The sequence below is a fragment of the Haloprofundus halophilus genome (genome assembly GCF_003439925.1).
Taxonomy (GTDB): domain Archaea; phylum Halobacteriota; class Halobacteria; order Halobacteriales; family Haloferacaceae; genus Haloprofundus; species Haloprofundus halophilus.
The window spans coordinates 834604-889575 of record NZ_QQRR01000001.1 but is presented as its reverse complement, the minus strand read 5'-3'; the positions used below and the strand labels follow the sequence as shown (position 1 = coordinate 889575).

The window sequence follows — 54972 nt, the reverse complement described above, 5'->3', positions numbered from 1 at the left end:
GTTGGGGTGGTCGCCGCGGAGCAGTCGCGTCATCTCGACGAGTTGGCTGCCGCCCGTCGCGCCGACCGGGTGGCCTTTCGCCTTCAGCCCGCCGGAGAGGTTGACGGGTCTGTCGCCGTCTCGGGTGGTCTCGCCGCGGCGGGCCGCGCCGATGGCCTCGCCGGGGTCGTAGAAGCCGAGCGATTCGAGCGCGAGCACCTCGGCGATGGTGAAGCAGTCGTGGACCTCCGCGACCTCGATATCCTCGGGGCGCCGACCGGAGTCGGCGTACGCCTCCTCGGCGGCTTTCGTCGCGGCGGGGGTCTGCGCGAGGTGTTCGCGGTCCTGCAACGCCATCTTGTCGCCGCCCTGTCCGGTGCCGGTGATTTCGACGGGCGCGTCGACGTCGTGTTCCTCGGCGTACTCGTCGCTGACGAGGACGAGCGCGCTCGCCCCGTCCGTGATGGGACAGGCGTCGAACAGGTGCAGCGGTTCGGCGACCGGCGGGCTGTCGAGCGCCTCCTCGACCGACACCTCGCGCTGGTACTGGGCGAACTCGTTGTTCACGGCGTTGTGGTGGTTCTTCGCGGCGATGTGCGCGAGGTCCTCGCGTTCGCCGCCGAACTTCGAGAAGTACGCCTGCGCCATCAGCGCGTACGCGCCGGGGAAGGTGATGCCCGCGCGAACCTCGTACAGTTCGTCCGCGGCGATAGCGAGCGACTCGGTCACTTCCGCGGTTTCGAGGTTCGTCATCCGCTCCATGCCGCCGACGAGGACGACGTCGCTCTCGCCGTTTCGGACGTCTTTTATCGCCTGCCGGGCGGCGACGCCCGCCGAGGCGCACGCCTGCTCGTAGCGGGTCGCCGGACAGGAGAGCCCCGCCGCCTCGGCGACGAGCGGTCCCTGGTGGGCCTGGTGCTCCGCGAGCGCCCCCATGAAGTTTCCGTAGTGGAGGGCTTCGATGTCCTGACGGGGAACGCCCGCGTCCGCTCGGGCGGCGAATGCGGCCTCCGCGAACAGGTCCCGACCGGTTCGGTCGGGGTGGCGGCCGAACTGCGTGAGACCGACACCGGCGACTCGTACGGAAGTCATGCACGAACGTAGATGATGTTCCGGTAAAGACCTGCCGAATCCGGCGTCTGCGTTCGGTTTTGCGTACGAAAGTAGTGAACACCGAGCCGACAGAAACCGGGGGAAAACGGCGAAAACGGCGACGGCGACGAACCGGAGAGCGACCACGGGGACCGCAACGGTTACCGCGACACCGCGTCAGCCGAGACCATGGAAGACACCGACTGGATCGGCGAGACGTTCACGAGCGACACCGGGTGGAACCACCTCGAAACGCTCGTCGACATCGGCGACCGGATGGCGGGCAGTCCGGGCGAACGAGCGGCGATGGAGCGAACCCGGGACGCGCTGAGCGACGTCGGCGCGCGCGACGCCCGTATCGACGAGTTCGACATCCAAGGCTGGGTACGCGGCGACAGCGCCGTCGAGGCGGGCGACACGACGCAGGACTGCATCGCGCTGCCGCGAAGCCCGGCAGACGCCGCGAGCGGCGAACTCGTCGACCTCGGCTACGGCCTCCCCGAGGATTTCGACGCCGACCTCGACGGGAAAGTCGTCGTGGTCTCGTCGACGGTGCCGGACCACTACGACCGGTTCATCCACCGCCGCGAGAAGTACTACTACGCCGTCGAGGCCGGCGCGGCCGCGTTCGTGTTCAGAAACCACGTCGAGGGCTGTCTCCCGCCGACCGGCAGCGTCGGCACGCCCGACGCGCCCATCGGCGACATCCCCGCGGTAGGCGTGAGCGCCGAGGTCGGTGCGCGTCTCGCCCGCCGGTTCGAGGGGGAGACCGTCACCGTCAGCGTCGACTGCGACACCCCCGACGCGACGAGCGGGAACGTCCACGCCGTCGTCGGTCCCGATACGGACGAGGAGATACTCGTCACCAGCCACCTCGACGCCCACGACATCGCCGAGGGGGCCGCCGACAACGGGACGGGGACGGCGATGGTCGTCGAACTCGCGCGCATCCTCGCCGACCGGGAGGACGAACTCGACACTCGCGTCCGGTTCGTCCCCTTCGGCGCGGAGGAGGTCGGACTCGTCGGCTCCGCACACGAGGCCGAGCGGGCCGACTTCGAGTCCATCGAGGCCGTCGTGAACTTCGACGGCGTCGCCAACGGGCGGACGCTGCGGTTCCACACCCACGACTTCGACGAACTGGAGGCCGCCGCCGAAGGCGTCGGCGAGCGCTTCGGTCACCCCGTGAGCGTCGTTCCCGAGCAGCTACCGCACTCGGACCACTGGCCGTTCGTCCAGTGGGGCGTCCCCGGCTACATGGTCGGCAGCGAGACGCAGGGCCGCGGTCGCGGGTGGGGACACACCTACGCCGACACGCTCGACAAACTCGAAGTGCGGACGTTCCGCGAGCAGGCGGTGCTGCTCGCCGAGCTGGTCGTCGACCTCGCCGACGCCGACACCGTCGTCGAGCACAAAGCACCCGAGGAGATAGCCGAGCGCCTCGAAGCCGAGGACCACGCCCCCGGGATGAAGATAACCGGTGACTGGCCGTACTGAGCGGAGCACTCGCACTTCCGGGGCGAGCGGAGCACCCGTGTTCCGAGGCGAGCGGAGGTCCAGCGGGGGACGGCCACGTCTCTCCGTCGCCGAACCGCGCAGACTTTTAGCGGCCGGCGAGTAACGATTGGACAATGAGTGGCGCGCGCGACGACACGGCGACGGCGGTTTCGCTTCGCGGCGACGACGACGGCCGAGTCGAGCGCGCGCTCCGCGCCGCCGAGTTCGCGTTCTCCGACCCGGAGGAGGCCTCGTTCGTCGTCGCCGTCGGCGAACGCGCCCTCGTCGACGCCGTCCGCGAGCGGCCGAACGGCCCGATTCTCCCCGTCGACGTCGGCGGACAACACTCGGTGTCGCCGTCGGCACTCGACGACGCGTTCGCCGCGCTCGCCGAAACCGACCGCCGGACCGTCGACCACCCGCTGCTGTCGGTCGCCGTCGGCGACGAGCGCGTGGCCGACGCCGTCTTCGACGCGATGCTCGTCACGAACGAACCGGCGCGCATCTCCGAGTACGCCGTCCGGAGCGGCGACGACCCGCTCGACGCGTTTCGGGCCGACGGCGTCGTCGTCGCGACGCCGCTCGGCAGTTCCGGATACGCGCGGGCGGCGGGCGGTCCGGTACTCACCCCCGGCACCGGCCTCGGCGTCGTGCCCGTCTCGCCGTTTTCGACGCGCTGGGACTCGTGGGTCGTCGACGGCGTCGTCTCGCTGTCGGTCGAACGCGACGAGGGCGCCGTCTCGCTCGTCGTCGACGGCGACCGGGCGACGACCGTCGACCCCCACGTGCCCGTCCGAATCGAACCCAGCGCCGAAGCGACGCTGCTTCGGCCGCCGACGCCGGAGTGAACCCGTCGGCGTCGGAGCGAGTCAGCCGACACGCCCGGTCTGGTCGTTGCACCGGTCGCGCCGATTGGTCGTTGCACTAGTCGCGCCGGTCGGTCGATTGCCAGTCGTGCCGATTGGTCGATTGCCAGTCGCGCCGGTCGGTCGATGTACCGGTCCGGCGAGATAGCGCGCGGGATTGGAAAAACTCTAATGAGTCACCTTCCGATGTTCGGGTATGCAACCGCTGCAGTTCATCGTGCCCCTCGACGTTCTCGAGGCTATCGCCCCGGCGCTGCCGGCCGTTATCCTGGTGTTCGTGCTGGCAAACATGGCGACGCGCTTCCTCGGCCACCGCGCGCACGCCCGCCAAGCCCGCGAGGACGAGGAGATCACTCGATACACGCCGCACACGCTCACGAGCGGTGCGCTCGTCGTCGCGTCGCTCCTGTACCTCGTCGTCGCGCCGCACGGCGGGATGGTCATGTCCGTCCTCGTGCTCGGGATGTTCGTCACCGACTTCTTCGAGTTCGAGGCCCGTCAGGTCGAAGCGCGAAACGGGATGGACGTCGAGCGGCCGAAGGGCGGCCTCGCGGCGTCCGTGCTGGTGCTGCTGTACGCGGCGTTCCAGAGTCTCTTCTTCCTCATCGCCGACGTCTGGACGCAGATCATCTGAGGCGGCCGCTGTAGCCTGCGAGGGCTCTCACGGTCCTCGACGCGGCGACGGTGGCGTCTCGGTCGTCGACACTCGGGAACCGAGAGCGTCCCGGGGCAGCGCTCGCTCAGCGCTCGCCCGTACTCGCTGACGAGACAGCGAACGCTCACGACCGAAGCGGGTGTCGGTACGAACCGACCGGCGCTTCTTCTCTGCCGACTGCTGGAGGTAAAACGTCGTGTGAACGGGTGCGGCGGACCCGGCGGGTGAGCGACAGACGCGCGAACGGGAGACCGACGGCTCGCGGCGGTCGCAGAGAAGACAGAAACGGATGCCCGAGAGAGTCGGCCGAGGCGATTACTGCGAGCGGCGCTCGCTGTAGGACGCGCGGAGTTCGCGGCCGACCGGGATGAGCACCCAGAACGTGAGCGCGCCGAGAATCGCGAACCAGAGCAGCACGTCCATCAGCGCGATGGCGATGCCGTTGAACAGGTCGGGTCCCTCGACCGTCACGGGTTCGACCAACTGCGCGGCGCTCTCGAAACTGCTCGTGCGGTACCAGCCCGCCAGCACCATCCAACCGAGTCCGGCGGCGGTGGCGATGGTCAACCCCTTGATGAACTCGTCAGCCATTATCCGAGAGTTCGTCGGAGTCCTCTTGAGAGTTTCCCATTCCGCGGGCGCGGAATCGGGTCCCGAGAACGTAGACGCCCGCGCCGAGGCCGATGATCGTGATACCGACGAGCGCGAGCACTGCGCTGAGAACCCCCGGCGCGACGCCGAGACCGACCGCCGCCAGCGCGCCGGTGATGGCCCGTCGAAGGAAACTGAACTGGATGGTCGCCGCGTCGATGAGAACGAAGCCGATTACGACGGAGACGACGGCGATGAGCGTCGAGAACACGGTTATCGTCTTGTACAGTCGCATCGGGACGACGACGTCGCGTCGGCCCGAGTCGGACCTGCGCGGCCCGCCTCCGGTCGTCTCTGGGCCATCGTTCGCGTCGGGATCGTCGGCCGCGTCGCTGCCGGTGGTCGCGTCGCTGTCGGAGGTCGTGCGCCCGTCGGCGGTATCACTGTTCGTATCTGAACTCATAGAGGAAAGACGGCGGTACGCCGCTACCGCGGCGGTCGAAGCCGGTAGTACCGGCGGTTGAGGTCGTACATGTACCCCTCGCGCATCGTCTTGAGCACCGCGTAGGTGACGATACCCGCGACGATGGGCAGGAGGAACGTGAGGTCGAACAGCAGGTCGATGTTCATCGGCATCAGGTTCTGCACCGCGAGGACGCTGATGGTGAACGCGAAGACGACGCCGCCGACGCCGACGGCCGCCCAGAACGGCTGTTCGACGGGACGCCGGGCGCTCCCCTTGTTGAGGAACGGCACCATCGCGATGAAGCCGACGACGACGACGTTCGCCAGCACACCGTACGTCCGGTCGGCCATCAGTTTCTGCCCGCCGAGGATGGACAGTTCGGGGTTGACCGGACTGAGTTTCAGCAGGCCGAACGACCAGTACAGATACCAGTCGGGTAGGATGATGGCGGGCGTCGAACTCGGGTTCGCGGGCGAGCCGATGTGCGGCGGCAGCGTCGCCGAGAGGAAGAAAATCATCCCGACGAAGAAACTGGCGATAGAGAGGTTGCGCACCGTCTCGTGCGGCCAGGTCGGGAAGCCGAGCACGTCGCGTTCGACGTAGTCGGACTCCGTTCGGAGGTCTTGGTCTTCGCGGCGCGAGCGCTCGAAATACTCGTACGTGAGCCGAGAGAGGCCGGTCTTGCGAGCCTTGCGCTCGCTCCACGTCGGCGTCTCGTCGTCGGGGGCGACGATGCCCGTGCCGCCGTCGGTTTCCGCGGTCGTGTTGTCGTTGTTTGTCATTGTGTTACCTCGATTAGTGCGGTTCCGCGATGCCCTGCACCCAGACGATGCCGATGTGGATGGCGATGAGCGTCGTCACGATGAACGGGAGCAGGAACACGTGGATGATGTACATGCGTTGCAGCGTCGCCTGACTCAGCGTGAACCCGCCGAACACCAACTGGGCCGCCCACTCGCCGATGAGCGGGACCGACAGCGCCATCTCGACGCCGATCTGGCCCGCCCAGAAGGCGAGCTGGTCCCACGGCAGCAGGTAGCCGGTGTAGCCGAACCCCATCGTCAGGCTGATCAGGATGATACCGAGTATCCAGTTGAGTTCGCGCGGTTCCTTGTACGCGCCGGTGAAGTACACCCGGAGCATGTGGAGGAACACCGCCGCGACCATCACCTGCGCGGACCAGCGGTGGAGGCTGCGGAGGAAGAACCCGAACTGGAGTTCGGTCATGATGAACTCGATCTGGGTGTACGCCGTCGTCGGGTCGCCGCTGGTCGCGGGAGAGTAGTAGAAGCCCAGTAAGGCCCCGCTCACCGCGGCGACGATGTACGCGAGCGTCGAGAACAGCCCCAGCGTGTACAGCGGGTACCAGTACCAGAACTTGTTGTCGAGGTTGTACTGTTCGGTGTGACTCTTCGGCATCTGGAGGTTGACCCGGTAGTAGAGCGTCTCCAGAATCTCCAAATAGTCAACGATGCGGAGTCGCTTGTCCATCCAGATGAGCGCGGTGAGGAACGTCGTCTCGACGGGCGAGAGGTCTTTCTCCTTCAGCCACGCGTCGTGGTCGTAGTCGTCTTTTCGTTCTAAGCTCATTCGTTACCTCTTGTAGTAGGGGTAGACCGCGCGTTTGAGCGTGTCCCACGCGTCGGTCCCGATGGTTTCGCCGTCTGCCTGTTCTTCGCGGACGTAGAGGTCCTCCCACTTGCGACGGCGCTTCTTTACGATCATCACGTCGGGCAAGAACTCCTTGCGGTACAGCGCGAGGATGAACGCCAAATCGACGAAGATGACCGTGAGAACGCCGCCGAGGAACATGTTCCCGGTGTCGGTGAGTCCCCAACCGGAGACGAGCCCGTACGTGAACAGGAACACGAACAACACCTCGAATATCGTCAGGAGGACGATGGCGATGGCCGCGGCGGTGCTCTCGCGCGCCGGTTCGTACCGGTGGATGTCGCCGTAGGTACTGCCGGAGGAGGACATCTATCGACCCCTCCCGGTGTTAGCGGACTCGCCGTACTTCAGGATGTAGAACGAGTAGATGATAGTGACGACGATGCCGAGGAGGGTCGCCGAGCCGACCCAGTGCGCCTGCACCGGCACGCCGAGTTCGTGAAGTTCCTTCTCGCCGCCGCCCGCGGAGGTCGTCGGAACGTCCTCGCCGACGGCGACGGCGCCTTTCATCCCGAGGCCGGCGTGCGGTTCACACTGGTACTCGCTGATGCCGCTCTCCTCGAAGGTGTACTCGAACGTGAAGCCCGCCTCTTCGGTCGTCTCGGAGGTGTAGTCGCCGGGACCGCCCGTATTGGCGACGTTGTGGCCGCCGCCTTCGCCGGTCCACTCCCAGATAACCGTCGTACCCGAGTCGACCCAGATGCCGGCGGGTTGGAAGGCGTACGCCCCGCCGTTGCCGTCTGCACCGACCTGCACGGTCACCTCGCTCTGTCCCCGCATGTCCTGATAGCCACCGTCGACGCCGGAGAGCCAACTCCCGAAATCGGGTTGTTGTCCGCCTTCTTCCTGCGCGGCGGCGGTGCCGGATGCGGCGGCTGCGGCGGCAGCCGAGCCACCGGCCGCTCTCAGAAAGTCCCGCCTTTTCATACACGTGGGAGTCAGGAAGGGACGCGCTTAAAGCCTCCGACTGGCCGTCGTACCGCGATACGCGGCGGTATCTCTACTCGTTTCCGGTGGAGTTATCGGGACGTTCGTTCCGCCTCCCGCCGCCGGCTTCCGAGGGAGTCGACTCCGACTCGCCGCTACCCGGGAGGAACTCCGGGCGTTCGACCTGCTCGGGGTCGAGCGCCCGCAGTCGGTTTCGGTACTCCTCGGCGCGGAACCGGTCCGAGAGCCGCGCGTTGGCGACGGTCATGAACAGGAACAGCCCGACGAGCAGGAAGAAGAACGCCACTACCGGCGGGGCGAAGTTCAACTGACCGGCGGACGAGAACGGGATGAGCGAGGTCAACGGCGACCAGAGGACGAGCAGACCGAGCGCGGCGATAATCTGGACGCCCGCGACGACCTGCAGCATGTTGTTGCCGAGTTGGCCCGTCCCCTCGGACACGTCCTCGGGGTTCGGCAGCGAGGCGTCGAGCGGCGGCTCCTCGACTTCGTAATCGTCCATCGAGCAGAGCGCGACCGTCGGTTTCACGTCTCTGAGCACCGTGCCGCGGCCCTCGACGCTGCCGTCGTCGTAGACGACGGCGAACCCTTCGTCGGAGTAGGCGACGACCCGGTCTTCGCCGTCTTCGCGGACGCGCTCGACGACGGCGAACACCTCGCGGCTGGCGACGCGCGAGCGAAGCTCCTTCTCGACTCTGTCGAGCAGTTCCCGGCCCGTTATCCACGAGTCGCTGTCGAAGGCGACCTCCCACTCTTCGAGCGACATCTCCGCCATCTCTCTGGGACCGAAGTTGTCGAAGTCGTACTTGGACTCGACTTCGCGGCGAAGCGCGTCCAACTCGTCGGCGTCGGTCCCGGCCTCGGGCCGCCGGTCGCTCGGCTCGTCGTCGGGACCGTCCGCCGACGCGGATGACGGGTCGGACATCACTCACAGTAGTCGATACAACGGTTTTAGCTTTCCGACACCGACCGACGCCCGTCGCTCGCCGTCGTCGCCCGCGTCGCCGTCTCCACCCCCGCCAGCCGTCGCGGGCGGAAGTCGGGTCATTTAGGACGACACCCGACTTAGTCGAGACGATGGTAAGCGATACCGCCATCGCGACGCTCGCCGCGTCGATGGTGACCGCGAGTTTCCCGTTCTACCTCTACGGCGCGTGGATCATGATCGACACCGAGACGGTCACGTGGGACGTGCTCGTCTACCACCTGAAGTTCATCTTCGCCGGCCTCGCGCTGAACACGATTCCGGTCGTCGTCTGGATGGTTCCGCGGCTGCTCGACCAACTCGGCGGTCTGTCCGCGCTACACGCCATCCTCGGTCTACAGGCGTACGCGATGTTGATCTTCGCGCTCACGGGCATCGCCCGTATCTTTCAGGCCAAGCGCAACGCCGACCTGTACCGGAACCCCGACCAGGAGCTCGACCTGAACGACCTCCACGAGAACATGGGCGCGTGGCGCGGCCGACTCCGCCTCGGCGTCCTCGGGTACGTGCTGTTCTGGATTGCGGCGTATCTGGTCGGTATCGCACGCTACGTGACGATGTATTTCTGAGAGAAATCACGGCGGGGCCGACCGCCGACCCGGAACCGGACGACCGAGTTAGCTGTTGAACGGCTCTTCGTCGCGGTGGTTGTCGACGTTCTCCTGCTCTTGGGCGTCGGTCTCGCGGTCGGTGGACTGCTGCTCGACGTCCTGCTCTCGGTCGGCTTCCTCGGCGGCCTCCTGCGCCTCCCGTTGTTCGGCCTCCGCTTCGGCCTCTTCCTCGTCCTCGTCGTCGCTCTGAACGTCGAGTTCGGTGTCCTCCTCGAGGTCGATGCCGTGTTCGTCTTTGGCCATGTCTCCGCGTACGCCCGACAGTCAAATAGTGGTGTTGGACATCACGAGCGTTGATACGTCACGCAAACAGTACGCTCAGTCTTGGTTGCGGGGTCTTGGTTGCGGGGTCGCGGTGTCACCACGCGTCGCCGCTGGCGAGGTCGACCTCGTGGTCGAGTTTCGAGGAGGGGCAGACGTCTTCGAGCACGCAGTCCGAACACGTCGGGTTGCGGGCCGTACAGACCGCTCGGCCGTGGCTGATGAGCAGGTGGGTGTACTGCTGCCAGTCCTCCTCGGGGACGACGGGCATCAGGTCTTCCTCGATTCGCTCGGGGTACTCCTCCTCGGTGAGGCCGAGTCGGCGACTGATGCGCTGGACGTGCGTGTCGACGACGATACCCTCGACGACGTCGTGGCCGTGCTGGAGCACGACGTTCGCCGTTTTCCGACCGACGCCCGCCAACTCCGTGAGTTCGTCCATCGTGTCGGGCACCTCGCCGCCGTGTTTCTCGACGATGTCGGCGGCCGCCGAGCGGATGTACTTCGCCTTGTTGTTGTAGTAGGTGATAGACGAGATGGCCTCGGCCATCTCCTCCTGCGGCGCGTTCGCGTACTCCTCGGGCGTGCGGTACGTCTCGAAGAGGTCGGCGGTCACCTTGTTGACGCGCTCGTCGGTGCACTGCGCCGACAGCATCACGGCGATGAGCAGTTCGAGGCGGTTCGAGAAGTTCAGCGAAATCGTGGTGTCAGGGTACTCGTCGTACAGGCGGTCGAGGACTTCCAACGCCTGCTCCTCGCGCGACGGCAGTGGCTCTCCCATATCCACCCCTGCGGGCGGGCGAAATTGAGTACTGTGGTTCGGCGTCGGCGCTCGTCGCCGAGCGGGGTCCGACGGTCGCCTCCCCGACTCGCCGTGATTCCGACGACCACGTTTATGTCACCGCCGTCCGGAGTGGGGGGTATGAGCCTCGATTTCGACCAGTTCGACCACCCGGCGTGGCTGACCGTCGCGGGCGTCGGCGCGGGCTACGGCGCGATTCTCCTGGTGATGTTCGTCCTCCTGTTTCTCGTCCCGCTCGCCGCGTTCGGCACGTTCATCTCGCCGTGACGTCGCCGTAGCTGCTGCCCGAACCGCTCGTCGGTGAGCCGTCCACCCGGCGGTTGCGGTCCGCCCGGCGGTTGCGGTCTCTCCTGCGACCGGTCCGTGTCCGTTCTTCGACTCGCTCGACTCATCGATAGCCGGGTCGCTCTGCGACGGAGAGGGTCGAAAGAGAGCGTCGTCGGTCGAAGCCGACGAGAACGTCGGAAGGAGGGGTCGGCTCAGGCGAACGCGCGCGACACGTCGGCGTCGACGTCGGCGTCTTCGGCCTGAATCTTCTCCCACGCGTCGACGAAGTCCTGCATGTATATCTCGGTGCGGTCGTCGCGGATGGCGAACATCCCCGCCTCGGTGCAGACGGCTTTGATGTCGGCACCGGAGGCGTCGTCGGCCATCTCGGCGAGCTCCGCGAAGTCCACGTCGTCGGAGACGTTCATGTTGCGCGTGTGGATCTGGAAGATGATCTCGCGGCCGTCGTCGTTCGGTTTCGGCACCTCGATGAGGCGGTCGAACCGCCCCGGTCGGAGGATGGCGGGGTCGAGCATGTCGAAGCGGTTCGTCGCCGCGATGATGCGAATCTCGCCGCGGTCGGCGAAGCCGTCCATCTCGCTGAGCAGCTGCATCATCGTCCGCTGGACCTCGGCGTCGCCGGAGGTCTTCGAGTCGGTTCGCTTGGAGGCGATGGCGTCTATCTCGTCGATGAAGAGGACGGCGGGTTCGTTCTCGCGCGCGACCTCGAAGAGGTCGCGGACGAGTTTCGCGCCCTCGCCGATGAACTTGTGGACCAACTCGGAGCCGGCCATCTTGATGAAGGTGGCGTCGGTCTGGTTGGCGACGGCTTTGGCGAGCATCGTCTTACCGGTGCCCGGCGGCCCGTAGAGGAGCACGCCGGACGGCGGGTCGATACCGACGTCGGTGAACATCTCCGGGCGGTCGAGCGGCATCTCGACCGTCTCGCGCACCTCGTTCATCTGCTCTTCGAGGCCGCCGATGTCCTCGTAGGTGACGTCGGGGCTGTGTTCGACCTGCATTACGCGTGCGCGCACGTCGGTCTCCTTTTCGAGTTTCTTGACTATGGAGAGAGAGTTGTTGACGGCGACGCGGGCGTCGGGTTCCAGGTCGTCCCGCATCTCGTCGGTCACTTCGGTGAGGGCCTCTTGGTTGTTGCCGTGCTGTTTGATCACGACGCCGTCCTCGTTTATCTCCTGGACGGTGGCGACGAACAGCGGCGACTGCTTGAGCTTCTTGTTCTCGTGGGTCAGTCGCTCCAACTTCTGCTGGTACTTGTTGTTCTCGGCGTTCGCGTCGAGGAGCTTGTCACGCATCTCCTCGTTTTGCGCTTCGAGGACCTCGAGGCGTTCTTCCAACGCCTCGATTTTCTCCTGCTGTGACGCCGCCTCCTCGTCGTAGGGTAAGTCGACGTCGTCCACAGTATCGGTCATCGGACGGATTAGGTCACAAGTTCATAAGAGGCTTCGGGTCGCGGGGCGACTCGCCGCCGCAGATTTCTGACAGTAATATCTAAACATAGCAAATATTATCTGGCTGTATGCCAGAGCAGTAGCTATCCATGAGTTGCACCGAGGTAACCGCCACCGATTCGACCGACCGGTGGGAGTCGATTCGTGACCTCCCCCCGAGCGCGAAACTCGTCGCGAAAGTTCTCGACTACAACGAGACGATGACGCAGAGCCAACTCGCCGAGGAGACGCTGTTGCCGCCGCGGACGGTTCGGTACGCGCTGACGAGACTCGAGGAACAGGACGTCGTCGACTCGCGCTTTTCGTTCTCGGACGCGCGGAAACGGCTGTACACGCTGACGGTCTGAAGTACACGCCGACGGCCTGAACGACGCGATGACGGTCTGAACGACACCGACGACGCCGTCGTTCGAAGCCGCGGCCGAGACCATCGCCTGCTCTTCGTCTCTCCGCTCCGTCGCTCTCCGCGAATCTTTTTCACCGAGGACGGAACCAGTTGCGCCGCGTGGCAACACCGAACGAGGTCAGGCGTGCGCTTCGGACGCTTGCGGCCGGGGAGCGACGCGACGACGGCCGTCTGCCTCGCGCCGGCGAAGCGGTCGCCGAAGCGCGCGAGACGATACGGGAGGCCGTCGAAGCGTCGGACGACGTCGAGTCCGCGGCGACGTTTTTCGCCGACGGGGGCGTCGAACGGCTGCGCGATGCCGTCGACGTCTCGTCGCGCGCGGGTGACCTGGCAGTTCGCCGCGAGGGAGAACGAGTGCTGGCTCTCGTCGAACGCTACCGTCGCGCGGCCGGCGTCGACTCGAACTCCGGGACCGCCTCGCAGTTCGGACAGGACGGAGAACTCTGCGCCGAGCGGAGCGGGGACGTTGAAACGTCACGCGTCGGTACGCATTTAGGAGGGGACAGCCAACGGGCGGACAGATGACACGGGTGATACACACCGGCGACACCCACATCGGGTATCAGCAGTACCACTCGCCGGCGCGACGACGGGACTTTCTGGCGGCGTTCGAGCAGGTGCTCGCGGACGCCGTCGACGACGACGTGGACGCGGTCGTCCACGCCGGCGACCTGTTTCACGACCGCCGCCCCGAACTGCGGGACCTCCTCGGAACGCTCTCGGCGCTTCGGACCCTCCAAGACGCCGGCGTCCCGTTTCTGGCGGTCGTCGGTAACCACGAGTCGACCCGAGGCGGGCAGTGGCTCGACCTCTTCGAGCGACTCGGCCTCGCGACGCGCCTCGGAGCCGAACCCCGTATCGTCGGCGACACGGCGTTCTACGGCCTCGACCACGTCCCGAAGTCGCGCCGCGACGACCTCGACTACCAGTTCGAGCCGCACGACGCCGCCCACTCGGCGCTCGTCAGTCACGGTCTCTTCACCCCCTTCGCTCACGCCGACTGGGAGACCGAAGCGGTGCTCGACGGCTCCAACGTCGACTTCGACGTCGTACTGCTCGGCGACAACCACGAGGCCGGCACCGCCGAGGTGCGGGAGACGCCCGTCACCTACTGCGGGTCGACCGAGCGCGCGAGCACGAGCGAACGCGAGGGTCGCGGCTACAACATCGTCGAGTTCGACGACGACGGCGGGGTGGACATCCGCCAACGGGCGCTCGACACGCGCTCGTTCGTCTTCGTCTCCGTGGAACTGAACGAAGGCGAGGGTGAGGCGCGGGTCCGCGAGCAGGTCCGCCAACACGACCTCGAAGACGCCGTCGTCGTCGTCGAGGTGACCGGCGACGGCGAGCCGGTCACACCCGCGAGCGTCGAGGAGTTCGCCGCCGAGCGCGGCGCGCTGGTCGCCCGCGTCACCGACCGCCGGGAGGTCGAGGTCGAATCCGACCTCTCTGTGAGTTTCGCCGACCCCGACGACGCGGTGCGAGAGCGCATCGCCGACCTCGGTCTCTCGGCCGCCGCAATCGACGTCGACGAGACGGTGCGCGCCAGCAAAACGGCTGACTCGAACGTCCGTGAGGAGGTGAAACAACGCGTCGCGACGCTCGTCGACGACGGACTCGACAACTTCTCGCGCGCGGAGGCGCGCGAAGACGGCGAGAGCGAAGCGGAACAGGCCGAGAACGAAGCAGAACAGGCCGAGCGCGAAGCGGAACAGACCGCCGCGAGTGAGGCGGAGCGAGTCCCCGAGTCGAACCCGGATATCGGCGGGGCTGCCGGTAGAACCGACGTCGGTGTCGACGCGTCGCAGCCGACGACGAACGGTGAGAGAGTGAGCGCCGACGCGGTCGAACCCTCCTCCGCGTCCGCCTCCGAGTCCGACGAATCGACCGGGAGCGACGAATCGACCGAGTCCGCCGAGTCGACCGAGAACGACGAATCGGCGGAAGCCGAAGAGACCGCCGACACCGCGGAGGCGGCTGAAACGGCGGCCGCGGAGGAGACGTCGACCGACGGCCAACTCTCCATGGAGGACTACTCGTGAGATTCGACCGCATCCGGCTGAAGAACTTCAAGCCGTACGCCGACACCGACCTCGAACTCGGCGAGGGCGTCACCGTCATCCACGGCCTCAACGGCAGCGGGAAGTCGTCGCTCCTGGAGGCGTGTTTCTTCGCGCTCTACGGGGCGAAGGCGCTCGACGGCACGCTCGAAGACGTGGTGACGAACGGCGAGGAGGAGTCCGAGATAGAGCTCTGGTTCACCCACGCGGGCGAGAAGTACCGCATCGAGCGACGGATTCGGCTCTCGGGTGAGCGGGCGACGACGGCGAAGTGCGTGCTCGAAGGGTCGGCGGTCCCCGACGGCAGCGTCGACGGCGCACGCGACGTCCGAAAGTTCGTCGTCGACCTGCTCCGGATGGACGCGGACGCGTTCGTCAACTGCGCGTACGTCCGCCAGGGGGAGGTGAACAAGCTCATCAACGCGACGCCGGGAGAGCGGCAGGACATGATCGACGACCTGCTCCAGTTGGGCAAACTGGAGGAGTACCGCGAACGGGCGCGGAACGCCCGGCTCGGCGTCGAGGACGTGCTCGAAAACAAGCGGGGCCGACTCGACGAACTCGACTCCCAGGTCGAAGCGAAGGAGGCGGCGAACCCCTACGAGCGGTTGAGCGCGCTACGGACGGAGCTGAGCGAAGTCAAGGCGGCTATCGAGCGGTACGAGACACAGCGCGAGAGGGCCGAGAAGAGCCGAGACGAGGCCATCGAGACGCTCGACGACTACGAGGAGAAACGGACCGAACTCGACGACCTCGACGACGACATCGAGTCGCTGAAGTCGGCCATCGCCGAGACGGAGGAGAAACGGGAGTCGCTCCGCGAGAACGCCCGAGAGGTTCGAGAGCGAATCGACGAACTGGAGTCGGCCGTCGCCGACGCGGTCGCCGGGAGCGAGTTAGATGCCGACGACGGCGACGCCGTCTCCGCACGACTGACCGAACTGTCGACGCGTCACGAGGAACTCACCGAGTCGATACAGGAGCTGCGCGAGAAGGCGCAGGGGTTCGAGAACCAGTCTTCGAACCTCGGGGAGAAAGCGACGGACCTCGAATCGCGCGCCGAACAGAAGCGAACGCGGGCCGACGAACTGGAAGCCGAACGCGAGACGGCCGAAGCCGAACTCGACGACCGTCGGGAGGCGCTCGACGACCTCGACGCGCGGATAGACGACCTCGACGCGACGTTCGAGGAGGCCCCCGTCGACCGCGGCGACGCCTCGGAACACCTCGCCGACCTCCGCGAACAGAAGTCGTCGCTGCGCGACGAACTCGAGACGGTCCGGACGAAACTCCGGTCGACCCGTCAGCGCGTCGAAGAGGCTCGGCGGCTGCTGGACGAGGGGAAGTGCCCCGAGTGCGGACAGCCCGTCGACGAGTCGCCGCACGTCGACACCCTCGACGAGGACCGCGCCCGCGTCGACGACCTCGACGACGAACGCGAGGAGCTCGAAGCGGAGGTCGCGTCGCTCGACGACGACATCGACACCGCAGCAGAACTCGTCGACGCCGAGAACGAACTCGAACGGCTGCGCGAACGCCGCGACAGCGTCACCACCCTCGTCGACCAGCGCGAGCGCACGCTCGCCGAGAAAGCCGAGCAGGCCGAGGCGGCCCGAACCGCGGCGGAAGAGCACGAGGAGAAAGCCGAGGAACTCCGCGAGGCCGCCGAACAGACGGCGTCGCGTGCAGAGGAGACCCGCGACCGAATCGCGGAACTCGAAGAAGAACGGGAGGGGGTAAAATCGAGCGAGGAACGCCTCGAACGAATCCAGTCGCTCCGCGACGAGATTTCGGATGCCGAATCGAAACTCGACCGTCTCTCGGAACGGCGTTCGGACCTCGACGAACTCAACGACGAACGGCGGGAGCGACTGGCCGAAAAACAGCGCCGCCGCCGCGAACTCCGCGAAGACGTCGACGAGTCCCAGATTCGACAGGCCAAAGAGCAGCGGTCGAACGCCGAACAGTACCTCGAGCAGGTCGAACCCGAACTGGAGTCGCTCGCCGAAAAACGAACGAAGCTCGACAACGACATCGGCGGCGCGAAGACCGATATCGTGCGCCTCGAAGAACTGCAGGAGAAGCGCGACCACGTCGAAGAACGCGTCGACGCGCTCGAATCGCTCCACAAGGAGACCGAGGAGCTGGAGGCGATGTACGGCGACCTGCGCGCTGAACTCCGCCAGCGGAACGTGGAGACGCTCGAACGGATGCTCAACGAGACGTTCGACCTCGTCTACGCCAACGACGCCTACGCGCGCATCCGCCTCGACGGCGAGTACGCGTTGACAGTGTACCAAAAAGACGGGCAGGCGCTCGACCCCGAGCAGCTATCCGGCGGCGAACGCGCGCTGTTCAACCTCTCGCTTCGCTGCGCCATCTACCGTCTGCTGGCGGAGGGAATCGAGGGCGCGGCTCCGACGCCGCCGCTCATCCTCGACGAACCGACCGTCTTCCTCGACTCGGGCCACGTCGGCCGCCTCGTCGATCTGGTCCAGGAGATGCGCGGCTTCGGCGTCCGCCAGATAATCATCGTGAGCCACGACGACGAACTCGTCGGCGCGGCGGACGACCTCGTGACGGTCGAGAAGAACCCGACGAGCAACCGGTCGACGGTTCGTCACGAGGAGGCGGCCGGGCTCTCGGCCGTCGAGTCGGTCGCCGACGACTGAGCGCGACTCGGCGACTCAGTCGTCTCGAATACGTGCGACGCCCTCGCGGGCCAGTTCTGTCGCGTCGTAGCCGCGTTCGCCGTAGCTGTCGGCCTCGTCGACGAGGCCCGCCGCTCGGAACTCGGTGAGCAGCCCGAGGAGGTCGCTCTCGCAGAGGTCGTAGGAGTCCAGCAGTTCGAGCACCGACAGGGGCCCGCGGTCGGCGAGTTCGACGAGCAGCCCGAGCGAGCGGTCGTTGTGGGTGGCCGAGAGCACGCGACGGACCGACTCGGGGACGCCCGACGCGGCGGCGACCAGCGGCGGTTCGCCGTCGACGACCTCGAACGCGTCGTTGGAGAGGTACCGCTCCTCGCCGGTCTCGGGGTCGCGGACCCGACTCGATTCGCTCGACCGTTTCAACAGAAGATACCGTCGTCCGTCTTCGTCGCGGACGGTCTGCATGCGTCGATAGTCGGCGTCGAGCGGGTTAGCGATTCCGACCGCGGCACGGTGGTCCGATACTCGACGGGTCGCGGACGTGCGGCCTACGAGTCGGTGTTCTCGGGGCTTTCAGAGGAGCTCTGCGCTCTCGTCGCTTTCGCCGTTCTGCCGCTTTTGTTGTTTCCGCCGTCTGTCTCGCTTCCATCGCTTCCGTCGCCCTCGTCGTCTGTCTCGCTTCCGTCGCTTCCGTCGTTCCCGCCGATTCCGCCGCCCTCGTCGTCTGTCTCGGTCCCTGCCGTCTCCATCGGGGGGACCTCGTCGTCCGCCGTCCGGCCCTCGCGGAACTGTCTGTACCGCTGGTAGGTTCGGAGGAGCAGGAACAGACCGACGACGAAGAGCCCCCCGCCGAGTCGCCACTGCCCGCGGAAGTAGAGAAACATCGCGCCGAGCGAGAGCGCGCCGACGCCGACGTTCACGAGGACGACGCTCACCCAGAACGCCGTGGCGAGTTCGGAGTCCACCTCGCCCTCGGGTGTCGACGGTTTCGGCGCTTCGGGGACGTTCGGAAGGTCGCGTTCGGGGTCGCCCCACCGGTTCCACTTCTCCTCCGGGTCGTCCCACCGGTTCAGTTCCGCTTCGGGGTCGCCCCAGCGGTCCTCGGGGTCGGACTCGTCGTCCTCGGAATCGTCGGACCGGAGGTCGAAAGGCACAGAACAGCCGAAGCGGGCGTCGAGAATAAGCGTTCGGTGTTCGGGCTACGCCTGCTCTCGCAACGTGACGGCCCGCGTCGTCTGCATCCACGCGAGGGGGTTCTGCGCGTCGTAGAAGACGACGGCGTCGTCGTCCCGATACGTCTCGACGTTCTCGACGCCGTCGGGCGCCTGCAGCGACTGCTGCGTAGTATCTGCGCTGTCCCACCACTCGTCTTCTATCCGGTCGGACATTGCTACGTCCATGGTATAACATGGCACGGTATAGGTCTTTCCGTCCTGACCGGATTTGCAGACGCCGTCCCGGCGCGCCCGAAATTCGCGGGTACCGGGCGAAAAGCCGAGCTTTTTACCCGGGTGTGACCAAGCGGTTGCCATGACTCAGGCTGGGCTCTCCGACTACGGTAGCGGGGGTGGAGACGGCGACGCGGGCGACGACGGCGACCGACCGACGACCGAGGCGGCCGCCGTCGCGGGCGACGTGAGCCAGCGGGTGAACGAGATCGTCGACCGACACGAACTCAGATACCCCGACGCCGAGGGGACGCTGGAACTGATGGTGTCGCAGGTGAACTACACCGTCGAGGGACAGGGCCGCGACGAGTATCCGGTCGTCCACGTGTTCGGGCGAACGCCCGACAACGACCCGATGCACGTCCGCGTGCTCGGCTTCGAACCGTACTTCTACGCGCCGACGGAGACGCTCACCGACGAACTGCTCGCCCGCGACACCATCCTCCGAACCGAAGCCGGCTACGAGAGCATCCGCGGCGAGGAACTGACGAAGATCGTCGGCCGCACCCCCCGCGACGTGGGGCAGATGCGCGACGAGTTCGACCACTTCGAGGCGGACATCCTCTTCCCGAACCGGTTTCTCATCGACAAGGACATCAACGGCGGAATCCGCGTCCCGGACCGCCGCCTCGACGACAACGTCGTCCAGGTCGCGCACGACGAGGTCGTCGCCGCCGACGTGGACGCCGACCTCCGCGTGAACACGTTCGACATCGAAGTCGACGACAGGAACGGCTTCCCCGAAGAGGGCGAGGAGCCCATCATCTGCCTGACGAGCCACGACAGCTACCGCGACGAGTACGTCGCGTGGCTGTACGAGGCTCCCGACGGCGACGGTGAGAGTCCGAGCGCGCTGGACGAGTACGCCCCGTACCGCGACGACACCGACGTCGACGTGCGTATCTTCGACGAGGAGGAGGCGATGCTCGACGCGTTCGTCACATACGTCGAAGAGACCGACCCCGACGTGCTCACCGGCTGGAACTTCGAGGATTTCGACGCGCCGTACTTCCTCGACCGACTGGAGAAACTCGACGCGTTCACCGACTACGACCTCCGCATCGACCGCCTCTCGCGGGTGAACGAAGTGTGGCGCAGCGGGTGGGGCGGACCGAACGTCAAGGGCCGCGTGGTGTTCGACCTGCTGTACGCGTACAAGAAGACGCAGTTCAGCGAACTGGAGTCCTATCGCCTCGACGCCGTCGGCGAACTCGAACTCGACGTGGGCAAGGAACGCTACGCGGGCAGCATCGGCGACCTCTGGGAGCAGGACCCCACTCGGCTCCTGGAGTACAACGTCCGCGACGTGGAGCTCTGCGTCGAAATCGACCGCAAGCAGGAGGTCATCCCCTTCTGGGACGAGGTGCGGACGTTCGTCGGCTGTCTGCTCGAAGACGCCCCGACGGCGGGCGATGCGGTGGACGTCTACGTGCTGCACAAAGCCCACGGCGAGTTCGTCCTGCCGACCAAGGGCCAACAGGAGTCCGAGGACTTCGAGGGCGGCGCGGTGTTCGACCCCATCACGGGCGTCAAGGAGAACGTCACGGTGCTCGACCTGAAGTCGCTGTACCCGATGTGCATGGTGACCATCAACGCCTCGCCGGAGACGAAAGTCGGCCCCGACTACGAGGGCGAAACGTACCGCGCACCGAACGGGACGCGCTTCCGCCGCGAACCCGACGGGATGATGCGCGAGATGATCGACGACCTGCTGACCGAGCGCGAGGAGAAGAAGGCGCTCCGGAACGACTACAAACCCGGCTCTCCGGCGTACGAGCAGTACGACCGCCAGCAGGCGGCGGTGAAGGTCATCATGAACTCCCTCTACGGCGTCTCGGGGTGGGACCGGTTCCGCCTCTACGACAAGGAGAACGCCGCGGCCATCACCGCGACGGGTCGGGAGGTCATCGACTTCACGCAGACCGCCGCGAACGAGATCGACTACGAGGTCGCCTACGGCGACACCGACAGCGTGATGATAAGCCTCGGTCCCGACGTGTCGAAGGACGAAGCCATCGAGCAGTCGTTCGAGATAGAGGAACACATCAACGAGCGGTACGACGACTTCGCGCGCGAGGAACTCGACGCCGACGAACACCGGTTCCAGATCGAGTTCGAGAAGCTCTACCGGCGGTTCTTCCAGGCGGGTCGCAAGAAACGCTACGCCGGACACATCGTCTGGAAGGAGGGCAAGGACGTCGACGACATCGACATCACCGGCTTCGAGTACAAGCGCTCCGACATCGCGCCGATCACGAAGCGGGTGCAGAAGCAGGTCATCGAGATGATCGTCACCGGGAGCGACACTGACGACATCAAAGAGTACGTCCGCGACGTGATTCGGGACTTCCAGGACGAGGACGCGAACCTCGAGGAGATAGGCATCCCGAGCGGTATCGGCAAGCGGCTGGAGAGTTACGACACCGACACGGCCCAAGTACGGGGTGCGAAGTACGCGAACCTCCTGTTGGGGACGAACTTCCAGCGCGGGTCGAAGCCCAAACGCCTCTACCTGAAGAAGGTTCATCCGGCGTTCTTCCGCCGGATGGAGGAGGAGCGCGGCTTCGACGCGCGGACGGACCCGCTGTACGGCGAGTTCAAACGAAACCCCGACGTTATCTGCTTCGAGTACGCCGACCAGGTCCCCGAGGAGTTCGAGGTGGACTGGGACAAGATGCTCGAAAAGACGCTCGAAGGGCCCATCGCCCGAATCATCGAGGCGCTCGGCCTCTCGTGGGACGAGGTCAAAAGCGGCCAACAGCAGACCGGACTCGGCCAGTTCGGCTGAGAACGAGTTCCCGCTTCGTTCGTCGAGCGGCGACAAAACCTCCCGCAGTCGACGGGTTCTGTCGACCCTGTGTTTTCGATACCGAAAACAAATTTCCTCGCAGCGGAAACCGTAGGGGGTAAATGCGTAAGCATTAATGGGCGCAAGCCCCCACCGTCGAACACGAGGAACACACTATGGCAACACTCGAAATCAAGAACCTCCATGCGGAGGTCGCAGTCGAGGACGGAGAGAAGATTCTCCGAGGCGTCGACCTGGAAGTCAAGTCGGGCGAAATTCACGCCCTGATGGGCCCGAACGGCTCCGGGAAGTCGACCACGGCGAAGATCATCGCCGGGCACCCCGCCTACGAGGTCACAGACGGTGAGATTCTGCTCCACCTCGACGAGAACGAGTTCGGCGACGAGTTCGAGATTCCCGAAGACAAGCGCACGTGGAATCTGCTCGAACTGGAACCGAACGAGCGCGCGGCGCTCGGTATCTTCCTCGGTTTCCAGTACCCCGCCGAGATCGAAGGCGTCACGATGACGAACTTCCTCCGCCAGGCGCTGAACGCCAAACTCGAAGAGCGCGAAGAGCTGTTCGAGGAGGACGACGGCGACGACGCCGAGGAAGAAGAGGAGTCGGGCTACGACACCTCCCCGATGGAGGGCCCCGCGGACGAGGGCGAAGTCGGTGTTGCCGAGTTCCAACAGCTCCTGAAGGAGAAGATGGAGCTGCTCGACATGGACGAGAAGTTCGCCCAGCGCTATCTCAACGCGGGCTTCTCCGGCGGCGAGAAGAAGCAGAACGAGGTGCTTCAGGCGGCGATTCTCGAACCCTCGCTCGCCGTGCTCGACGAGATCGACTCCGGTCTCGACATCGACCGCCTGCAGGACGTCTCCGAGGGCATCAACGCGCTCCGCGACGAGCAGGGGACGGGTATCCTGCAGATCACGCACTACCAGCGCATCCTCGACTATGTCGAACCCGACGTCGTCCACATCATGCTCGACGGCGAGGTCGTCATGGAGGGCGGCCCCGAACTCGCCGTCAAACTCGAGGACAAAGGCTACGACTGGGTCCGCGAGCAGACCTACGAGACAGCCTGATAAGGCTGCACCAGCTACACCAACCTAACTAACCATGAGTTCAGAACAAGACCACCTAAAAGAGACAGACACCGAGGCCCGCTTCGAGTTCAAGAAGGAGCAGAAATCCTCCTTCCAAGCCGACAAGGGCCTCACGGAGGAGACCATCCGGGTCATCTCCGAGGACAAAGACGAACCCGAGTGGATGCTCCAGCGACGCCTCCGCGCGCTGAAGCAGTTCCAGAAGATGCCGATGCCGACCGACTGGCCCGGCCAGCCGGACCTCTCGGAAGTCGACGTGAACGAGATTATCCCGTACATCCGACCGGACGTCGAGACGCGCGGCAGCGTCGACGACTGGACGGACCTCCCCGAGGAGATCAAGGACACGTTCGACAAACTCGGCATCCCGGAAGCCGAGAAGAACGCGCTCTCGGGCGTCGGCGCGCAGTACGAGTCCGAGGTCGTCTACCAGAACATGCAGGAGCGCTGGGAGGAGAAGGGCGTCGTCTTCATGAACATGGACCAGGCGGTCCAGGAGCACGAAGACATCGTCAAGGAGTACTTCATGACGAAGTGCGTCCCCCCGAGCGACAACAAGTTCGCCGCGCTCCACGGCGCCATCTGGTCCGGCGGGTCGTTCGTCTACGTCCCCGAGGACACGACCGTCGACATGCCGGTGCAGGCGTACTTCCGCATGAACTCGGAAGGGATGGGCCAGTTCGAGCACACGCTCATCGTCGCCGAGGAGGGCTCGGAAGTCCACTACATCGAGGGCTGTTCGGCGCCGAAGTACTCGGCGTTCAACCTGCACTCCGGCGGCGTCGAGGTGTTCGTCGGCGAGGACGCCCACGTCCAGTACTCGACGGTGCAGAACTGGTCGAAGAACACGTACAACCTCAACACCAAGCGCGCCATCGTCGAGAAGGGCGGCCGCATGGAGTGGATTTCGGGCTCGATGGGCTCGAAAGCGACGATGCTCTACCCGGCGTCCATCCTGAAGGGCCGCGGCGCCTCGGACAACCACATCACCATCGCGTTCGCGGGCGAGGGGCAGAACATCGACACCGGCGCGAAGGTGTACCACAACGCCCCCGAGACGAAGTCGACCATCGAGTCCAAGAGTATCAGTAAGGACGGCGGCCGCACCAACTACCGCGGCCTCGTCCACATCGCCGACGGCGCGTACGACTCCTCGACGGCCGTCGAGTGCGACGCGCTGATGTTCGACAACGAGTCCACCTCGGACACGATGCCGTACATGGAGATCAACGAGTCGCGCGTCGACGTCGCCCACGAGGCGACCGTCGGCAAGATCGGCGACGAGGACATCTTCTACCTCCAGTCGCGCGGTCTCGACGACGACGACGCCAAGCAGATGATCGTCTCCGGGTTCATCGAACCCATCACGGAGGAACTGCCCATCGAGTACGCGGTCGAACTCAACCGCCTCGTCGAACTCGAGATGGAGGGGAGCCTCGGATAGATGAGCGTGCAACTGCCATCCAGCCTCTCGGAGGACACCATCCGCGAGATCTCCGAGGAGCGAGACGAACCGGAGTGGCTGCTCCAGCGACGCCTCGACGCGTTCGAGGCGCTCGACGAACTCCCGCTGCCGGACGTCATCCAGACGCCCGGCCGCCGCTGGACGAACCTCGAAGCGCTCGACTTCGAGACTCTCGTCGACCCGCTGAACCAGTCCGACGAGACCGAGCGCACCGCCGAGGGCGACGCCGTCGTCCTCCCCTTCACCGAGGCGCTCGACGAGCACGAGGAACTCGTCCGCGAGCACTTCGGCACGGTGCTCGACCCCCAGCACAACTACCTCACGGCGCTGTCGGCGGCGCTCTTCACCACCGGGACGTTCGTCTACGTCCCCGAGGGCGTCGACGCCGGCGACGTGAAGATCCGCGCGGAGATGAACTCCCGCTCGCTGTTCAGCCAGACGCTCGTCGTCACCGAGGAGTCGGCGTCGACGACGATTCTGGAGGGCACCGAGACGGGGACCGGAAGCGAGGAGATCGAGGGCGAGCGCTACTTCAGCAACCTCGTCGAAGTCGCCGCCGGCGAGAACAGCTACGTCCAGTACGGCTCGCTGCAGAACCTCGACGAGGAGACGTACCACTTCACGCTGAAGCGCGGTCACGCCGGCACGTACGCGACTATCAACTGGATCGAGGGTAACCTCGGCTCCCGACTGACTCGCTCGGACGTGGAGACGAACCTCGTCGGCGACTCCTCGGAGACGAAGATCGTCGGCGCGTTCTTCGGTCACAACGACCAGCACTTCGACGTGAACGCCCGCGTCTGGCACGAGGCCGAGCACACGACCGCCGACCTCGTCACCCGCGGCGTGCTCGACGACGAGGCGCGCTCGGTGTACGAGGGCGTCCAGGACGTCGGCGAGGACGCGTGGGACACGAGTTCCTACCAGCGCGAGAACACGCTGATGCTCTCCGACGAGTCCGAGGCCGACGCCTCGCCGAAGCTCATCATCCACAACCACGACACCGAAGCCAGCCACTCGGCGACGGTCGGACAGGTGGACCGAGAGGAGCTGTTCTACATGACGTCGCGCTCCATCGACCCGGAGACGGCGCGAAACATGCTCGTGGAGGGCTTCTTCGTTCCTGTCCTCGAAGAGATCGAAGTCGACGAGTTCCGCGACGACCTCGACGACCTCATCGTTCAGCGCCTCGACTGAGGCGAGTCGCGGCCCGCGTCGCCCTACGTTCGATTTTTCGGCGGGTTCCGGAGAGACGCGAGGGGAACCGCTTAAGTTCGTTACCCCCCGACCAACGGGTATGACCGACAGGGTATCGAACGCGAGCGGAGGGCCGACCCCGTGAGCGTCGGCCACCGCGTAGGCTCGGACCACCAACTCGCACGCCTGCTACAGATCGGAATCGTGCTCGAAGAGGTGGTCGAAGCGCGCGCGTACCACCACTACCAGTCCCTGTCCGCCGACGAGCGCGAACTCGACGCGGAGATAGAGCAGTTGCTGGAGCACGCCGCCGAGGAGTCCGCCGACCACCGCCAGCGACTGGAAGCGATCATCGACGAGCTCGACGCCGAGAGCATCCCGTTCGAGGACATCGAGACGCTCGTCGAAGCGCGCTACGGGAAGACGAAACCCGACGACTTCGACGGCGTCCTCTACGATCAGCTCTGTAACGAAGAGACCGCCTACAAGTTCTACGACGACCTCATCGAGGGAATCGAAGCCAGCGACGCGTCGTTCTCTATCGAACGAGAGCGTCTGCTCTCGGTCCTCCGCGACATCCGCGCCGAAGAAGCCGAGGGCGTCGAAGAGGTGACGAAAATCATGGAGACACGAGAATGATGGGAACCAACCGATGAACACGGCAGACCAGTATCTGAAAGCGATCTACCTCATCCAGGAGATGGAGGACGGCCCGGCGGCGACTGGCGCACTCGCGAAGATGCTCGACGTCAGTCCCGCCAGCGCCAACGAGATGATCGGCAAACTCGAAGACCGCGGCCTCGCCGAGCACGAGAAGTACAAAGGCGTCCGGCTCTCCGACGAGGGAATCGTCCGCGCCCGCGACGCGCTTCAGACGTACTGCATCATCGAGCGGTTTCTCACGAACGTTCTCGAAGTCGAGGACTTCCGAGGGGAGGCCCGCGAGTTGGAGAGCGTCATCGACGACACCGTCGCCGAGCGACTCGACACCATCATCGACCGCAACAGCGAGTGTCCCGACTGCTTCGACCCCGAGACCGACGCCTGTCGGTATCTCGAGGTTGAGTCGGAGAATCTCGCAGACTGAACCGTCCTGTCTCCGGACGTGAACGAACATACAACTAAGCGCGTTCAGTGAGAGGCCCGATTCATGAGCGGGACCGATAGCGCGCTGAGCAAACTCAAGCGGTTGGCGGGGCTCACCTCCGAGGAGGAGCTTCCGTACGTCTGCCTGTCGTGCGAGACGGGTTACGACGTACAGTATCACGTCTGCCCCAACTGTGGCAGTTACGCGGTAGAGAGACGGCCCGAGTGACGGCCTACCGACTCAGAGCGGAAATCACTAATAGCCGGAGGACGACCGATTTCACGTAGTCGGAACCGACCGACTCGGTCGAGTCCCGTGGTGTAGTGGCCAATCATAATGGCCTTTGGAGCCATTGACGGCGGTTCGAATCCGCCCGGGACTATCCTGCGAGGAACGGACGTGACGAGCGGATAGTCCACGCGGATTCGCAGCCTAGAAGACGAGAGGATTCGAGTCTTCGCGGTTCGAATCCGCCCTTCTGCGGCGAGTTGTAGACGTACCTAGATTCGCACCGAGGGCGGATTCGAAACGGGGAGCGGGCGCAGTGAGCGTCCGCGGGGCGAACCCGCCGAAAAGACGGCGAGGCAGGCGTTGTCGACGCTGTGCCACACCGGCTAGTTGCTCTCGTTTCCGCCACCGTCGTCGCCCTGCACCGGAATCAACTGCGAGTCGACGAACCCCTGGTCGTCCTCGGGAAGGAACGAGTAGTTCGGGCGGACGCGGTACACCTGTCCTTGCTGGATGTTCGCGTCGTCGGCAGGATAGACGAGGAATCGCTCGTTGGTGTTGAGGTACGTGGCGACACGCGTGTTGTAGTCGCTCCACGCGGTGAAGCCGGTCTGCTGCGGCGTGTAGTTCACCACCCCGGAGACGATGCGAAGTCTCGCACCGGGGTTGAAGTTGTTCGACTGGAACAGCGCCTTGTACCGGGGTTGGTTCCCGTCCGTTTGGGCGGCCGCGCCGCCAGTCGCCGACAGGCCGAGCGCGAGGCCTCCAGCGGACAGCGCGCCCGTTTTCAGCACGGTTCGTCGAGTCGATTCGCGTTCGTCCGTAGTGTTGTCACTCTCGTCGGTCATAGATTCACCACGGGCCGTCGAGCAGCGTGGCAAACGCACGTCGGCACGGTGAACCTCGCGCGCCGACGGTCGTTCAGACGACCCACGCAAACTGACGACAAGCAGTTCCGAAAGCGCTAGCCTTGTTCTTGTAAGCAACCGTCGACGAGGAGTCAGCCCGACGCTCAGACGGTCACTCGATAGCGAGACACCGACCGTGGGGGCTAGGACCGGACCCGAGAGGGGTCACACGTCGAACCCGAACCCTTCTGTCGCCGCCGTCCGAACTCCGTGCTATGAGCGGGCGCATCGACGGTGGGCTTCGACGGGCGCAGTACAGCCTCCGGTACGTCGTCTTCTCGGCGTACTACGCAGCCGTCCGTCGCAACCACCGGCACGGATGGTACGCACCGAAGAAACGCGTCGGGTCCGCGAGCTTTCGGAGTTACGAACTCGTCAACAAACACGGCGACGACGCGTTGCTACGCCGACTCCTCCGCGCCTGCGAACCCGGCGACGTCGTCTACGACGTGGGCGCGAACACCGGTGTCTACTCGCTGGCCGTCGCCGCCAACGAACCCACCGCCCGCGTCGTCGCTTTCGAACCGAATCCGGACGTCGCCGCGCAACTCCGGGCGAACGTCGCCCGCAACGGGTTCGGAGACCGCATCACCGTCCGCGAGGAGGGTGTGGGCGACCGGACCGAAATCCGCCGGTTCCACCGCTCCACGTACGACGAACTCGGGTCGTTCGACGCCCGAAACGCCGGGGCGTGGGAGGCGAGCGTCCGCGACGAGGTCGACGTTCACGTCGTCGCCCTCGACGACATCGTCGAAGGAATCGGCGCGGGCGATAAAGACGGAGACGAAGACGGCGACCTTCCCTCGCCGGACCACCTCAAAATCGACGTCGAGGGGTACGGGTTGGAGGTGCTCCGGGGCGCGCGCGAGACGCTTCGCTCGGTGCGGCCGACCGTCTACTTCGAACCGCACAGGGAAGGCGGCGAGGACCGAACCGACGAAGTCGCGTCGCTGCTGCGGTCGCTCGGCTACCGGATTCGAGCGCGGCCCGGGGCGTGGCTCTGCGTTCCGACCGCGGACGAAGTAGCGGAGACGACCGACTAAACCAGCCGGAACTTCACGCGCTCTTTCTCGCCGCCTTTCGTCTCCCGGCCCGTGACTTCGACGGTGCCGAGCTCGTCGGTGTTCTCGACGTGGGTGCCCGCGCAGGCGGTCCGGTCGTACGGGTCGTCCTCGGGGCCGATTTCGACCAGCCGAATCTCGGTGATGGAGTCCGGCAGGAGGTGGAGGCGGGTCCGCTCGGGGTCGAGCGTCGCTTCGGCCTCCTCGCGGTCCATGACGTACCAGCGGACGGCCATCGCGTCGTCGACGAGATCGTTCATCCGCGCCTCGATGTCGGCGAGGTCCGCCTCGTCGAAACGCTCGTAGGCGCAGTCGAGGTACGCGCGGTCGGCGTACAGTTGATTGCCGGTCGTCTCGGCGTCGTACTCCGAGAGCAGGAGCGCAGAGAGGAGGTGTTGGGCCGTGTGATACTTCATGTGCGAGTACCGGCGCTCCCAGTATAGTCGGCCGGTGACCGTCGCCCCTACCTCGGGTGGCTCCTCCGACAGCGTGTGGTACACCGTGTCTTTCTTCGAGACGTCGGTGACGGTCCACGTCCGCGCCTCGTCGCCCGGTTCGTCGCCGGCGAGGGTGAGCGTCCCGGTGTCGTTCGGTTGACCGCCGCCGGTCGGGTAGAACGCGGTGCGGTCGAGGACGACTCGGTCGTCGAGGACGCGTTCGACTGTCGCCTCGAACTCGCGGGCGTCGGTGTCGTCGAGATACAGCAACTCGGTCATAAACGTTGGGAGCCATCGAACCCACTTACTGGTTCGCGTTGCGGCGGATTCGTGCGCCCGAAACCGCGAGAGGCGCAGCGAGGAAGGGGTTCACCGAGTCCGGATTTTCCGAGTCGTCGGCCCTGTCGTAACGCCTAAGAGCGAAACGACCCTCTCTTCGAGCAACAATGACCGAAAGCCCTTCCCATCGGAGGTGGACTCCGTGGGGGTCGAGATAAAAGAGACGGAGGTTACAGAGGAACAGTTCGAGGAGATGAAGCAGTTCGTCTACGACTACCTCGCCGCCAGCGTCGAGAACGAGGACGACGGCGGACGGATGCGGTGGTACCCGTGGCACAGCGCCGACTACCGCTTCAACCACATCATCAACGTCGTCGCGCTCGCGACCCACATCGCCGAGCGCGAGAACGCCGACGTCGACGTCGTCGCCGTCGCGTCGCTGTTTCACGACATCGCGAAACTCGACGCCGACCAGGACGTCCACGCCGAAGAAGGCGCGCGCGTCGCCCGCGAGTACCTCTCCTCGCACGGCGAGTTCCCGCAGTCGTTCATCGACGAGGTCTGCCAGGCCATCGAGGACCACTCGTATCAGGGACCGCTCTCGGACGTGTCGCTGGAGACGCAGTGTCTGATGGAGGCCGACATCCTCGACAAAGTCGGCGCGAACGGCACGGCGCTCATGCTGCTCCGGATGGGCTACGAGGCCCGAACGCACATGGACGCCGCCGAGATGGTCGAGCGCGTCCTCCAGCGCGGCGTCGACGCCTCCCGTCGCATCGAGAGCGACACCGCAGAGAGCGTCGCCCACCGCCGCCTGAAGCGCGTCAAGTGGTTCCGCGAGTGGCTCGAGGAGGAAGTGCCCGAGATGAACCACGAGCGGTTCGGGTTCTGAGTCGGCTCTGAGTCGGCGAATCGACGACCGGCGACTGACGATTCGTTTTATATCGTGTCCAACACGCCCAGCACCCGCTCTTCGGCGTCGCGGCCGGGGTCGTGTTCGGAGCCGTCGCGGTCGCTCTCGCGGTGTTCCTTCACGGTTCGACGCATCGCCTCGTCGACCGGCGTCGACTCCCAACCCAGTGAGGCGAGCTTGTTCGTGTCGAGGACGTGCGGGTACGGTCGGTAGAGGACGAAATCGGTCGGTTCGAGGTCCGCGGCGGCGAGTTCGCGCTCGCCCGCGTGGACGACCTCTATCTCGGTGTCCGCGGCGTCGGCGACGACCTCCACCATCTCTTCGAGCGTGACGAGTCGTTGGTCGCCGACGTTGTACGCTTCGCCGGGTTCGCCCGACTCGGCGACGATGCGGAGCGCGCTCGCCACGTCCTCGACGTACGCGCGGTGCCAGATGTTCGTGCCGTCGCCCGGTACGACGACGCGGTCGTAGTTGTCGACGCGGTCCAGCCAGTAGTCGAGTCGCTCTGTGTAGTCGTGCGGTCCGTAGACGATGCACGGACGGACCGAGGTGGCGTTGACGCCGCGCTCCGCGGCCTCGAAGATTACGCGGTCACCCTCGGCTTTCCGGGGGCCGTAGCTCTCGGCGGAGTCGTCCTCGGCTTGCTCGGGCGTGCAGTCGCAGAGTTCGGTGACGCCCTCGCGTTTGGGAATCTCCTCGCTGCCGTAGGCGCTCCCGCTGGAGATGTAGACGTAGCCGTCGACGTCGGCGAACACGTCGACCGCCGCTTCAACGTCCTCGGGTTTGTACGCGACGCAGTCGACGACGATGTTCGGCTCCGCCTCGTCGCGGGCGCGTTCGAGGTCCGCTCGGTTGGTTCGGTCGCCCTCGACGCGACCGACCCGGTCGTCGTCGGCGAAGGGGTTCTCGTGGTTGCCGCGGTTGAAGATGGTGACCTCGTAACCGTTCTCCAGAAGGTCGTCGACGACGTGCCGGCCGATGAAGCGCGTCCCGCCGACGACGAGTGCTGAATCCGAGTCGCTCGTGTCGCTCATGTCGGTTCCCGGTCGGTGGTGCGGGGTGAAAAGTGTACGAGTGCCGGTCCGATTGGCCGTGATTACGCGTCGTCCGTTCGCTCCGCGGCCGCCGCAGCCTCCAACACCCTCCCCTCGTCTACCCTCTCAGGGCCGTTCTCCGCCCCGCCGCGCCCCCTTTCGACGTGTTCGGTCGCCGGGGACGTGCGAGACGCCCGCGCGGTCGGCGAAGGGGTCGCCGCGAGCGCCGCGAGTGAACGTCGTCGCGTCGTGGTGGCGGCCGAGCAGTTCCTCGACGGTGTTGCGGCCGACGAAGCGCGTCCCGCCGAGACGGAGAGCGGTTTTCATATGTTCTGCTCTCGCGGCGGAGCGCGAAAGACGCGCGTCGAGCGGAACCGGTCGCACACGAGAAGAGAGACGTGACCCCCATCGAGCCGCCTCGTGGACGGTCGGACTCGAATCTTCGACGCTCACCGTCCGTGAGCGCCGGCGCTCCGGTCTAACCCTCGAACGGGTCCTCGTAGTCGTTGCGGATGAAGTAGCGGACCCAGTTGCCGTACGTCCGGTCGGCGGGGTGGTCTGCGACCTGCTCGTACCGGACGACGCCGTCCTCGTCGATAACGTACGTCGCGGCGATGCCGGTCAGACCGTGGCTCGTCTGCTCGGTGCCGCTGTACTTCTCGGCTGCCTCGCCGTCGGGGTCCGCGAGCAGTTGGACGTCGAGGTCGTAGCGGTCGCGCATCTCGGTGACCGGCCCGACGGAGTCGGTGACTACCGGGAGCACGTCGACGCCCTCGTTGAACCAGAGGTCGTACGAGACCTCGCTGAACGTCTGGAGCTGTTCGGCGCAGAAACTGCACCAGTGGCCGCGATTCACGAGTACGACAGTCGGACCGGAGTCGAGCGTCTCCGAGAGCGAAACCGATTCGCCGGCGGTGCTCTGCAACTCGAAGTCGGGTGCGTCGTCGCCTACGTCTGGCATATCTCGCGAGATGGACGCCACCGTGAAAACCACGGCTCGGTTAGGTGTGGCGGCTACACGCCCCCGGTAGCTTTAGGTTCGGTTCTCAGTCGCGAGCAGCGACCGAAGGCTCACCGCCTGCGCCTCGAACTCGGCGATGTCTAACTCGTCGGTCGTGACGATGACGCCGTGGTCGTCGACGAGTACGCGACAGACGAACCCCTTCGAGAAGACGCGGATAGTGTACTCGTACTCGCCGATGTCGGGTTCGGTCGACTCGTCGCCGAACAGGTCCTGGTACGTCTCCTGCGAGGAGAAGCCGAGGCGTTCGTTCTCGACGAGCGGTTCCTTCACCGAGCGGACGCGCGAAGGGTCGTCCGCGTAGAGCCCCGAGCGGAGGTACAGCACCTCGAACTCGTCGGGCGTGAAGTAGATGACACTGCGGAGTGCATCGCCGAGCGCAGTCCGCACGAGGTAGACGATGCTGTCGGCGAAGTCGTCACTGGGTCTCGACGCCATACGGTACCTTACGGCCGCCGGCTTAACAGTCGTTTCCCGCGGTCGGTCGGTACGTCGGCGAACCGCTATCGACCCTCCGCCGTTGAGTTGTTCGACTCATCCGAACCGTCCCGTCCACTCGAACCGCTCTGTCCGCCCGAGCCGTTCTGTCCGCCCGAACCGCTCTGCCCGCCCGAACCGCTCTGCCCGCCCGAACCGCTCTGTCCGCCCGAGCCGTTCCGTCCGCCTCCCGTCGGCGAGAGCTTCGTCACGCCGTCGTAGAAGGCGGCTCCGCCCGATGCGAGGTACGCGAAGAAGCCGATACCGCCGCCCCGATACTGCGAATCGGTTCCGGAAAACTGCGTGAGCCGGTCACCGTTTGCGCCGAACAGCCCCACCGTGTGCGACCCCGCCTGCCCCCACCGGACGACGACGCGATACCAGCGGTTCTGGCGGAGCGAGAACCCCGAGTTCGAGGCGCCGATGAGTTCCTTGGCCCCGCCGACCTCCCGGTAGAGGAACACGTTGCTGGAGGGGAACTGCAGTTTCACGTAGTACATGTTGTTCGGGTCGGTGACCGCGTATCCGAAGTTGACCGTGTCCGCGCCGCCGGTCGCGCGCACCCAGTACGAGAACGTGTCCCCGGGCGTCGGGCTCCGCGGCAGCGACGACGCGAACAGGAGGCCGTCGACGCCGGCGATTCGCAACGACCGTTCGCCGGAGCGAGAGACGTTCTGCACCGTCGAGATTCCGGGCCGCCCGTTAGCGAACTGATACCGCTCGGTCAGTCGCTGGTTGCCGTACTCGAACTCCTCGACGACGACCTGCTGTCGCTGCTGCTGCGCCGCCGCCGTCGAACTGCCGAACGCCGGGACGGCACCAAGCGAGAGCCCCGAAGCGACTCCGAGCGTCTTGAGCGCGTCGCGGCGTCCGACTGTGCGTCCGATCGACTCGTCAGAGTTGTCGTTTCTCTCCATCGCTACGATTTCCGACAGTACGACATAGTATAAATTCAATTCAGAGATACGATAACTTCTCGTAGCACTGTCGCTACTCAGCGCGAGAGAGTCAGTGAAGATGTCTAACGGACGGAATCAGGCGGCGTCCGGTCACTCACGGGACCGTTCGGATGGGCCGAACGAGGGGTCTGGAGACGGAGAGCGGGCGACTCGGCTCTCGACTCAGTCGTCGCTCTGTGCGACTTCGCGGCCGAGGCGAGCGTCTTCGACCGAACCGGCGGGCGCCGGGAGTTCCTCGCGGACGTCGGCGCGGCCCTCCTCGGAGATGACTTTCGCGTACGCGTCCGGCATCACCTTCGTGAAGTTCTGGACTTCGGCGGGCCACTCCGCCAGCAGCGACCGGGCGCGCTCGCTGTCGGCGTAGTCGGCGTGGTTCTCCACGAGGCGGCGCAGCATCGCCTCGTCGCTGTCGTCGAGTTCCCGCGAGAGCGACACCATCTCGGTGTTCGCCTTCGCCGCCAACTCCTCGTCGGGGTCGTAGACGTAGGCGACGCCCCCGGACATCCCCGCGGCGAAGTTCCGGCCCGTCCCGCCGAGTACGGCGACGACGCCGCCGGTCATGTACTCGCAGCCGTGGTCGCCGACGCCCTCGACGACGGCTTTCACGCCCGAGTTGCGGACGGCGAAGCGCTCGCCCGCGACGCCGTTGACGTACAGTTCGCCCTGCGTCGCCCCGTACAGCGCGACGTTGCCGACGAGGACGTTCTCGTCGGGTTCGTAGCTCGCCTCGGCGGGCGTCTCGACGACGACCTTGCCGCCGGAGAGCCCCTTGCCGACGTAGTCGTTCGCCGCGCCGGTGAGACGCATCGTCACGCCTGAGGCGAGAAACGCTCCGAAGCTCTGGCCGGCGACGCCGTCGAACTCGCAGGTGATGGTGTCGTCGGGGAGCCCGTCCCCGCCGTAGGCGTCCGAGATACGGTTCGAGAGCATCGCGCCGACCGCGCGGTCGACGTTCGAGAGCTCGTGACTGAGGTGGACGGGGTCGCCGTCTTCGAGCGCCGCGGCGGCCTCCTCGACGAGCTGGCGGTCAAGTTGCGTGTCGAGATCCGAGTGCGACTGCTCCTGCGTCTTCCGGCGCTGGTCGCCCGCCGGCTCCGCGAGTACCGCCGAGAGGTCCAGGTGCTTGGCCTTCTCGTGGTCGGTGTCGACCTGCCGGAGATATCCCGGACGCCCGATCATCTCGTCGACCGTCTCGAAGCCGAGCTCGGCCATGATCTCGCGCAGTTCCTGCGCGATGAACGTCATGTAGTTGATGACGTGGTCGGGTTGGCCGGGGAAGCGGTTCCGCAGGTCCTCGTTCTGCGTGGCGACGCCGACCGGGCAGGTGTTCTCGTGGCACTGCCTCGCCATCACGCAGCCCGCGGTGACGAGCGACGCCGTCCCGAAGATGTACTCCTCCGCGCCGAGCAGCGCCGCGATGGCGACGTCGCGGCCCGTCTTCATCCCGCCGTCGGTGGAGACGCGGATGCGGTCGCGCAGGCCCGTCGCGCAGAGCATCTGGTTCGCTTCCGCGAGGCCGAGCTCCCACGGCAACCCCGCGTTCTTGATGCTCGTCTTCGGGGACGCGCCGGTTCCCCCGGAGTCGCCGGAGATGTGTACCACGTCGGCGTTGGCCTTCGCCACGCCCGCCGCGATGGTGCCGATACCCGCCTCGGAGACGAGTTTCACGTTGATGTCGGCGTCCTCGTTTGCGACCTTCAGGTCGTGGATGAGCTGCTTGAGGTCCTCGATGGAGTAGATGTCGTGCAGCGGCGGCGGCGAGATGAGGCCGACGCCCGGCGTCGAGTAGCGGACGTGCGCGATCATCTCGTTGACCTTCTTGCCGGGGAGGTGGCCGCCCTCGCCGGGTTTGCTCCCTTGGGCCATCTTTATCTGCAACTCGTCGGCCGACGAGAGGTAGTGGCTCGTGACGCCGAAGCGACCGGAGGCCACCTGCTTGACGTTGCACTCCTTCTCGGTGCCGAAGCGCTCGGGCGGTTCGCCGCCTTCACCCGAGTTCGACTTCCCGCCGATGCGGTTCATCGCGATGGAGTTGTTCTCGTGGGCCTCCGGCGAGAGCGACCCGAGGCTCATCGCCGCCGTCGAGAACCGCTCGACGATCTCCTCGACGGGTTCGACCTCCTCGATTGGGACGGAATCGCGGTCGGAGTCGAACTCGAGCAGCCCCCGGAGGGTCTGCAGTTCCTCGCTCTGGTCGTTGACGAGTTCGGCGAACTCCCGATACGTCTCGTAGCTACCGGAGCGGACCGCGCGCTGGAGCGCGCCGACCGACTTCGGGTTCCACTGGTGGTGGAGACCCGACGAGCGGTTCTCGTACTCGCCCTGTACTTCGAGCTTCGGGTCCTCGCCGTGGGCGACGGCGTGGCGCGCGAGCAGGTCCGCCTCTATCTGCGGTATGCCGATGCCCTCGGTGCGGATCTCGGTGCCCTCGAAGTACTCGCGGACGAACGACGAGGAGAGACCAACGGCCTCGAATATCTGCGCGCCGCGGTAGCTCTCGACCGTCGAGATGCCCATCTTCGCCATCGTCTTCAGCAGGCCGTCCTCGAGCGCCTTCACGTACGCCGCGATGGCCTCCTCGGGGTCCGCCCCGTCGGGGCCGGCGACGATGTCCTCGATGGTCTGGTAGGCGAGGTAGGGGTTCACCGCGCCCGCGCCGTAGCCGACGAGCGTCGCGAGGTGGTGGACTTCGCGGGGGTCACCGGACTCGACGACCAGGCCGGCGCGGTTCCGCAGGCCGTTGCGGACGAGGCTGTGGTGAACCGCTCCGGTCGCCAGTAGACTCGGAATCGGTACCCTGTCGGGGCCGGCCGCGCGGTCCGAGAGCACGACGATGTCCGCGCCGCCCTCGATGGCCTTGCGGGCGTCCTCGCGGAGGCGCTCGACGGCCGCCTCCAGTTCCTCGTCGTCGGGGTCGTACGTCGCGTCGAGCGTCTCGCTGCGCAGGCCGTCGCTCCCGTCGAGGTTCTTGATTCCCGCCGTCTCTTCGTCGGTGACGACGGGCGAGTCGAGCACGAGTTGGCGGGCGTGTTCGGGGGACTCCGCGAGCATGTTCCGCTGGTTGCCGAGGCGGGATTCGAGGCTCGTCACCAGCTTCTCGCGGATGTAGTCGATGGGTGGGTTCGACACCTGCGCGAACAGCTGTTTGAAGTAGGTGAACAGCGGCCGGTTGAACTCCGAGAGCACCGACAGCGGCGTGTCGTCGCCCATCGAGCCGACGGGGTCTCTCCCCTGTCTGGCCATCGGTTCGATGAGGTGGTTCAGTTGGTCCTGCGTGTAGCCGAACGCCACCTGCTGGGCGCGCAACGACTCGACGGCGTCGCGCGTGCCGAACGCCTCGGGGTCGGCGAACGCCGAGAGGTGACGCTGCTCGTCGCGGACCCACTCGCCGTACCTCTCGTCGACGAGCGAGTCGAACACCTCCTCGTCGGGGACGACGCGGCCCTCCGCGGGGTCGGCTACGAACAGCTGACCGGGTTGGAGACGCCCCCGCTCCTCGATTTCGGCCGGGTCGTGGTCGAGCGCGCCGACTTCGCTCGCCATCACGAGGCGGTTGTCGGTCGTCACGTCGTAGCGACACGGGCGCAGGCCGTTGCGGTCGAGCACCGCCGCGACTCGCTCGCCGTCGGTGGCGGCGACCAGCGCCGGGCCGTCCCACGGTTCGACGAGGCTCGCGTGGAAGTCGTACCAGTTCCGGCGATCCTCGTCCATCGCGGGGTCGTTGCGGTACGCCTCCGGAATCAGCATCCGGAGGACGTGCGGCAGGTCGCGGCCGCCCTGCAGCAGCAGTTCGACGACGTTGTCGACGCTGGCGGTGTCGCTCTGGTCGGCGTTCGTCACCGGCTTTATCGTCTCGATATCGCTGCCGAACTCGGGGTGTTCGAGCTCCGTCTCGCGGGCGCGCATCCAGTTGACGTTGCCGCGGATGGTGTTTATCTCGCCGTTGTGGACGACGTTGCGGTACGGGTGCGCGAGGTGCCACGCGCCGAGCGTGTTCGTCGAGAATCGGGCGTGAACCATCGCCAGCGCCGACTTCATCCGCTCGTCGCGGAGGTCCGGATAGTACGTCGGCAGCTGCTCGGCTTTCAGCAGTCCCTTGTAGACGAGCGTCCGCCGCGAGAGCGAGCAGACGTAGAACCGACCGCTCCCCTCGATGCCCGAGTCGTCGACGGCGTTCTCGGCGGCGCGGCGGCCGACGTACAGCGCGCGGTCGAACGCCTCGGCCTCGGTCGATTCGTCGGACGGGCGGACGAACAGCTGCCGGACGTCCGGTTCGGACTCTACGGCCGTCGCGCCGAGGTCGGAGTTGTCCGTGGGGACGTCGCGCCAGTGGAACGCGTCGAGGCCGTGGTCGGCGAGCGCCTCCTCGACGACGGCGACGACCCGTTCGCGCTGGTCGTCGTCCTGCGGGAAGAAGACGGAACCGACCGCCCACAGTTCGGGGAGGTCGGAGTCGAGTTCGTCGGCGAAGAAGTCGTCGGGTCGTTGAATCATCACGCCCGCGCCGTCGCCCGTGTTCTCCTCCGCGCCGGTGGTGCCGCGGTGTTCGAGGTTTACGAGCAGTTCCAGCCCGTCTGCGAGTACGTCGTGGGACGCGCCGCCGTCGAGGTCCATGACGACGCCGACGCCGCAGTTCGACCGCTCGTCGGTCGGGTCCGCGAGGCCGACCCTGCGGGTGTCTCTGTGTGGCTTGGTCATACGACTGCCTTGGCGCTGGTACTTATTAGCGTACCCCTGAAAGGATAAGGGTGTTTTTATGGCATATAAGGTTATTAGGATAGACTTTATAGGCCGAACGACCGTGACGGATTCGGGACGGTTCGCGGCTGCTGAGGCTCCACCCGAGCGCTCGCGGCGACGATTTATCTGCGTGGTCGAGGGCGGAGTCCCGGCCGAGAACATCTTCGACTCCGGGAAAGTCGCCGGCGTTCGAGTCGAAGTCGGAGACGGGAGTTACCTCCACATCCCGTACAGTCGGGCGTATTCGATACGGACGAGCGAGGAGGAAGGGACCGTGGACTACTCGTCGCCGTACAGTCGGGTCGTCTGCAGTTCGTCGGAGAGTCTCGCTACGAGCGCGAAGACGGAGTCGTACGCTCAGTACGACTTGGCGAAGTACGCCGTCTCCTCGGACGTCTCGCCGCAGATGGCACACTCGTCGTGCTCGTCGAGGTCCAACTGCTTCTCCTCGTCGTCGGGGAAGGGAACCATCACGATCTCCGCGGAGATCTGGTCTTTGATCTCCGTCTCACACGCTTCCTCGCCGCACCACGGCGCGCGGACGTAGCCGCCGTGCTGGCCGATAGTACCGAGAATCTCGCTTCGGGCGAAGGCGTCGCGGACGTTCTCTTCGACGTTCTCCTCGGCGGCGGCGTACAGTTTCGCGTACACCTCGTCGAAGTGGTCTTCGACCGTGTCGACGATTCCCTTGCGGGCCTCAACCGTCGACTCGCCGTCGGGGCGGTGGACGACGGTGATTTCGTCGTCGTCGACCTCGTTGGGTCCGATTTCGAGGCGGACGGGGACGCCGTTGAGTTCGTGTTCGTTGAACTTGAAGCCGGGGTTGCGCTCGTCGCGGTCGTCGAGTTCGACGCGGATGCCCGCTTCTTCGAGGTCGTCGGCGACGCGTCCGGCGTAGTCGAGCACGTCCTCCTGGTTCTCCTCCTGCCAGATGGGGACGACGACGACCTGGGTGGGCGCGACCGTGGGGGGAAGCACGAGCCCCTGGTCGTCGGAGTGGGTCATGATGAGCGCGCCGATAGAGCGCCACGACAAGCCCCACGAGGTCGTGTGAGCGTTTCTGTCCTCCTCGTCCTCGTCGGAGTAGGTGATGTCGAACGCCTCGGCGAAACTCGTGCCGAGGTGGTGACTCGTCGCGCCCTGCACCGACTTGCCGTCGGGCATCAGCGCTTCCACCGTCGTGGTCGTGTCCGCGCCGGGGAACTTGTCGTGGTCGGGTTTCCGCCCGCGGAGCACGGGGATGGCCAGCAGGTCCTCGTAGGCCGACTCGTACTGGTCGAGACGGAGCAGCGTCTCCTCCCAGGCGTCTTCGTGGCTGGCGTGGGCGGTGTGGCCCTCCTGCCAGAGGAACTCCTTCGTGCGGAAGAACGGCTTCGTGTCCGTCGCCTCCCAGCGGACGACGGAGGCCCACTGGTTGACGCGCAGGGGGAGGTCGCGGTGGCTGCGGACCCACTGGCTCATGTAGGGGGCGATGATGCTCTCGCTGGTGGGGCGGACGGCGAGGCGCTCTTCGAGTTCCTCGTGGCCGCCGTGGGTGACCCACGCGACCTCGGGGTCGAACCCTTCGACGATGTCCTTCTCGCGTTCGAGGTAGCTCTCGGGGATGAAGAGGGGGAAGTAGGCGTTCTGCACCTCGGTCGTCTTGAACTTCTCGTCGAGATAGCTCTGGACGGCCTCCCAGAGGGCGTAGCCGCGGGGGCGGGTGACGATGAAGCCGCTCATCCCCTCGGGGGCGTAGTTGGCCAGTCCGGCCTTCTGGACGACTTCGGCGTACCACTCGCCGGTGTTGTACTCCTTGGACTCGGTGATGCCGAGGTCCTGGTTGTCGGTCATTGTCGAAACGGTCGCAGTACGGTGGGATATGACTTCTGGATGCGTGCGACGGTCTCTCGGTCGGACGTTCGGACGTGTCTCGATAGACTCCCTCAGACCGCGTCGACCCCGAACGGGCTCTCCGTCTCGGTCCACTCCCACCCGGGCAACCGCGTCTGAAACCCCGCCGCCAGCGCCGCGTCCAGGTCGTCCGCGCCGGCGACGCCCTCGGTGTGGGTCATCGTATCCGCGACGTGGAACGTCGCCTGCGCGAGCAGCGCGAGCGGTTGCCCGCCCGCGATAGTCGACGCCAACTCTCGGCCGAGCACCTCGTCGACGACGAAGCCCGGATAGTCGCCCTCGACGTCGAGTTCCCGCAGAATCCGCGCGTAGCCCGCGACGTTGACCGCCACGTCGCCGTCGGCGAAGACGGTGTCCACCTCGGCGCGGTACTGCGCCTCGGTCACGGGTGCGACGTCGGTGCCGAAACGCTCGCCGAGCGCCTCCCGAACCTCGTTGATGAGCGCGACAGTGTCTGGAGCGCGCGATTTCAGCCTCTCGCGTTCGGCGGCGACGGCGTCGGGCGTGAGTTCCATAGCGGAACCGAGAACCGCCGGTGGCTTTCCTTTTGCGAAGGCTTTTATAACGAGAAGGTAATACTGCCGGACAAGCGGGTTTTCACTGCCTCTTCCCGCACGTAGCATACAGAGTTACTCCGTTGAGTATGTCTCTCCGGAACCGACGGTCACGACGTGCGTTCGAATTTCACGCGCGTTCGACGAACCGACGGGACCCGAGACGGCAGTACGAGGCCCGACCGGAGTGGACCGACGGGCAGCATACATATGAGTTCAGTAGACAAGCAACTTGAGGAACTGAAAGCAGAGATCGACAGCGAACTTCCGAGCGACATCGTGGTCTCGGACGTGAAGTACGAGGGACCGGAACTTGTCGTCTACACGCGCAACCCCAAGGAGTTCGCGCAGAACGGCGACCTCATACGCAAACTCGCCAGCAAACTCCGAAAGCGAATCACCGTTCGACCGGACCCCGACGTGCTCACCGACCCGGAGAAAGCGCGCGAGCAGGTCCTCGACGTGATTCCGGAGGAGGCGGACGTCACCGACCTCGACTTCCACGCCGACACCGGCGAAGTCGTCATCGAGGCGGCCAAACCCGGCATGGTCATCGGCCGCCACGGCTCGACGCTGCGCGAGATAACCCAACAGGTCGGGTGGACGCCCGAAGTCGTCCGCACGCCGCCTATCGAATCCTCCACCGTCTCCAACGTCCGCAACTTCCTGAAACAGGAGCGCGAGGAGCGCCGCGACATCTTGGAGAAGGTCGGCCGCCAGATTCACCGCGAGCAGCTCAGCCGCGAACAGTGGGTTCGCATCTCGACGCTCGGCTGCTGCCGCGAGGTCGGTCGCGCGTCGTTCATCCTCTCGACGGCCGACACCCGAATTCTCATCGACTGCGGCGACAAACCCGGCGCGGAGGGCGAAGTGCCGTACCTCCAAGTGCCCGAGGCGCTCGGCTCGGGCGCGAACTCCATCGACGCCGTCGTACTCACGCACGCCCACCTCGACCACTCGGCGTTGCTCCCCCTCCTGTTCAAATACGGTTACGACGGCCCGATTTACTGTACCGAACCGACGCGCGACCTGATGGGGCTGCTCACGCTCGACTACCTCGACGTGGCGGTCAAGGAGGGACGGACGCCGCCGTACGAGTCCGAGATGGTCCGTGAAGCCATCAAACACTGCATCCCGCTCGAGTACGGCGACGTGACCGATATCGCCCCCGACGTGAAACTCACGTTCCACAACGCGGGTCACATCCTCGGGTCGGCGGTGACGCACTTCCACATCGGCGACGGCCTCTACAACGTCGCGTTCTCCGGCGACATCCACTACAAGGACACCCGCCTGTTCAACGGCGCGGTCAACGACTTCCCGCGCGTGGAGACGCTCGTGTTGGAGTCGACCTACGGCGGGCGCAACGACTACCAGACCGACCAGGAAGATTCGGAGGAGAAACTTGTCGAGGTCATCAACGAGACGGCCGACCAGGGCGGTAAAGTCCTCATCCCCGCCTTCGCCGTCGGTCGGTCACAGGAGATCATGCTCGTCCTCGAACAGGCGATGCGCTCGGGCAAGATTCCGGAGATGCCCGTCCACCTCGACGGGATGATCTGGGAGGCGACGGCCATCCACACCACCTACCCCGAGTATCTCCGCGACGAACTCCGCGACCGCATCTTCCACGAGGACGAGAACCCGTTCCTCTCGCCGCAGTTCAACCACATCGACGGCGGCGAGGAAGAGCGCCAGGAGGTCGCCGACGACGGCCCCTGCATCATCCTCTCGACCTCCGGGATGGTCACCGGCGGTCCCATCATGTCGTGGCTCCGCCACCTCGGCCCCGACCCGGACTCGAACCTCGTCTTCGTCGGCTACCAGGCGCAGGGGACGCTGGGTCGCCGCATCCAGAACGGCTGGGACGAGATACCCGTCAACGACCGCGACAGCCGAAACTCCGGGCGGTCGAGCACGCTCACGCTGAAGATGGGCGTCGAGACGGTCGACGGCTTCTCCGGCCACGCCGACCGCAACGGTCTGATGAACTTCGTCCGCACGATGAACCCCCGCCCCGAGAAGGTGCTCTGCGTCCACGGCGACGAGCGCTCCGTGCAGGACCTCTCGTCGGCGCTGTACCACGAGTTCAACATGCGGACGTTCGCCCCGAAGAATCTCGAAACGTTCCGGTTCAAGTAGCGAACCGAGCGACGCCGTCGGGTCGTTCTCGGATTCTCGCGTCCTCTCGTTCCCCCGTCGTCTCGTCCTCTCGTCGCTCTACTCCGCGGCTTCGAGCTCCCACTCGTCGTCGGTCACCGACTCGCGAGCCAGTTCCTCGCCGTCGCCGAGCAGGCGGAACTCGAACCGGCCGTCGATTCGTTCGACCTGCACGTCGAGCGAGAGCGTGTCGGCGGTGACCGTCTCGGTCGCCGCCTCCGGACTTCTGTCGTCCCCGGTCGCCGCGAGGCCGTAGTCGTCGTAAGCGACGCGCGTCGACGCCGCGATGACGTCGTCCTCGTCGTACACGTCGGCGGAGATGCCGTCGCGCGTCTCGGTCTCTTCGACTCGCAGCGTGTAGGTCTCCATCGACATACACGGGACGTGCCACATCGACGGTATTGAGTCTCGGGGTCGCTGTCAGCGAGACGACGTATCGGGAGAGCGCGTTCGCAGGTGGATTCAATAGGCCGACGCCGCGAGTTGAGGTATGCGCCTCGCGCTCATCGCCCACGACGAGAAGAAACCCGACCTCATCGAGTTCGCGACCGGTCGAAGCGACGACTTAGAGGGGATGGAACTGATGGCCACGGGGACCACGGGGCAGCGACTCATCGAGGAGACGGGCCTCGACGTCGAACGAAAGCAGTCGGGACCGCTCGGCGGCGACATGCAGATCGGCGCCGAAATCGCCGACGAAACCTGCGACGGCGTCATCTTCCTGCGCGACCCGCTGACCGCACAGCCGCACGAACCCGATATCACGGCGCTGCTGCGCATCTGCGACGTCCACGACATCCCGCTGGCGACGAACCTCGCCAGCGCCGACGCCGTGTTGGACGAACTCGTTCGGGAGCGGGAGGGCGACGGGTTCGAGGACTACGAGTAGCTCCGACACCCGCGCCGAGTACTCTCCGTACACTAGTCGTCGGCCACGACCTCCGCGGGGTCGACGACGGACTCCTCGACCTCGTCGACGCCGACCCTGTCGCAGTAGTCGTACAGCGGACACGCCTCGGGGCCGTCCAGACACGCCGGTTTCCGCGCTTTGCAGTACTCGCGGCCGAACTGCAGCATCGCCGTGTGTCCGAACCCACATTTCTCGGCGGGGACGTCGCGTTCGAGGTGTTCGCGGACTTTCTCGTGGTCAGCGTCCGGCGGTGCGAGTCCCATCCGGCGGCTGATTCGGTGGACGTGGGTGTCGACGGGGAAGACGCCGCCGCGGCCGCCCGAGAAGAGGAGGACGCAGTCGGCGGTTTTCGGACCGACGCCGCGAATCTCCATGAGCCGACCTCTGACCGTCTCGGGGTCCGCCTCGCGGACGTACTCGTCGAAGGCGTTCTCGCTTCCGAACTCGTCGACGATCTCGGCGGCGGCCTCTATCATCACCTCCGACTTCTGGTTGTACAACCCCGCCGATTGGATGGTCTCGGCGAGTTCCGACCGCTCGGCGTCGGCGAGCCTCCGGGCGAGGTCTCCCCCGTCGCCGTCCGCCGACCCGTAGCGGGCCATCAGGCTGTCGTGCGCCGGTTGACTCGCCACGTCGCTGGTGTTCTGGCTCAGAACTGTGCGGACGAGACACTCGAAGGCGTCCTGGCCGCCGTAGGCTTTCCGCCAGTACAGTTCGCCGAGCTCGTCGACGACGGCTTCGGCGCGGGTCTCCGCCTCGCTGGGGTCGAACGTCGCCTCGACGCCACTGCCGGCGACGCCGCCGCTGATGTTCTCCGTCGGTTCCTCTGCCATACCGGAAGGAGGGCACGATTCGACAAAAGCGATGGGACCGAGGCGTGTCCCTTCGCCGACCCGCGGTCAGTCGCCCGCGTCGACACCGAGCGTGAGCGTCAGTTCCGCGCCGTCGGCGAGGGCGTCGACAAACTCGCGGTCGAACCCCTCGGCGGCGAACTCGGCACCGAGCATGACGGTCCGGTCGTCAGTGTGCTCGCTCGTCCGGCCGACCATGCTCCGGTCGCCCTCGAACGTCAGGTCGGGGTGGCCGTGACCCTCGACGCGTTCGGTGTGACCGTCGGCCTCGAACGTGGCGACGATGCGTGCGTCCTCGTTTCGACAGGCGTCGACGAACGCCGGGTCGAAATCGGCGGGCGTCCGGTCGGCCTCGACGGCGAGGATACAGTCACCCGCCGGAGTGAGCCAGTCGTCGGTCGTCACCTCGAACGTGCTCGCGTGGCGCGCGGAGACGTTCTCGTGCCCGCGTGCGCGAACGACTTCTTCGATCATATCGGAGAGCGGGGCGGCGGACAGAAATCTGTGGTGTTTCGTTCGAGCGAAGCGAGGACGAAGCACGGAAGGCACCGTTTTCGGACGAAGCACGGAATCACCCCCGCACCGACTCGCCGAACGGAACCGCGCGGAGAGTCACTCGGTCCGTGAACCGTCCGCGTCGAACGACGTGTCGGTCGTTTAAGTACGACGACCGATGACGACGCTTGGTACGTTCGGGGTCGAATCGTGGCACAGTACCACGTATGGTAGCCGTTTTCACTCACGAATTCACCGAAGTGTTTATATGCCCGACGCCAGTACTTGATGGTACCAGAACGCCTCCGGCATCTGGCGGAATCGCACGGGGAATGATCAGGAATCTCTTATCCACGGTCAGACGCACATCGTTAGAGCGACCGCCATCCGTCCGGAGCGGTGATGGTATCGAGGATTGATCAAGTATGGCAGCGGAACAATACGGAATCAAAGCATTGGACGAATCGAACAACGTAGAACTGACCGACGAGAAACTGGAGAGTGGCTCGAAAGGCCAACTCATCAAACTCGCCGGCCAGCTCCGCGACCGACGAAACGACCTCAACCAGATGGCCTCCGAGCGCGCTTCCAAGCGCGACGACCTCAACGCGAAGACGCGTGAGAAGGTCGACGAGGCCCAGGAACACCGCGAGCAGCGCGACTCGCTCAACGAGCAGGTTCAGGAGCACAAGAAGTCGCGCAACGAGCTGAACGCCGAGGCGAACGAGCTCTTCGACAAAGTCGAGGAGATGAAGAGCGACCTCGAACTCGACGACGGCAAGGACCTCGAGGAGCTCGAAGAGGAGATCAAACAGCTCGAGTTCCGTCAGCAGACCGAGGTACTCTCCACCGAGGACGAGCGCGAACTCATCGAGAAGATCGAGAAGAAGCGCGAGGAGTACCAGAACCGCAAGGAGAAGGTCGAGGACAGCGGCGAACTCGAAGAGCTCATCGAGGAGGCCGAGGAGGTTCGCTCCGAGGCGTCGAAGCACCACCAGAAGGTGACCGAGCTCGCCGACGAGGCCCAGGAACACCACAACCAGATGATCGAGGCCTACCGCGAGGCCGACGACATCCGCGACCGTGCTGACGAGATGCACGAGCTGTTCGTCGAGGCCCAGGAAGCGGCGGACCGCCACCACGAGGACTTCGTCCGCGTCCAGAAGCGCCTGCGCGAACTCGACAAGAAGGAGGAGCGTCAGCGCAAGGACTCCCGTGCCGAGGAACGCGAGGCTGCCAAACAGGAAGCCGAGGAAATCTACCAGGCGTTCCAGGACGGCGAGACCCTCGATACCGAGGACCTGATGAAACTGCAGCGCGCCGGTCTTCTCTAAGCGCGTCACTTTCTCTTCGCAGTTTTAAGCCGATAGCGCCCACAGCTACGGCTATGACAGGTGTCCAGCCGTGAACACACGGATAGCGACCGTCGAACGCCTCCTCGTCGTCGCCGTCGGTGCGATCGCCGCCGCGCTCGTCGGTTGGTGGCTGTTCTACGACGTTCCCGACTCGCTCGAAGACCTCCTCGGCGTCGTTCTCGTGCTCGCGACCGCCGCCGTCGGCGCGCGGTTCGCCGCCCGAATCGCCGCCTCGCGCGTCTCGGCGTACAACGTCGCCGAAGTCGCCGTCGAAGGGCCCATCTCGCGGGGCGGCCGCGGTCCGCTCCCGACCGGGAACGCCGGGACTCCCGCCGACGACGTCGTCGACCAGATAGAACGCGCCGGCGAGGGAGACGCCGACGCGCTTCTCTTGCGGCTGAACACGCCGGGCGGCGAAGTCGTTCCGAGCGACGACATCCGAAACGCCGCCGTCGACTTCGACGGCCCCACCGTCGCCTACGCCACCGACACCTGCGCCAGCGGCGGTTACTGGATCGCCAGCGGCTGCGACGAACTCTGGGCGCGCGAGGCGAGCATCGTCGGCAGCATCGGCGTCATCGGCTCGTCGGTGAACGTCCACGAACTCGCCGAGCAGTTGGGCGTCTCCTACGAGCGCTTCGCCGCCGGGAAGTACAAGGACGCGGGCGTAGCGCTGAAGGAGCTCTCGGACGACGAGCGAGCCTACCTCCAGGGCATCGTCGACAGACTCTACGACCACTTCGTCGAGCGCGTCGCCGAAGGGCGGGAGATGGACCCCGAGACGATTCGAGAGACGGAGGCCCGCGTCTACATCGGCACCGACGCCCACGAACTGGGACTCGTCGACGAACTCGGCACCCGCGACGACGTGGAGGACAGGCTCTCGGAACTGCTCGATACGGACGCAGTGATCCGGGAGTTCGAACCACAGCAGGGACTCGCCGTCCGGCTCCGTCGAGGGGCCGAGAGTGTCGCCTACGCCCTCGGAGCGGGACTGTCGCGTCACTTCGACGGTGAAGGCGTCGAGTTCAAGTTCTGAGCCGACGCGGACGACAGCGTCCCGGCGACCGGGAGGGTTTTTACCCTATCGGGTATTTCGCTGACGTGTGACTACGCTGGTCCTCTGTGTCGACCGGACGAACGACATCGGACGCAAGACCGGCTTGCGGACGCCCGTCTCCGGGTGGGAGGCGGTGCAGTCGCTCGTCGTCGACGTCGGACTCGCCGACCCCGAGGACACGAGTGTCAACTGTCTGCTCGAAGCGCTCCGCGTCGCCCGCGACCTCCGCGACGAGCGCGAGGAGGCCGTCGTCGCCGTCGTCTCCGGGGCGAGCGACTCGCTCGTCGGAGCCGACCGGTCGGTGGCCGCGCAGCTCGACGAACTCGTCGAACGGTACGACCCCGAGAGCGTCGTCGTCGTCGTCGACAGCGCCGAGGACGAACGTCTGGTCCCCGTCGTCGAGAGTCGCCTCCGCGTCGACGCCGTCGACCGAATCGTCGTCCGGCAGGCCCGCGACATCGAGTCGACCTACTACCTCCTCAAGCAGTTTCTCGCCGACGAGGAACTCAGACAGACCGTGCTCGTCCCGATGGGTATCGGACTGCTCCTCCTGCCGCTTCTGTTGCTGCGGTTCGGCTCCCCGGCGCTCGCGGGGGCGTTCATCGCGTCGCTTCTCGGCGCGGTGCTTCTGTACAAGGGGCTGGCTATCGACGAGCGCCTCGCTAACGTCCCCGAGCGAGTGCGCGACACGTTCTACTCGGGGCAGGTGTCGGTCGTCACCTACGTCGTCGCCGCGGGTCTGACGCTCGTCGGCGTCTTCCTCGGCGGGTTAGAGGCCTCGGCGCTCTCGACGGGCGACGCCGTCGTCGTGCCGGCGATTCAGTTCATCTACAGCAGCGTCCCGTGGCTGGCGTTGGCGGCGCTGACCGCGAGCACCGGCCGACTCGTCGACGAACTCATCCGGACCGACGATGTGCACTCGCCGTACTGGAACCTCCCGTTCGGGGTCGTCGCGCTCGGTCTCGTCGTTCGAGGGTTCACCGGGTGGTATCTCGAACGCGAGGGGATCCTTCCGCACGCCTCCGTTCCGGGACTGACCGGCGAACTGCCGGCGACGTACCGGCTCGCGGCGTTCATCGTCGCGGGACTGGTCGTCAGCATCGTCGGGGTCGCCGTCGCCTCGAACGTGACCGACGAGACGCTCGACGTGCGGTAGCGCGGAGAGAAAACGGGCTCAACGCGTCGAGCGGTACTCGCCGTGCTTGATGCCGACGACGAGCGCCAGCACGCCGAACAGTGCGATTCCGACGCTGACGCCGACGCTGATGGTCGCCGGCATCGGGCTCGTCACGGTTCCGCCGATAATCACGAGCAGCGGGACGACGAACAACGCGACTGTCGTTGTGAGGTCGAACTGCATGGGAGAACGTTGGACGGGGCGCGATTAAGGGTTTCTCCGGGAGAGCGTCCGACGCCGAGCGGTCAGCGTCGGCGGGGTCGAACGATATCCGCGAGGACGACGACGATGCCGAGCAACCACCCGAGCGGCACCGCGACGCCGAACCACATCAGCACGTACGCGAACCCTTCGAGCGTGAACTGCTCGCGGAGGAACTCGTCGAGACCGCCGACCGCGAGCACGTTGTCCAGAAGCCAGACGGCGACCGACTGGCTGTTCGGGAAGACGACCGCCGAGAGCGTCGGCGAGTACAGGGCGGCGACGACCGGCGGCAGAAACAACGCCGTCATCCCGGCGGGGTACGCGAGGAGAACGCTCGTTCCGCGCCCGCCGACGCGCGAGAAGACGACGGCCAGGGCCGCCGAAACCGTCGCGACGAGACTCGCGGCGACGACGGCGAAGAAACCGTCCGCCGAGAACTGATAGCGAGCGAACGCCGACAGCGCACCCCAGCCGACCACCGAGAGAAGCACGACGCCGACGAGACCGAGTCGCGTTCCCGCGCTGTCGAGTCGCTTCGCGTAGAAGCGCGTCGCGAAGCCGAGCAACAGCAACGGATACGTCAGTGCCACGAGGGGGACGCCGAGGGCACCCCACGCCGAGTACGTCGCACGTTGGGGGCCGGTCTGCGGTTTCCACTTGCCGATGACCGAGTTGCCGACGTTCAACTGCCGCGGAAAGACGAGCTCCATCCACGTCTCGTGTAACCGGGCGAGGTCGATGCGTATCGCGCCGACCAATCCCGGTTGCGAGGTTGCCTTCATCGCAAGAGAGTGTCGTACCGGGTGATGTGAATTTTGTGGGTCGACACTCGCGGTGAAACGACCGCCCCGCCGGTGACGTCGCGCCGACGACGACCCGCCGGTGACGTCGCTCGCGGAGCACGGTCGTCGAAAAAGAACGCCTCGCCGTCGGATACCGATTTCGGCTCGCTACCAGGGGGCGAAGCTCGGGTCGACGCGCCGGTCGGTGCGGTCGATGGCGTCGATATCGTCGATATCCTCGTCGTCGAGGTCGACCGCCAACGACTCCCAGTTGTCGCGGATGTGTTCCTCGCTCGTCGCCTTCGGGATGGCGGTGACGCCCTTCTCTCGAATCCAGGCGAGGCTCACCTGGAACGGACTCGCGTCGTGTTTGTCGGCGATGGCGGAGATAGTTTCGTCGTCGGCGATCGCCCCGCGCGCCAGCGGCGAGTACGCGACGAGTTCGATATCGCGCTCGGCGCAGTGCTCGCGGAGCTCCTCCTGCGGGAGCAGCGGGTGGAGTTCGACCTGGTTGGCGAAGATGGGCGCGTCGGAGTGCTCGATGGCCTCGTCGACGTGTTCCGGTTCGAAGTTGCTCACGCCGATACGCTTTACGAGGCCTTCGTCGTACAGTTCGTTGAACGCCTCGAACGTCTCCTCGGGGTCGTACTCGCGGGCGGGCCAGTGGATGTACAGCAGGTCGACGTAGTCGACGCTGAGGTCGTCGAGGCTCTGTTTCGTCGTCTCGACGACGTCGTCGTAGGCGAGGTTGTCTATCCACACCTTCGTCGCGAGGAAGATATCCTCTCGCGGAACGTCGGCGGCGGCGATTCCGTCGCCGACCTCGGACTCGTTGCCGTACGCCTGAGCGGTGTCGATGTGGCGATAGCCCATCTCCAGCGCCGTCTGGACGGCGTTTCGACAGTCGTCGGGGTCTGTGTTCTCCCAGGTGCCGAGACCGAGCATCGGCATTCCGTTCGCGAGTGGCACGTCCTCGCTCGTGAGTTCCTGTCCGTTAGACATGTATCGAAACGAAAGGTCTAGACGCCAAAAGCGGTTGCGGCCGTCGTACATGCTGCCGACTGTTTCGCGGTGCGTTCAGGGTCACCGGCCAGAGAGCGATCCCTTACCGGCCAGAGAGCGGTCCCTTTCCGGCCGGGGAGCGGGGCCGGGCGGCGGAGCCGACACAGTTGTATTTGTCTTCTGCGCAGAAACGGGTGTCATGGTCATCGTCGTCCTCGGCGACCGGCTTCGATCGAACGCTATTCATCCACACCTCCGGAAACGGGTCGACGCGGGCATCGACGCATTGCAAGCGACTGACGGGCGGTATCTGCTCGTCACCGGTGCGGCGACGAACCCGGATGTGCCGCGCGCGGAGTGTGAGGTCATGGCCGACTACGCCGTCTCGCGAGGGGTTGCCCCCGAGCGCGTTCTACTCGAAGACCACGCCTACGACACCCGCGGGAACGGCTACTTCGCTCGACTGTTGGTCGACGAGCACGCGCCCGATACGGAGACGGTGTCCGTCGTCAGTTCGCGGATGCACCTCCGGCGAGCGAGGTACATCTTCGAGCGGTGTTTCGGCGACGCCTACGAGATAGATACCAGTCGGGCCGTCGACCCCGAACCGGAGTACGACGATTTCACCGAGTCGGAGATTCGTCGCCTCCACGAGGAGGACCGCGAGTTCTTCGACGGAATCACACCGGGCGACACGGACGCGATTCGGCGGCGACTCGCTGCGGACGACCCGGCGTACAGGTGGCTGGCCGAGAACAAAGAGTGAGCAGTGAATGCTGTGCGGTGCGGAGAATCGAGTTCTCGTACCGCGAGCGAGGCCGAGCGAGCGGCCTTTTTCATCGACGTTTTTGCAAGTGGGGGTGCGCTTCGCGCACCCCCCGCAGTAAAAAGGTCGGTTTCAGTACTTCGGGTCCGCGCCGGTGATAGCGTACACGTCGTCCATGATGTCGTCGCGCACCTCGCGCCAGGTCTCGAAACCGCCGGGACGCGCCGGATACCGGTCGTAGTGCGCCTTCAACTCGTTCGCTTTGCTACGGACGCGAGCCAACTCGAACAGCGTGTCCCAGTGTCCGAACGTCCGCACGAGCGTCTTCAGTTTCAGGCCGAGATGCATCGAGTCGGTGCCCCCGCGGCCGACGGCGTCGGCCAGTTGCTGACCGGGGACGGAGGTGACGATGCCGACGAGTTCGTCCACGTCGTGGACGCTACCCCAGATGTTGTAGAGGTCGATAGCCGCGAAGCGCTTGCCGAAATCAGTCATCACGTCGTGGTTGTACATCCACAGCGCCTCCTCGCTCACGTCGCCGTCGCCGATAGCTGCGATGGCGCGGTTGGCCGCGCGATGGGCGGACTTTGCCGCGCCGGGGATACCGCCGCCGGTGGTCGGGTTGACGTGACCCGCGGCGTCGCCGACGGCGACGAAGCCGTCGGCGACCGCCGAGTCGTACGGTCGGCGGGTCGGCAGCGCCGCACCGAGTTTGTCCTTGACCGTCGCGCCCGCGAACTCGGCGCGGCCGCGGAGGTCCTTCTTGAGCGCCTCGACGAGTTTCATCGGTTCTTTGTTCATCTGGAACCCGAGCCCGACGTTGATCTCGGTCGACGTGCGCGGGAAGTACCAGAGATATCCCAGTTCCTCGGTCGGTTTGAAGACGATGGCGTCGTCCCACTCGACGGGCTCTCTCACGTCGACGACCTCGCGGTACGCCGAGCAGAACTGCGAGTAGTTGACGTTCGTGTCGAACGTCGTTCCCGAGAAGTCGGTTTTGTCCTGCAGCAGCGAGAGCGCCCCCGCCGCGTCGATGGTCACCTCGGCTTCGTAGTCGATAGCCTCGCCTCTTCGCTTGGCGCGAACACCGGTGACGGTCCCGTCGTCGGCCTGCGTCACGTCCTGGACGACCGTGTCGTAATGGATCTCTGCGCCGGTTCGCTCGGCCTCTTCGAGGATTATCTCGCCGTAGCGTTTGCGGTCGAGCACCGCGCCCGGTTCCGATAGCGGGATATCGAGCGTCTCGCCCGCCGGACTCTCGAACACCGCGCGCCGGATGTTCCGGTTGGTAAACGACTCCTCTTTCAGGTAGTCGAGGTCGATGACGTCGGGAAACGAGCTCTTCCCCTTGATGGCGTCGCCGCAGGCGATGTGACCCGCCTCCTCCGGTGATTTCCGCTCGATGATGACTGTGTCGAGTCCCGCAGAGGCCGTCGTCGCGGCGGCGAAGGCTCCGGCGGTGCCTCCCCCCACTACGACGATGTCGTACGTATCCGCTGGCATAAGTAGGTAGTTCCCTGCCAGTTCATAAAAAACGCGTGCATCCGTTCACGCACGGTAACGGGTCTGGGACGACCGAGGGTGTTCGAGCGGGGTAAGAGATTTGGTCGCACACGCTCTCCGGGGAGTATGAAACGCGCATCGTTTCTCGTGCCGGCGGTCGCGCTCCTCGTGGCGCTCTCGGGTTGCGTCGGCGGGAGCGCGTTGACGCTGGAGTCGAACCCGGCGTCGATACCGAACTCGACGCTGGCGGACGCGAGTTACGAACCCGGCGAGAGTCGGTCTGTCGTCGTCGACCGCCGAGTCGACGTCGCCGGGGGCGGAACGAACGTCACGCTCGTCGGCTGGCTCTCGTCGTACGCACGCTCCGACGGTGGCGCGTCCGTCGTCTTGCTCTCGACGCCGAACCCCGACGTCGCCGGCGTCTCCGTCAACCCGCTTGCCGGAGAGCCGAACGACGAACTCGTCGAACGACTGCTCGGCCTCTCGAACGAAGTCACCGGCGACTCGGTCGGCGACCTCCGCCGCGTCGGCGAGACCGAACGGACGGTTCTCGGCGAACGGGCGACCGTCGTCACCTACGAGGGTAACGTGAGTGCCGAGAACGTTTCGGTCGAGGAGTCGACTGCGCAGGTAAACGAGTCGGTGTCGATTCGGTTCCACGTCGCAACCGTCAGCCACGGCGACGACGTCGTAGTCGCGCTGGCGATGCACCCCGCCGACCTCGACGAACGGGAGACGGTGCTGTCGCTGTTCGAGCGCATCGAACACGAAGGCTAAGACACGACGGAAGGACTACACGTTCCCGCAGTGTGCGGGACTCATGGTCTCCGTTTTCATCTCCGAGACTGTACTCTGTACGCCGGGCAGCGGCATCCCGCAGACGCTGTTCGGCGTTCTCTTGCTCGGTTTCGCTCTCGTCTGGGGACTCGCAAACCGAGGCGGTCCGTGGCTGGGGCAATCGTCCCTTTCGCTCGTACTGTCCATTGTCACGTCGCTACTGGGGCTCGCAGCGTTCCTCTTCGGGCTACTTCTGACAGGGGCCTTCGACGACCCGCTCGGTTACGGTGGGTTCGGCTGTGGTGTTCAGTGGGTGTACCTCCCTGCGGCCGCCATGTCGTTAGCTGGTGCTCTGCTGCTGTTCCGGACGGGACGACGGATTTGGCGGACGAAGTAGCGACTTCGACGCGTGGACGCACGGCTGTGTCGAAGATTTGTAGCGAACAGACGGCACAGCGATTCTCCCACTCGCGGAGCGGCGCGCCGTACACCCGCCTCGACCGACCCCGCGACGACTCGTCAACGCACGGGGGGTCTGGTCCCGCCTTCGCTGATAAACCCTCGTCGCGGCGCGGTCGCTGAAGTAGTAGCGGCTACTGAAGCAGTAACGATCGCTGTACGGTGGGGTTGACGGACAAGCAGTTGTACCGCGAACGAGGCCGAAGGCCGAGTGAGCGGCCCTTTTTGGTCCAGATTTTTGCGCCGAGTGGTCGCGCAAAGCGCGACCCCGAGGCGGAAAAAGGTGGGTTAGTAGAACTCTCGCACCAGGTCCATCGCGTCGTCGGGCGCGCCGTCCGGGATGTCGGCCATGTTCTCGGTGAGGCCGTGCTGCTCCTCGTACGGCACCGAGTTCTCGTTCTGGTAGATGACGCCCTGGTACTCCTTGGAGGCGTCGAGAATCCTGTCCTTGGCCGCGTCGTAGTCGTGGCGGTCGTGGTCGTCCTCGTCGCCGAGGTCCACGAGGTTGTCGCGGAAGTAGTCGTACGTGTCGACGTCGTTGAACGTCACGCACGGGCTGAACACGTTGACGAAGCCGAAGCCGTCGTGCTCGA

58 protein-coding genes and 1 tRNA gene (2 of these 59 cut by a window edge) are annotated in these 54972 nt (G+C 65.8%); 27 read left to right on the top strand and 32 right to left on the bottom strand.

The features are described 5' to 3' along the window. Nucleotides 1-1071, bottom strand: the 5' portion of a protein-coding gene (locus DV709_RS04475) for a thiolase domain-containing protein (RefSeq protein ID WP_117592091.1). It extends 96 nt beyond the left edge of the window; 1071 of the gene's 1167 nt are visible here — the first part of the coding sequence; it begins with the start codon at nt 1069-1071; the stop codon falls past the left edge of the window. Nucleotides 1072-1260: 189 nt separating this feature from the next. On the opposite strand from DV709_RS04475, the gene DV709_RS04470 reads away from it, so the two are divergent. The 3 genes from DV709_RS04470 to DV709_RS04460 all read left to right on the top strand — a co-directional run bounded on the left by DV709_RS04470 (nt 1261) and on the right by DV709_RS04460 (nt 4068). Further along, a complete protein-coding gene (locus tag DV709_RS04470) occupies nt 1261-2568 on the top strand; it encodes a M28 family peptidase (protein ID WP_117592089.1) in 1308 nt (435 codons plus the stop codon). A gap of 134 nt (nt 2569-2702) precedes the next feature. Then, nucleotides 2703-3416, top strand: coding sequence for an NAD(+)/NADH kinase (locus DV709_RS04465; RefSeq protein WP_117592087.1), 714 nt, complete (start codon nt 2703-2705; stop codon nt 3414-3416). Nucleotides 3417-3630: 214 nt separating this feature from the next. After that, on the top strand, nt 3631-4068 hold the full coding sequence (locus DV709_RS04460) for a DUF7313 family protein (protein ID WP_117592086.1): 438 nt from the start codon (nt 3631-3633) through the stop codon (nt 4066-4068). A 336-nt stretch (nt 4069-4404) separates the two neighbouring features. Here the strand turns inward: DV709_RS04460 and DV709_RS04455 are convergent, their stop codons facing one another. From DV709_RS04455 to DV709_RS04425, 7 genes are all read right to left on the bottom strand, one after another. Next, a complete protein-coding gene (locus DV709_RS04455) occupies nt 4405-4680 on the bottom strand; it encodes a DUF7314 family protein (RefSeq protein ID WP_117592084.1) in 276 nt (91 codons plus the stop codon). After that, the gene (locus DV709_RS18335; RefSeq protein ID WP_332871830.1) at nt 4673-5143 is read right to left on the bottom strand and encodes a DUF7315 family membrane protein; all 471 of its coding nucleotides are present in this window, start codon (nt 5141-5143) and stop codon (nt 4673-4675) included. Before DV709_RS18335 ends, DV709_RS04455 begins: the two co-directional genes overlap by 8 nt. Before the next feature lie 23 nt (nt 5144-5166). After that, nucleotides 5167-5928 (bottom strand): cytochrome bc complex cytochrome b subunit, encoded by a 762-nt coding sequence (locus DV709_RS04445; RefSeq protein ID WP_117592082.1) that lies wholly within the window; start codon nt 5926-5928, stop codon nt 5167-5169. Nucleotides 5929-5941: 13 nt separating this feature from the next. After that, entirely contained in the window at nt 5942-6736 is a 795-nt protein-coding gene (locus tag DV709_RS04440; RefSeq protein WP_117592081.1) for a cytochrome b, read from the bottom strand. Nucleotides 6737-6739: 3 nt separating this feature from the next. After that, nucleotides 6740-7126: a DUF7318 family protein gene (locus tag DV709_RS04435; protein WP_117592079.1), complete on the bottom strand. Its 387-nt coding sequence runs from the start codon at nt 7124-7126 to the stop codon at nt 6740-6742. Then, nucleotides 7127-7744: a halocyanin domain-containing protein gene (locus tag DV709_RS04430; RefSeq protein WP_117592078.1), complete on the bottom strand. Its 618-nt coding sequence runs from the start codon at nt 7742-7744 to the stop codon at nt 7127-7129. Nucleotides 7745-7817: 73 nt separating this feature from the next. After that, on the bottom strand, nt 7818-8690 hold the full coding sequence (locus DV709_RS04425; protein ID WP_117592076.1) for a DUF7319 domain-containing protein: 873 nt from the start codon (nt 8688-8690) through the stop codon (nt 7818-7820). 152 nt (nt 8691-8842) lie between these two features. Between DV709_RS04425 and DV709_RS04420 the strand changes: the two genes are divergently transcribed. Beyond that, nucleotides 8843-9319: a DUF7321 family protein gene (locus tag DV709_RS04420; RefSeq protein WP_117592074.1), complete on the top strand. Its 477-nt coding sequence runs from the start codon at nt 8843-8845 to the stop codon at nt 9317-9319. Nucleotides 9320-9367: 48 nt separating this feature from the next. Here DV709_RS04420 and DV709_RS04415 read toward each other — a convergent pair whose 3' ends face one another. Continuing rightward, on the bottom strand, nt 9368-9604 hold the full coding sequence (locus DV709_RS04415) for a hypothetical protein (RefSeq protein WP_117592072.1): 237 nt from the start codon (nt 9602-9604) through the stop codon (nt 9368-9370). 115 nt (nt 9605-9719) lie between these two features. Further along, entirely contained in the window at nt 9720-10403 is a 684-nt protein-coding gene (nth, locus tag DV709_RS04410) for an endonuclease III (RefSeq protein WP_117592070.1), read from the bottom strand. Between the two features lie 141 nt (nt 10404-10544). Here nth and DV709_RS17970 point away from each other — a divergent pair, with 141 nt between their 5' ends. After that, the gene (locus DV709_RS17970) at nt 10545-10691 is read left to right on the top strand and encodes a hypothetical protein (RefSeq protein ID WP_198665646.1); all 147 of its coding nucleotides are present in this window, start codon (nt 10545-10547) and stop codon (nt 10689-10691) included. A 212-nt stretch (nt 10692-10903) separates the two neighbouring features. Here DV709_RS17970 and pan1 read toward each other — a convergent pair whose 3' ends face one another. Beyond that, nucleotides 10904-12124 (bottom strand): proteasome-activating nucleotidase Pan1, encoded by a 1221-nt coding sequence (gene pan1 / locus DV709_RS04405; RefSeq protein ID WP_117592069.1) that lies wholly within the window; start codon nt 12122-12124, stop codon nt 10904-10906. 128 nt (nt 12125-12252) lie between these two features. Here pan1 and DV709_RS04400 point away from each other — a divergent pair, with 128 nt between their 5' ends. From DV709_RS04400 to rad50, 4 genes are all read left to right on the top strand, one after another. After that, complete coding sequence (locus DV709_RS04400) at nt 12253-12510, top strand: MarR family transcriptional regulator (RefSeq protein WP_117592067.1); 258 nt, start codon at nt 12253-12255, stop codon at nt 12508-12510. A 158-nt stretch (nt 12511-12668) separates the two neighbouring features. Then, nucleotides 12669-13094 carry a hypothetical protein gene (locus DV709_RS04395; protein WP_117592066.1) on the top strand — a complete coding sequence of 142 codons (426 nt, stop codon included), beginning with the start codon at nt 12669-12671 and terminating at the stop codon, nt 13092-13094. After that, nucleotides 13091-14611 (top strand): DNA double-strand break repair protein Mre11, encoded by a 1521-nt coding sequence (mre11, locus tag DV709_RS04390; RefSeq protein ID WP_117592064.1) that lies wholly within the window; start codon nt 13091-13093, stop codon nt 14609-14611. The genes DV709_RS04395 and mre11 overlap by 4 nt, the downstream gene beginning before the upstream one ends. After that, entirely contained in the window at nt 14608-17301 is a 2694-nt protein-coding gene (gene rad50 / locus DV709_RS04385; RefSeq protein ID WP_117592062.1) for a DNA double-strand break repair ATPase Rad50, read from the top strand. Before mre11 ends, rad50 begins: the two co-directional genes overlap by 4 nt. Nucleotides 17302-17316: 15 nt before the next feature. Here the strand turns inward: rad50 and DV709_RS04380 are convergent, their stop codons facing one another. From DV709_RS04380 to DV709_RS04370, 3 genes are all read right to left on the bottom strand, one after another. Continuing rightward, entirely contained in the window at nt 17317-17742 is a 426-nt protein-coding gene (locus tag DV709_RS04380) for a DUF7346 family protein (RefSeq protein ID WP_117592060.1), read from the bottom strand. Between the two features lie 83 nt (nt 17743-17825). Beyond that, on the bottom strand, nt 17826-18431 hold the full coding sequence (locus DV709_RS04375; RefSeq protein ID WP_117592059.1) for a DUF7322 domain-containing protein: 606 nt from the start codon (nt 18429-18431) through the stop codon (nt 17826-17828). Nucleotides 18432-18476: 45 nt separating this feature from the next. Next, entirely contained in the window at nt 18477-18665 is a 189-nt protein-coding gene (locus DV709_RS04370) for a DUF7331 family protein (RefSeq protein ID WP_117592057.1), read from the bottom strand. Nucleotides 18666-18807: 142 nt separating this feature from the next. Here DV709_RS04370 and DV709_RS04365 point away from each other — a divergent pair, with 142 nt between their 5' ends. The 8 genes from DV709_RS04365 to DV709_RS04335 all read left to right on the top strand — a co-directional run bounded on the left by DV709_RS04365 (nt 18808) and on the right by DV709_RS04335 (nt 26756). Further along, complete coding sequence (locus DV709_RS04365; protein ID WP_117592055.1) at nt 18808-21513, top strand: DNA-directed DNA polymerase; 2706 nt, start codon at nt 18808-18810, stop codon at nt 21511-21513. Between the two features lie 176 nt (nt 21514-21689). Further along, on the top strand, nt 21690-22604 hold the full coding sequence (locus DV709_RS04360) for an ABC transporter ATP-binding protein (protein ID WP_117592053.1): 915 nt from the start codon (nt 21690-21692) through the stop codon (nt 22602-22604). Between the two features lie 34 nt (nt 22605-22638). Further along, on the top strand, nt 22639-24069 hold the full coding sequence (gene sufB / locus DV709_RS04355) for a Fe-S cluster assembly protein SufB (protein ID WP_117592052.1): 1431 nt from the start codon (nt 22639-22641) through the stop codon (nt 24067-24069). Continuing rightward, nucleotides 24070-25287, top strand: a complete 1218-nt coding sequence (sufD, locus tag DV709_RS04350) for a Fe-S cluster assembly protein SufD (RefSeq protein WP_117592050.1) — start codon at nt 24070-24072, stop codon at nt 25285-25287. It abuts the gene before it with no gap. Nucleotides 25288-25428: 141 nt separating this feature from the next. Beyond that, on the top strand, nt 25429-25926 hold the full coding sequence (locus tag DV709_RS04345) for a ferritin-like domain-containing protein (RefSeq protein WP_117592048.1): 498 nt from the start codon (nt 25429-25431) through the stop codon (nt 25924-25926). A gap of 13 nt (nt 25927-25939) precedes the next feature. Further along, nucleotides 25940-26374 carry a metal-dependent transcriptional regulator gene (locus DV709_RS04340; protein WP_117592046.1) on the top strand — a complete coding sequence of 145 codons (435 nt, stop codon included), beginning with the start codon at nt 25940-25942 and terminating at the stop codon, nt 26372-26374. 63 nt (nt 26375-26437) lie between these two features. After that, nucleotides 26438-26602: a hypothetical protein gene (locus DV709_RS17605; protein WP_157972642.1), complete on the top strand. Its 165-nt coding sequence runs from the start codon at nt 26438-26440 to the stop codon at nt 26600-26602. 81 nt (nt 26603-26683) lie between these two features. Next, nucleotides 26684-26756 (top strand) — tRNA-Gln (locus DV709_RS04335). A gap of 232 nt (nt 26757-26988) precedes the next feature. Here the strand turns inward: DV709_RS04335 and DV709_RS04330 are convergent. Beyond that, nucleotides 26989-27450 (bottom strand): hypothetical protein, encoded by a 462-nt coding sequence (locus DV709_RS04330; RefSeq protein ID WP_117592045.1) that lies wholly within the window; start codon nt 27448-27450, stop codon nt 26989-26991. A gap of 275 nt (nt 27451-27725) precedes the next feature. Here DV709_RS04330 and DV709_RS04325 point away from each other — a divergent pair, with 275 nt between their 5' ends. Further along, nucleotides 27726-28553, top strand: a complete 828-nt coding sequence (locus DV709_RS04325) for an FkbM family methyltransferase (RefSeq protein WP_117592043.1) — start codon at nt 27726-27728, stop codon at nt 28551-28553. Here the strand turns inward: DV709_RS04325 and DV709_RS04320 are convergent. Then, complete coding sequence (locus tag DV709_RS04320; RefSeq protein ID WP_117592041.1) at nt 28550-29287, bottom strand: alanyl-tRNA editing protein; 738 nt, start codon at nt 29285-29287, stop codon at nt 28550-28552. The genes DV709_RS04325 and DV709_RS04320 overlap by 4 nt on opposite strands. Before the next feature lie 202 nt (nt 29288-29489). Between DV709_RS04320 and DV709_RS04315 the strand changes: the two genes are divergently transcribed. Then, nucleotides 29490-30179, top strand: a complete 690-nt coding sequence (locus DV709_RS04315) for an HD domain-containing protein (RefSeq protein WP_117594105.1) — start codon at nt 29490-29492, stop codon at nt 30177-30179. A gap of 47 nt (nt 30180-30226) precedes the next feature. On the opposite strand, the gene DV709_RS04310 is transcribed toward DV709_RS04315, so the two are convergent. From DV709_RS04310 to DV709_RS04275, 8 genes are all read right to left on the bottom strand, one after another. Further along, nucleotides 30227-31234: an NAD-dependent epimerase/dehydratase family protein gene (locus tag DV709_RS04310; RefSeq protein WP_117592039.1), complete on the bottom strand. Its 1008-nt coding sequence runs from the start codon at nt 31232-31234 to the stop codon at nt 30227-30229. Between the two features lie 126 nt (nt 31235-31360). Further along, a complete protein-coding gene (locus DV709_RS04305; protein WP_117592037.1) occupies nt 31361-31561 on the bottom strand; it encodes an NAD-dependent epimerase/dehydratase family protein in 201 nt (66 codons plus the stop codon). Nucleotides 31562-31712: 151 nt separating this feature from the next. Beyond that, nucleotides 31713-32195: a peroxiredoxin family protein gene (locus tag DV709_RS04300; protein WP_117592035.1), complete on the bottom strand. Its 483-nt coding sequence runs from the start codon at nt 32193-32195 to the stop codon at nt 31713-31715. A gap of 72 nt (nt 32196-32267) precedes the next feature. Beyond that, on the bottom strand, nt 32268-32693 hold the full coding sequence (locus DV709_RS04295; protein ID WP_117592033.1) for a DUF7522 family protein: 426 nt from the start codon (nt 32691-32693) through the stop codon (nt 32268-32270). 65 nt (nt 32694-32758) lie between these two features. Next, nucleotides 32759-33649 (bottom strand): hypothetical protein, encoded by an 891-nt coding sequence (locus DV709_RS17600; protein ID WP_157972641.1) that lies wholly within the window; start codon nt 33647-33649, stop codon nt 32759-32761. A gap of 204 nt (nt 33650-33853) precedes the next feature. Further along, nucleotides 33854-38389 (bottom strand): glutamate synthase large subunit, encoded by a 4536-nt coding sequence (gene gltB / locus DV709_RS04285; protein WP_117592030.1) that lies wholly within the window; start codon nt 38387-38389, stop codon nt 33854-33856. Between the two features lie 399 nt (nt 38390-38788). Then, nucleotides 38789-40264, bottom strand: a complete 1476-nt coding sequence (gene proS, locus DV709_RS04280) for a proline--tRNA ligase (protein ID WP_117592029.1) — start codon at nt 40262-40264, stop codon at nt 38789-38791. Nucleotides 40265-40356: 92 nt separating this feature from the next. After that, the gene (locus DV709_RS04275) at nt 40357-40839 is read right to left on the bottom strand and encodes a hypothetical protein (RefSeq protein ID WP_117592027.1); all 483 of its coding nucleotides are present in this window, start codon (nt 40837-40839) and stop codon (nt 40357-40359) included. Nucleotides 40840-41088: 249 nt separating this feature from the next. Between DV709_RS04275 and DV709_RS04270 the strand changes: the two genes are divergently transcribed. Next, nucleotides 41089-43020 (top strand): beta-CASP ribonuclease aCPSF1, encoded by a 1932-nt coding sequence (locus DV709_RS04270; protein ID WP_117592026.1) that lies wholly within the window; start codon nt 41089-41091, stop codon nt 43018-43020. A gap of 78 nt (nt 43021-43098) precedes the next feature. Here the strand turns inward: DV709_RS04270 and DV709_RS04265 are convergent, their stop codons facing one another. Next, the gene (locus DV709_RS04265; RefSeq protein WP_117594102.1) at nt 43099-43413 is read right to left on the bottom strand and encodes a hypothetical protein; all 315 of its coding nucleotides are present in this window, start codon (nt 43411-43413) and stop codon (nt 43099-43101) included. A gap of 115 nt (nt 43414-43528) precedes the next feature. Between DV709_RS04265 and DV709_RS04260 the strand changes: the two genes are divergently transcribed. Beyond that, nucleotides 43529-43927, top strand: coding sequence for a methylglyoxal synthase (locus DV709_RS04260; RefSeq protein ID WP_117592024.1), 399 nt, complete (start codon nt 43529-43531; stop codon nt 43925-43927). A gap of 32 nt (nt 43928-43959) precedes the next feature. On the opposite strand, the gene DV709_RS04255 is transcribed toward DV709_RS04260, so the two are convergent. Further along, nucleotides 43960-44781, bottom strand: coding sequence for an endonuclease III domain-containing protein (locus DV709_RS04255; protein ID WP_117592022.1), 822 nt, complete (start codon nt 44779-44781; stop codon nt 43960-43962). 66 nt (nt 44782-44847) lie between these two features. Beyond that, nucleotides 44848-45270, bottom strand: coding sequence for a DUF371 domain-containing protein (locus DV709_RS04250; RefSeq protein WP_117594100.1), 423 nt, complete (start codon nt 45268-45270; stop codon nt 44848-44850). Between the two features lie 449 nt (nt 45271-45719). Here DV709_RS04250 and DV709_RS04245 point away from each other — a divergent pair, with 449 nt between their 5' ends. From DV709_RS04245 to DV709_RS04235, 3 genes are all read left to right on the top strand, one after another. Then, the gene (locus DV709_RS04245) at nt 45720-46628 is read left to right on the top strand and encodes a coiled-coil protein (RefSeq protein WP_117592021.1); all 909 of its coding nucleotides are present in this window, start codon (nt 45720-45722) and stop codon (nt 46626-46628) included. Nucleotides 46629-46698: 70 nt separating this feature from the next. Next, nucleotides 46699-47688, top strand: coding sequence for a signal peptide peptidase SppA (gene sppA / locus DV709_RS04240; protein ID WP_117592019.1), 990 nt, complete (start codon nt 46699-46701; stop codon nt 47686-47688). 67 nt (nt 47689-47755) lie between these two features. Then, complete coding sequence (locus tag DV709_RS04235; protein ID WP_117592017.1) at nt 47756-48865, top strand: DUF373 family protein; 1110 nt, start codon at nt 47756-47758, stop codon at nt 48863-48865. A gap of 18 nt (nt 48866-48883) precedes the next feature. Here the strand turns inward: DV709_RS04235 and DV709_RS04230 are convergent, their stop codons facing one another. From DV709_RS04230 to DV709_RS04220, 3 genes are all read right to left on the bottom strand, one after another. Further along, a complete protein-coding gene (locus DV709_RS04230; RefSeq protein WP_117592015.1) occupies nt 48884-49069 on the bottom strand; it encodes a DUF7333 family protein in 186 nt (61 codons plus the stop codon). A 62-nt stretch (nt 49070-49131) separates the two neighbouring features. Further along, nucleotides 49132-49872 carry a hypothetical protein gene (locus DV709_RS04225; protein ID WP_117592014.1) on the bottom strand — a complete coding sequence of 247 codons (741 nt, stop codon included), beginning with the start codon at nt 49870-49872 and terminating at the stop codon, nt 49132-49134. 168 nt (nt 49873-50040) lie between these two features. After that, nucleotides 50041-50823, bottom strand: a complete 783-nt coding sequence (locus DV709_RS04220) for an aldo/keto reductase (protein WP_117594098.1) — start codon at nt 50821-50823, stop codon at nt 50041-50043. Between the two features lie 250 nt (nt 50824-51073). Here DV709_RS04220 and DV709_RS04215 point away from each other — a divergent pair, with 250 nt between their 5' ends. Beyond that, the gene (locus tag DV709_RS04215; protein ID WP_157972640.1) at nt 51074-51640 is read left to right on the top strand and encodes a YdcF family protein; all 567 of its coding nucleotides are present in this window, start codon (nt 51074-51076) and stop codon (nt 51638-51640) included. A gap of 132 nt (nt 51641-51772) precedes the next feature. On the opposite strand, the gene DV709_RS04210 is transcribed toward DV709_RS04215, so the two are convergent. Then, nucleotides 51773-53143: a geranylgeranyl reductase family protein gene (locus DV709_RS04210; RefSeq protein WP_117592011.1), complete on the bottom strand. Its 1371-nt coding sequence runs from the start codon at nt 53141-53143 to the stop codon at nt 51773-51775. Nucleotides 53144-53269: 126 nt separating this feature from the next. Here DV709_RS04210 and DV709_RS04205 point away from each other — a divergent pair, with 126 nt between their 5' ends. Together DV709_RS04205 and DV709_RS04200 are read left to right on the top strand one after the other, a co-directional pair. Continuing rightward, nucleotides 53270-53920 (top strand): DUF6517 family protein, encoded by a 651-nt coding sequence (locus tag DV709_RS04205; protein WP_117592009.1) that lies wholly within the window; start codon nt 53270-53272, stop codon nt 53918-53920. A 43-nt stretch (nt 53921-53963) separates the two neighbouring features. Next, nucleotides 53964-54317, top strand: a complete 354-nt coding sequence (locus tag DV709_RS04200; protein WP_117592007.1) for a hypothetical protein — start codon at nt 53964-53966, stop codon at nt 54315-54317. Between the two features lie 350 nt (nt 54318-54667). Here the strand turns inward: DV709_RS04200 and DV709_RS04195 are convergent, their stop codons facing one another. Next, nucleotides 54668-54972 carry the 3' end of a 2-oxoacid:ferredoxin oxidoreductase subunit beta gene (locus DV709_RS04195; RefSeq protein WP_117592006.1) on the bottom strand. It continues 562 nt past the right edge of the window, so only the last 305 of its 867 coding nucleotides appear in the window; its start codon lies beyond the right edge, outside the window — the gene reads right to left on this strand; it ends in the stop codon at nt 54668-54670.

Excerpts from the sequence above, each read along its gene's own strand:
- DV709_RS04470 (WP_117592089.1), top strand. The coding sequence starts at position 1,261 with ATGGAAGACACCGACTGGATCGGCGAGACGTTCACGAGCGACACCGGG.
- DV709_RS04465 (WP_117592087.1), top strand. The coding sequence starts at position 2,703 with ATGAGTGGCGCGCGCGACGACACGGCGACGGCGGTTTCGCTTCGCGGC.
- DV709_RS04460 (WP_117592086.1), top strand. The coding sequence starts at position 3,631 with ATGCAACCGCTGCAGTTCATCGTGCCCCTCGACGTTCTCGAGGCTATC.
- DV709_RS04455 (WP_117592084.1), bottom strand. The coding sequence starts at position 4,680 with ATGGCTGACGAGTTCATCAAGGGGTTGACCATCGCCACCGCCGCCGGA.
- DV709_RS18335 (WP_332871830.1), bottom strand. The coding sequence starts at position 5,143 with ATGAGTTCAGATACGAACAGTGATACCGCCGACGGGCGCACGACCTCC.
- DV709_RS04445 (WP_117592082.1), bottom strand. The coding sequence starts at position 5,928 with ATGACAAACAACGACAACACGACCGCGGAAACCGACGGCGGCACGGGC.
- DV709_RS04440 (WP_117592081.1), bottom strand. The coding sequence starts at position 6,736 with ATGAGCTTAGAACGAAAAGACGACTACGACCACGACGCGTGGCTGAAG.
- DV709_RS04435 (WP_117592079.1), bottom strand. The coding sequence starts at position 7,126 with ATGTCCTCCTCCGGCAGTACCTACGGCGACATCCACCGGTACGAACCG.
- DV709_RS04430 (WP_117592078.1), bottom strand. The coding sequence starts at position 7,744 with ATGAAAAGGCGGGACTTTCTGAGAGCGGCCGGTGGCTCGGCTGCCGCC.
- DV709_RS04425 (WP_117592076.1), bottom strand. The coding sequence starts at position 8,690 with ATGTCCGACCCGTCATCCGCGTCGGCGGACGGTCCCGACGACGAGCCG.
- DV709_RS04420 (WP_117592074.1), top strand. The coding sequence starts at position 8,843 with ATGGTAAGCGATACCGCCATCGCGACGCTCGCCGCGTCGATGGTGACC.
- DV709_RS04415 (WP_117592072.1), bottom strand. The coding sequence starts at position 9,604 with ATGGCCAAAGACGAACACGGCATCGACCTCGAGGAGGACACCGAACTC.
- nth (WP_117592070.1), bottom strand. The coding sequence starts at position 10,403 with ATGGGAGAGCCACTGCCGTCGCGCGAGGAGCAGGCGTTGGAAGTCCTC.
- DV709_RS17970 (WP_198665646.1), top strand. The coding sequence starts at position 10,545 with ATGAGCCTCGATTTCGACCAGTTCGACCACCCGGCGTGGCTGACCGTC.
- pan1 (WP_117592069.1), bottom strand. The coding sequence starts at position 12,124 with ATGACCGATACTGTGGACGACGTCGACTTACCCTACGACGAGGAGGCG.
- DV709_RS04400 (WP_117592067.1), top strand. The coding sequence starts at position 12,253 with ATGAGTTGCACCGAGGTAACCGCCACCGATTCGACCGACCGGTGGGAG.
- mre11 (WP_117592064.1), top strand. The coding sequence starts at position 13,091 with ATGACACGGGTGATACACACCGGCGACACCCACATCGGGTATCAGCAG.
- DV709_RS04380 (WP_117592060.1), bottom strand. The coding sequence starts at position 17,742 with ATGCAGACCGTCCGCGACGAAGACGGACGACGGTATCTTCTGTTGAAA.
- DV709_RS04370 (WP_117592057.1), bottom strand. The coding sequence starts at position 18,665 with ATGTCCGACCGGATAGAAGACGAGTGGTGGGACAGCGCAGATACTACG.
- DV709_RS04365 (WP_117592055.1), top strand. The coding sequence starts at position 18,808 with ATGACTCAGGCTGGGCTCTCCGACTACGGTAGCGGGGGTGGAGACGGC.
- DV709_RS04360 (WP_117592053.1), top strand. The coding sequence starts at position 21,690 with ATGGCAACACTCGAAATCAAGAACCTCCATGCGGAGGTCGCAGTCGAG.
- sufB (WP_117592052.1), top strand. The coding sequence starts at position 22,639 with ATGAGTTCAGAACAAGACCACCTAAAAGAGACAGACACCGAGGCCCGC.
- sufD (WP_117592050.1), top strand. The coding sequence starts at position 24,070 with ATGAGCGTGCAACTGCCATCCAGCCTCTCGGAGGACACCATCCGCGAG.
- DV709_RS04340 (WP_117592046.1), top strand. The coding sequence starts at position 25,940 with ATGAACACGGCAGACCAGTATCTGAAAGCGATCTACCTCATCCAGGAG.
- DV709_RS17605 (WP_157972642.1), top strand. The coding sequence starts at position 26,438 with ATGAGCGGGACCGATAGCGCGCTGAGCAAACTCAAGCGGTTGGCGGGG.
- DV709_RS04330 (WP_117592045.1), bottom strand. The coding sequence starts at position 27,450 with ATGACCGACGAGAGTGACAACACTACGGACGAACGCGAATCGACTCGA.
- DV709_RS04325 (WP_117592043.1), top strand. The coding sequence starts at position 27,726 with ATGAGCGGGCGCATCGACGGTGGGCTTCGACGGGCGCAGTACAGCCTC.
- DV709_RS04320 (WP_117592041.1), bottom strand. The coding sequence starts at position 29,287 with ATGACCGAGTTGCTGTATCTCGACGACACCGACGCCCGCGAGTTCGAG.
- DV709_RS04310 (WP_117592039.1), bottom strand. The coding sequence starts at position 31,234 with ATGAGCGACACGAGCGACTCGGATTCAGCACTCGTCGTCGGCGGGACG.
- DV709_RS04305 (WP_117592037.1), bottom strand. The coding sequence starts at position 31,561 with ATGAAAACCGCTCTCCGTCTCGGCGGGACGCGCTTCGTCGGCCGCAAC.
- DV709_RS04300 (WP_117592035.1), bottom strand. The coding sequence starts at position 32,195 with ATGCCAGACGTAGGCGACGACGCACCCGACTTCGAGTTGCAGAGCACC.
- DV709_RS04295 (WP_117592033.1), bottom strand. The coding sequence starts at position 32,693 with ATGGCGTCGAGACCCAGTGACGACTTCGCCGACAGCATCGTCTACCTC.
- DV709_RS17600 (WP_157972641.1), bottom strand. The coding sequence starts at position 33,649 with ATGGAGAGAAACGACAACTCTGACGAGTCGATCGGACGCACAGTCGGA.
- gltB (WP_117592030.1), bottom strand. The coding sequence starts at position 38,389 with ATGACCAAGCCACACAGAGACACCCGCAGGGTCGGCCTCGCGGACCCG.
- proS (WP_117592029.1), bottom strand. The coding sequence starts at position 40,264 with ATGACCGACAACCAGGACCTCGGCATCACCGAGTCCAAGGAGTACAAC.
- DV709_RS04275 (WP_117592027.1), bottom strand. The coding sequence starts at position 40,839 with ATGGAACTCACGCCCGACGCCGTCGCCGCCGAACGCGAGAGGCTGAAA.
- DV709_RS04270 (WP_117592026.1), top strand. The coding sequence starts at position 41,089 with ATGAGTTCAGTAGACAAGCAACTTGAGGAACTGAAAGCAGAGATCGAC.
- DV709_RS04265 (WP_117594102.1), bottom strand. The coding sequence starts at position 43,413 with ATGTCGATGGAGACCTACACGCTGCGAGTCGAAGAGACCGAGACGCGC.
- DV709_RS04260 (WP_117592024.1), top strand. The coding sequence starts at position 43,529 with ATGCGCCTCGCGCTCATCGCCCACGACGAGAAGAAACCCGACCTCATC.
- DV709_RS04255 (WP_117592022.1), bottom strand. The coding sequence starts at position 44,781 with ATGGCAGAGGAACCGACGGAGAACATCAGCGGCGGCGTCGCCGGCAGT.
- DV709_RS04245 (WP_117592021.1), top strand. The coding sequence starts at position 45,720 with ATGGCAGCGGAACAATACGGAATCAAAGCATTGGACGAATCGAACAAC.
- DV709_RS04230 (WP_117592015.1), bottom strand. The coding sequence starts at position 49,069 with ATGCAGTTCGACCTCACAACGACAGTCGCGTTGTTCGTCGTCCCGCTG.
- DV709_RS04225 (WP_117592014.1), bottom strand. The coding sequence starts at position 49,872 with ATGAAGGCAACCTCGCAACCGGGATTGGTCGGCGCGATACGCATCGAC.
- DV709_RS04220 (WP_117594098.1), bottom strand. The coding sequence starts at position 50,823 with ATGCCGATGCTCGGTCTCGGCACCTGGGAGAACACAGACCCCGACGAC.
- DV709_RS04215 (WP_157972640.1), top strand. The coding sequence starts at position 51,074 with ATGGTCATCGTCGTCCTCGGCGACCGGCTTCGATCGAACGCTATTCAT.
- DV709_RS04210 (WP_117592011.1), bottom strand. The coding sequence starts at position 53,143 with ATGCCAGCGGATACGTACGACATCGTCGTAGTGGGGGGAGGCACCGCC.
- DV709_RS04205 (WP_117592009.1), top strand. The coding sequence starts at position 53,270 with ATGAAACGCGCATCGTTTCTCGTGCCGGCGGTCGCGCTCCTCGTGGCG.
- DV709_RS04200 (WP_117592007.1), top strand. The coding sequence starts at position 53,964 with ATGGTCTCCGTTTTCATCTCCGAGACTGTACTCTGTACGCCGGGCAGC.